This is a genomic window from Rhodospira trueperi, assembly GCF_900101965.1.
Lineage (GTDB): Bacteria > Pseudomonadota > Alphaproteobacteria > Rhodospirillales > Rhodospirillaceae > Rhodospira > Rhodospira trueperi.
In genome coordinates, this window is the sequence record NZ_FNAP01000004.1 from 56,751 (window position 1) to 112,600 (window position 55,850).

General features: G+C 68.5%; 54 protein-coding genes and 2 pseudogenes (1 of these 56 only partly in view). 27 read left to right on the forward strand and 29 right to left on the reverse strand.

Going from position 1 to position 55,850, the window contains the following annotated elements; all coding sequences use genetic code 11:
- From BLS85_RS06800 to BLS85_RS06810, 3 genes are all read left to right on the forward strand, one after another.
- Positions 1-320, forward strand: the end of a protein-coding gene (locus BLS85_RS06800) for an endo alpha-1,4 polygalactosaminidase (RefSeq protein WP_092784229.1). The gene continues 433 nt to the left of window position 1, outside the view; only the last 320 of its 753 coding nucleotides appear in the window; its start codon lies off the left edge, out of view; the stop codon is at positions 318-320.
- The gene (gene pncA, locus BLS85_RS06805; RefSeq protein WP_092784232.1) at positions 308-943 is read left to right on the forward strand and encodes a bifunctional nicotinamidase/pyrazinamidase; all 636 of its coding nucleotides are present in this window, start codon (positions 308-310) and stop codon (positions 941-943) included. Before BLS85_RS06800 ends, pncA begins: the two co-directional genes overlap by 13 nt.
- A gap of 324 nt (positions 944-1,267) precedes the next feature.
- On the forward strand, positions 1,268-1,660 hold the full coding sequence (locus tag BLS85_RS06810) for a hypothetical protein (protein ID WP_143027116.1): 393 nt from the start codon (positions 1,268-1,270) through the stop codon (positions 1,658-1,660).
- Between the two features lie 231 nt (positions 1,661-1,891).
- Here the strand turns inward: BLS85_RS06810 and BLS85_RS06815 are convergent, their stop codons facing one another.
- Together BLS85_RS06815 and BLS85_RS06820 are read right to left on the reverse strand one after the other, a co-directional pair.
- Positions 1,892-2,965, reverse strand: a complete 1,074-nt coding sequence (locus BLS85_RS06815; protein WP_092784238.1) for a permease — start codon at positions 2,963-2,965, stop codon at positions 1,892-1,894.
- Positions 2,966-3,027: 62 nt separating this feature from the next.
- Positions 3,028-3,375: an ArsR/SmtB family transcription factor gene (locus tag BLS85_RS06820; protein ID WP_092784241.1), complete on the reverse strand. Its 348-nt coding sequence runs from the start codon at positions 3,373-3,375 to the stop codon at positions 3,028-3,030.
- 206 nt (positions 3,376-3,581) lie between these two features.
- Here BLS85_RS06820 and BLS85_RS06825 point away from each other — a divergent pair, with 206 nt between their 5' ends.
- From BLS85_RS06825 to BLS85_RS06835, 3 genes are read left to right on the forward strand one after another with little or no spacing between them, the layout of a single operon-like run.
- The gene (locus tag BLS85_RS06825) at positions 3,582-4,013 is read left to right on the forward strand and encodes a hypothetical protein (protein ID WP_092784244.1); all 432 of its coding nucleotides are present in this window, start codon (positions 3,582-3,584) and stop codon (positions 4,011-4,013) included.
- Between the two features lie 43 nt (positions 4,014-4,056).
- On the forward strand, positions 4,057-4,914 hold the full coding sequence (locus tag BLS85_RS06830; RefSeq protein WP_092784247.1) for a substrate-binding periplasmic protein: 858 nt from the start codon (positions 4,057-4,059) through the stop codon (positions 4,912-4,914).
- Positions 4,911-6,704 (forward strand): hypothetical protein, encoded by a 1,794-nt coding sequence (locus tag BLS85_RS06835; protein ID WP_092784250.1) that lies wholly within the window; start codon positions 4,911-4,913, stop codon positions 6,702-6,704. Before BLS85_RS06830 ends, BLS85_RS06835 begins: the two co-directional genes overlap by 4 nt.
- Here the strand turns inward: BLS85_RS06835 and BLS85_RS06840 are convergent.
- The 4 genes and pseudogenes from BLS85_RS06840 to BLS85_RS06855 all read right to left on the reverse strand — a co-directional run bounded on the left by BLS85_RS06840 (position 6,691) and on the right by BLS85_RS06855 (position 11,012).
- Entirely contained in the window at positions 6,691-7,533 is an 843-nt protein-coding gene (locus tag BLS85_RS06840; RefSeq protein ID WP_176793443.1) for a thermonuclease family protein, read from the reverse strand. The two genes, BLS85_RS06835 and BLS85_RS06840, sit on opposite strands and share 14 nt — an antisense overlap.
- A 305-nt stretch (positions 7,534-7,838) precedes the next feature.
- Positions 7,839-9,500, reverse strand: a pseudogene (gene leuA, locus BLS85_RS06845) (2-isopropylmalate synthase); the annotation flags it as partial.
- A 494-nt stretch (positions 9,501-9,994) separates the two neighbouring features.
- Positions 9,995-10,354: a HEPN domain-containing protein gene (locus BLS85_RS06850; protein ID WP_092784259.1), complete on the reverse strand. Its 360-nt coding sequence runs from the start codon at positions 10,352-10,354 to the stop codon at positions 9,995-9,997.
- Positions 10,338-11,012 carry a hypothetical protein gene (locus BLS85_RS06855; RefSeq protein ID WP_143027117.1) on the reverse strand — a complete coding sequence of 225 codons (675 nt, stop codon included), beginning with the start codon at positions 11,010-11,012 and terminating at the stop codon, positions 10,338-10,340. The genes BLS85_RS06850 and BLS85_RS06855 overlap by 17 nt, the downstream gene beginning before the upstream one ends.
- Positions 11,013-11,208: 196 nt before the next feature.
- On the opposite strand from BLS85_RS06855, the gene BLS85_RS06860 reads away from it, so the two are divergent.
- The 7 genes from BLS85_RS06860 to BLS85_RS06890 all read left to right on the forward strand — a co-directional run bounded on the left by BLS85_RS06860 (position 11,209) and on the right by BLS85_RS06890 (position 18,838).
- Positions 11,209-11,451, forward strand: a complete 243-nt coding sequence (locus BLS85_RS06860; protein WP_092784265.1) for a hypothetical protein — start codon at positions 11,209-11,211, stop codon at positions 11,449-11,451.
- 241 nt (positions 11,452-11,692) lie between these two features.
- Positions 11,693-12,736 carry a magnesium chelatase ATPase subunit I gene (gene bchI, locus BLS85_RS06865; protein ID WP_092784267.1) on the forward strand — a complete coding sequence of 348 codons (1,044 nt, stop codon included), beginning with the start codon at positions 11,693-11,695 and terminating at the stop codon, positions 12,734-12,736.
- 7 nt (positions 12,737-12,743) lie between these two features.
- Positions 12,744-14,603: a magnesium chelatase subunit D gene (locus tag BLS85_RS06870; protein WP_092784270.1), complete on the forward strand. Its 1,860-nt coding sequence runs from the start codon at positions 12,744-12,746 to the stop codon at positions 14,601-14,603.
- A gap of 45 nt (positions 14,604-14,648) precedes the next feature.
- On the forward strand, positions 14,649-15,575 hold the full coding sequence (gene bchO / locus BLS85_RS06875; protein ID WP_092784273.1) for an alpha/beta fold hydrolase BchO: 927 nt from the start codon (positions 14,649-14,651) through the stop codon (positions 15,573-15,575).
- A gap of 62 nt (positions 15,576-15,637) precedes the next feature.
- Entirely contained in the window at positions 15,638-17,185 is a 1,548-nt protein-coding gene (locus BLS85_RS06880) for a phytoene desaturase (protein ID WP_092784757.1), read from the forward strand.
- On the forward strand, positions 17,166-18,224 hold the full coding sequence (locus BLS85_RS06885; RefSeq protein WP_092784275.1) for a phytoene/squalene synthase family protein: 1,059 nt from the start codon (positions 17,166-17,168) through the stop codon (positions 18,222-18,224). The genes BLS85_RS06880 and BLS85_RS06885 overlap by 20 nt, the downstream gene beginning before the upstream one ends.
- A 260-nt stretch (positions 18,225-18,484) precedes the next feature.
- Positions 18,485-18,838, forward strand: a complete 354-nt coding sequence (locus BLS85_RS06890; RefSeq protein WP_281242510.1) for a helix-turn-helix domain-containing protein — start codon at positions 18,485-18,487, stop codon at positions 18,836-18,838.
- A 111-nt stretch (positions 18,839-18,949) separates the two neighbouring features.
- On the opposite strand, the pseudogene msrA reads toward BLS85_RS06890, so the two are convergent.
- The 6 genes and pseudogenes from msrA to BLS85_RS06920 form a co-directional block, all read right to left on the reverse strand.
- A pseudogene (gene msrA / locus BLS85_RS06895) lies at positions 18,950-19,433 on the reverse strand (peptide-methionine (S)-S-oxide reductase MsrA); the annotation flags it as partial.
- 92 nt (positions 19,434-19,525) lie between these two features.
- Entirely contained in the window at positions 19,526-20,728 is a 1,203-nt protein-coding gene (locus BLS85_RS06900; RefSeq protein ID WP_092784284.1) for an MFS transporter, read from the reverse strand.
- Between the two features lie 105 nt (positions 20,729-20,833).
- Entirely contained in the window at positions 20,834-21,541 is a 708-nt protein-coding gene (locus BLS85_RS06905) for a hypothetical protein (RefSeq protein WP_143027118.1), read from the reverse strand.
- A 181-nt stretch (positions 21,542-21,722) separates the two neighbouring features.
- Positions 21,723-23,204, reverse strand: a complete 1,482-nt coding sequence (locus tag BLS85_RS06910; protein ID WP_218128329.1) for a tripartite tricarboxylate transporter permease — start codon at positions 23,202-23,204, stop codon at positions 21,723-21,725.
- Positions 23,195-23,641, reverse strand: coding sequence for a tripartite tricarboxylate transporter TctB family protein (locus tag BLS85_RS06915; RefSeq protein WP_092784289.1), 447 nt, complete (start codon positions 23,639-23,641; stop codon positions 23,195-23,197). The genes BLS85_RS06910 and BLS85_RS06915 overlap by 10 nt, the downstream gene beginning before the upstream one ends.
- Entirely contained in the window at positions 23,638-24,621 is a 984-nt protein-coding gene (locus tag BLS85_RS06920) for a Bug family tripartite tricarboxylate transporter substrate binding protein (RefSeq protein ID WP_176793448.1), read from the reverse strand. The genes BLS85_RS06915 and BLS85_RS06920 overlap by 4 nt, the downstream gene beginning before the upstream one ends.
- Before the next feature lie 154 nt (positions 24,622-24,775).
- Here BLS85_RS06920 and BLS85_RS06925 point away from each other — a divergent pair, with 154 nt between their 5' ends.
- Positions 24,776-25,381: a hypothetical protein gene (locus BLS85_RS06925; RefSeq protein WP_143027119.1), complete on the forward strand. Its 606-nt coding sequence runs from the start codon at positions 24,776-24,778 to the stop codon at positions 25,379-25,381.
- A 244-nt stretch (positions 25,382-25,625) separates the two neighbouring features.
- On the opposite strand, the gene BLS85_RS06930 is transcribed toward BLS85_RS06925, so the two are convergent.
- The 6 genes from BLS85_RS06930 to BLS85_RS19050 all read right to left on the reverse strand — a co-directional run bounded on the left by BLS85_RS06930 (position 25,626) and on the right by BLS85_RS19050 (position 29,338).
- Complete coding sequence (locus tag BLS85_RS06930; RefSeq protein ID WP_092784298.1) at positions 25,626-27,095, reverse strand: DUF4384 domain-containing protein; 1,470 nt, start codon at positions 27,093-27,095, stop codon at positions 25,626-25,628.
- Positions 27,092-27,502, reverse strand: a complete 411-nt coding sequence (locus BLS85_RS06935) for an ExbD/TolR family protein (RefSeq protein ID WP_218128331.1) — start codon at positions 27,500-27,502, stop codon at positions 27,092-27,094. Before BLS85_RS06935 ends, BLS85_RS06930 begins: the two co-directional genes overlap by 4 nt.
- Positions 27,499-27,930: an ExbD/TolR family protein gene (locus tag BLS85_RS06940; protein WP_092784301.1), complete on the reverse strand. Its 432-nt coding sequence runs from the start codon at positions 27,928-27,930 to the stop codon at positions 27,499-27,501. The genes BLS85_RS06935 and BLS85_RS06940 overlap by 4 nt, the downstream gene beginning before the upstream one ends.
- A 4-nt stretch (positions 27,931-27,934) precedes the next feature.
- A complete protein-coding gene (locus BLS85_RS06945) occupies positions 27,935-28,579 on the reverse strand; it encodes a MotA/TolQ/ExbB proton channel family protein (protein WP_092784304.1) in 645 nt (214 codons plus the stop codon).
- A gap of 17 nt (positions 28,580-28,596) precedes the next feature.
- Positions 28,597-29,049 (reverse strand): hypothetical protein, encoded by a 453-nt coding sequence (locus tag BLS85_RS06950; protein WP_092784766.1) that lies wholly within the window; start codon positions 29,047-29,049, stop codon positions 28,597-28,599.
- A 124-nt stretch (positions 29,050-29,173) separates the two neighbouring features.
- The gene (locus BLS85_RS19050) at positions 29,174-29,338 is read right to left on the reverse strand and encodes a hypothetical protein (RefSeq protein ID WP_176793450.1); all 165 of its coding nucleotides are present in this window, start codon (positions 29,336-29,338) and stop codon (positions 29,174-29,176) included.
- Between the two features lie 206 nt (positions 29,339-29,544).
- On the opposite strand from BLS85_RS19050, the gene BLS85_RS06955 reads away from it, so the two are divergent.
- The 3 genes from BLS85_RS06955 to BLS85_RS18655 all read left to right on the forward strand — a co-directional run bounded on the left by BLS85_RS06955 (position 29,545) and on the right by BLS85_RS18655 (position 32,529).
- Entirely contained in the window at positions 29,545-30,564 is a 1,020-nt protein-coding gene (locus BLS85_RS06955) for a dihydroorotate dehydrogenase-like protein (protein WP_092784307.1), read from the forward strand.
- A gap of 391 nt (positions 30,565-30,955) precedes the next feature.
- Entirely contained in the window at positions 30,956-31,852 is an 897-nt protein-coding gene (locus BLS85_RS06960) for a DUF4261 domain-containing protein (protein WP_092784309.1), read from the forward strand.
- A 26-nt stretch (positions 31,853-31,878) separates the two neighbouring features.
- Complete coding sequence (locus BLS85_RS18655; RefSeq protein WP_143027120.1) at positions 31,879-32,529, forward strand: imm11 family protein; 651 nt, start codon at positions 31,879-31,881, stop codon at positions 32,527-32,529.
- Between the two features lie 252 nt (positions 32,530-32,781).
- On the opposite strand, the gene BLS85_RS06965 is transcribed toward BLS85_RS18655, so the two are convergent.
- Positions 32,782-33,237 carry a DUF1489 family protein gene (locus tag BLS85_RS06965; protein ID WP_245699123.1) on the reverse strand — a complete coding sequence of 152 codons (456 nt, stop codon included), beginning with the start codon at positions 33,235-33,237 and terminating at the stop codon, positions 32,782-32,784.
- A 192-nt stretch (positions 33,238-33,429) separates the two neighbouring features.
- Here BLS85_RS06965 and BLS85_RS06970 point away from each other — a divergent pair, with 192 nt between their 5' ends.
- Positions 33,430-34,059: a class I SAM-dependent DNA methyltransferase gene (locus BLS85_RS06970; protein ID WP_176793452.1), complete on the forward strand. Its 630-nt coding sequence runs from the start codon at positions 33,430-33,432 to the stop codon at positions 34,057-34,059.
- Between the two features lie 16 nt (positions 34,060-34,075).
- On the opposite strand, the gene hemW is transcribed toward BLS85_RS06970, so the two are convergent.
- From hemW to BLS85_RS06985, 3 genes are all read right to left on the reverse strand, one after another.
- Entirely contained in the window at positions 34,076-35,251 is a 1,176-nt protein-coding gene (gene hemW / locus BLS85_RS06975) for a radical SAM family heme chaperone HemW (protein ID WP_245699124.1), read from the reverse strand.
- Between the two features lie 11 nt (positions 35,252-35,262).
- Positions 35,263-36,786, reverse strand: a complete 1,524-nt coding sequence (locus BLS85_RS06980) for a class I adenylate-forming enzyme family protein (protein WP_092784318.1) — start codon at positions 36,784-36,786, stop codon at positions 35,263-35,265.
- Between the two features lie 96 nt (positions 36,787-36,882).
- Complete coding sequence (locus BLS85_RS06985; RefSeq protein ID WP_092784321.1) at positions 36,883-37,671, reverse strand: alpha/beta fold hydrolase; 789 nt, start codon at positions 37,669-37,671, stop codon at positions 36,883-36,885.
- A 50-nt stretch (positions 37,672-37,721) separates the two neighbouring features.
- Between BLS85_RS06985 and BLS85_RS06990 the strand changes: the two genes are divergently transcribed.
- From BLS85_RS06990 to BLS85_RS07000, 3 genes are all read left to right on the forward strand, one after another.
- Positions 37,722-38,939 (forward strand): glycosyltransferase family 4 protein, encoded by a 1,218-nt coding sequence (locus BLS85_RS06990; RefSeq protein WP_092784324.1) that lies wholly within the window; start codon positions 37,722-37,724, stop codon positions 38,937-38,939.
- Positions 38,940-38,947: 8 nt separating this feature from the next.
- Positions 38,948-40,000, forward strand: coding sequence for a glycosyltransferase family 9 protein (locus BLS85_RS06995; RefSeq protein WP_245699125.1), 1,053 nt, complete (start codon positions 38,948-38,950; stop codon positions 39,998-40,000).
- Between the two features lie 132 nt (positions 40,001-40,132).
- Positions 40,133-41,017: a tellurite resistance TerB family protein gene (locus BLS85_RS07000; RefSeq protein ID WP_092784327.1), complete on the forward strand. Its 885-nt coding sequence runs from the start codon at positions 40,133-40,135 to the stop codon at positions 41,015-41,017.
- A 45-nt stretch (positions 41,018-41,062) separates the two neighbouring features.
- Here BLS85_RS07000 and BLS85_RS07005 read toward each other — a convergent pair whose 3' ends face one another.
- A complete protein-coding gene (locus tag BLS85_RS07005; RefSeq protein ID WP_218128333.1) occupies positions 41,063-42,313 on the reverse strand; it encodes an HD domain-containing phosphohydrolase in 1,251 nt (416 codons plus the stop codon).
- A 368-nt stretch (positions 42,314-42,681) separates the two neighbouring features.
- Between BLS85_RS07005 and BLS85_RS07010 the strand changes: the two genes are divergently transcribed.
- The 3 genes from BLS85_RS07010 to BLS85_RS07020 all read left to right on the forward strand — a co-directional run bounded on the left by BLS85_RS07010 (position 42,682) and on the right by BLS85_RS07020 (position 45,548).
- Positions 42,682-43,545 (forward strand): 23S rRNA (adenine(2030)-N(6))-methyltransferase RlmJ, encoded by an 864-nt coding sequence (locus BLS85_RS07010; protein WP_092784332.1) that lies wholly within the window; start codon positions 42,682-42,684, stop codon positions 43,543-43,545.
- Between the two features lie 27 nt (positions 43,546-43,572).
- Positions 43,573-44,529 (forward strand): hypothetical protein, encoded by a 957-nt coding sequence (locus BLS85_RS07015; protein WP_092784335.1) that lies wholly within the window; start codon positions 43,573-43,575, stop codon positions 44,527-44,529.
- A 62-nt stretch (positions 44,530-44,591) separates the two neighbouring features.
- Positions 44,592-45,548 (forward strand): TerB family tellurite resistance protein, encoded by a 957-nt coding sequence (locus BLS85_RS07020; RefSeq protein WP_092784775.1) that lies wholly within the window; start codon positions 44,592-44,594, stop codon positions 45,546-45,548.
- A gap of 207 nt (positions 45,549-45,755) precedes the next feature.
- Here the strand turns inward: BLS85_RS07020 and BLS85_RS07025 are convergent, their stop codons facing one another.
- Positions 45,756-46,988, reverse strand: coding sequence for a porin (locus BLS85_RS07025; protein WP_092784338.1), 1,233 nt, complete (start codon positions 46,986-46,988; stop codon positions 45,756-45,758).
- A 1,016-nt stretch (positions 46,989-48,004) separates the two neighbouring features.
- Positions 48,005-49,159, reverse strand: a complete 1,155-nt coding sequence (locus tag BLS85_RS07030; RefSeq protein ID WP_176793455.1) for a porin — start codon at positions 49,157-49,159, stop codon at positions 48,005-48,007.
- 283 nt (positions 49,160-49,442) lie between these two features.
- Here BLS85_RS07030 and purB point away from each other — a divergent pair, with 283 nt between their 5' ends.
- On the forward strand, positions 49,443-50,801 hold the full coding sequence (purB, locus tag BLS85_RS07035) for an adenylosuccinate lyase (protein WP_092784343.1): 1,359 nt from the start codon (positions 49,443-49,445) through the stop codon (positions 50,799-50,801).
- On the opposite strand, the gene BLS85_RS07040 is transcribed toward purB, so the two are convergent.
- From BLS85_RS07040 to BLS85_RS07055, 4 genes are all read right to left on the reverse strand, one after another.
- The gene (locus tag BLS85_RS07040; protein WP_092784346.1) at positions 50,755-51,363 is read right to left on the reverse strand and encodes a methyltransferase family protein; all 609 of its coding nucleotides are present in this window, start codon (positions 51,361-51,363) and stop codon (positions 50,755-50,757) included. The two genes, purB and BLS85_RS07040, sit on opposite strands and share 47 nt — an antisense overlap.
- A 23-nt stretch (positions 51,364-51,386) precedes the next feature.
- Positions 51,387-52,865, reverse strand: a complete 1,479-nt coding sequence (gene rfaE1 / locus BLS85_RS07045) for a D-glycero-beta-D-manno-heptose-7-phosphate kinase (protein WP_092784349.1) — start codon at positions 52,863-52,865, stop codon at positions 51,387-51,389.
- Positions 52,866-52,939: 74 nt separating this feature from the next.
- A complete protein-coding gene (locus BLS85_RS07050; protein WP_092784352.1) occupies positions 52,940-53,155 on the reverse strand; it encodes a hypothetical protein in 216 nt (71 codons plus the stop codon).
- Between the two features lie 9 nt (positions 53,156-53,164).
- On the reverse strand, positions 53,165-53,452 hold the full coding sequence (locus BLS85_RS07055; protein WP_092784355.1) for a SemiSWEET transporter: 288 nt from the start codon (positions 53,450-53,452) through the stop codon (positions 53,165-53,167).
- Positions 53,453-53,486: 34 nt separating this feature from the next.
- Here BLS85_RS07055 and BLS85_RS07060 point away from each other — a divergent pair, with 34 nt between their 5' ends.
- Both BLS85_RS07060 and BLS85_RS07065 read left to right on the forward strand, forming a co-directional pair.
- The gene (locus BLS85_RS07060) at positions 53,487-54,041 is read left to right on the forward strand and encodes a DUF2937 family protein (RefSeq protein ID WP_092784358.1); all 555 of its coding nucleotides are present in this window, start codon (positions 53,487-53,489) and stop codon (positions 54,039-54,041) included.
- A gap of 75 nt (positions 54,042-54,116) precedes the next feature.
- The gene (locus BLS85_RS07065) at positions 54,117-55,562 is read left to right on the forward strand and encodes a TrkH family potassium uptake protein (protein ID WP_092784361.1); all 1,446 of its coding nucleotides are present in this window, start codon (positions 54,117-54,119) and stop codon (positions 55,560-55,562) included.
- Positions 55,563-55,850 lie beyond the last annotated feature (288 nt).

A 55,850-nucleotide genomic window follows, 5' to 3' on the forward strand; every position in this document is an offset into this window, starting at 1 on the left:
GGGCCGAACCCTACCAGGACATCTGGCTGGCCGACGGCGGCCTGCTGGACGGCATTGTCGAGGCCGGGTTCGATGGCGTGTACCTGGACTGGGTGGAGGCCTGCGACGATCCCGACGTCATCGCGGCCGCCGAGTCCGACGGCCTGGAGCCGGCCGTTTGTCGGGTCGCGGGCCCTGGACACCTACGTGCCGCCGCGCCCGGTCCCATGATCCGCGCGTCACGCCGCCCCTGGGCCTTTGACGGACGGGGCGCGCCTGGGTCAAACTGCGCCGATACCGTCCGCCGACCCGACTGGAGACCGCCGTCATGCCGCGTCTGACTGAGGATGCCGCCCTGCTCGTGATTGACGTTCAGAATGACTTCTGCTCTGGCGGGGCGCTCGCGGTCCCCGAGGGCGAGACCGTTGTGCCCGTCGTCAATCGCCTGATCGAAGCCTTTCAGGTGGTCGTTCTGACCCAGGACTGGCACCCGCCGGGGCATGCCTCGTTCGCCTCCGCCCACGACACCGGCGACGCGTTCACCATGATCGAGATGCCCTACGGACCCCAGGTGCTGTGGCCGGATCACTGCGTTCAGGGGACGTCCGGGGCCGCGTTCCATCCCGACCTGATCACCGATCCTGCGCGCCTGATCGTGCGCAAGGGGACGAATCCGGAGATCGACTCCTACTCCGCCTTTTTCGAGAACGATCAGATCACCGCCACAGGGCTGGCCGGAGCGCTGGCCGACCTGGGTGTCGAACATGTGGTCATGGCCGGCCTGGCCACGGATTACTGCGTGTGCTGGTCGGCGCTGGATGCGCGGCGGCTGGGTCTGAATGTCACCGTGGTGGAGGACGCCTGCCGGGCCATCGACCTGGACGGCTCGCTGGCGTCGGCCATGGCCAGCATGCTGGAGTCGGGGGTCCGGATCTCCGACAGCGAGACCGTGCTGGCCAGCTAGCGCGAATCCCGAGCGATCCGGAACGGATCGCGACGACGATTCGCTTGAACGTCAAATACCGAGGGCGCGTTGAGTGAGCCAAACCGCATGCAACGCGCCCTAGCCCCGTTCGCCTCCCGGTTCGTGGTGATCGGGCGGCCAATTCACTCAAAACACTTTGAACAAAAGCATCGAGCTTTAATTAATTCTGCTGCTCTCTACGCCATAAGAGCAACTTATTCCCTCTCTTGCTCTATTGCAATAAATGGCCCGCGCTCGGTATCATGATATCAAGATTTCGAATGATCGAAGCAGTGTCGACGAAGTGCTGCCGGTGGGGTGCCTATGCATACGACCCTCTCATTCAATCGTTTTCAGTCAATGCTGATGAAAATCGCGTTTGGCGCGAAGATTTGTGACGGCGGCTGTTGCTCCGCCCCGGAGCGGTTGCGTGAGAAAGTTCTGACCCTGAGCCCGTCGAAGTCGATTCGCGAGAACCTCGTCTACGTGATTCAGGCCTGCCACGAAGAAATCGGACGAGGGCATGTCTGCCAGATTTTCGTGGACATGACCTTTCAGTTGGAGGCTTTGCACCAGGACCTTTTCGGCTGTGAACCCGACCTTGAGTATCGGCCGGCGATTCTGATCGAAAGTGATAACGGAAGTTTCTGCGATCTTGGGGTGTGCGGCCTGTCGGCGTCCGCGCGTTCGACAGCGCCCCGGGCGCATGCCCTCTAGGTCCTGTTGTCAACAGGGCCTAGGGCAAGTCCCGAGCGATCCGGAGCGGATCGCGACGACGATTTGCCCAAGTATCAAATCGCGAAGGCGTGGTGCGTGAGTCAGACCGTGCGCGACGCGCTCTCATGACACGGCGTTCCGCCGTCCGGGCGGGACGGGTCGTTTTGGGTGCCGGCCGCTGTGACGCGGATTCCTGCCCCGAGGCCGCCGCCGACCGCTGCACCCGAAGGGTCACACCCCGCCGCTGCCGCTGTCCCACGCCAGGAAGAGCAGGCTCGCAGCCAGGGACCCGAACAGACCGAGGCCGACATACAGGCCGAACACCGGCCGACGGACCAGGGCGAAAACGGCCATGGCCGCCGGAATGCTCGTCACGCCGCCGGCCAGCATGAAGGCCAGCCCGGCCGCCGGGGTCATGCCCAGGTCCATCAGCCCGGCCACCGTCGGCACGGCGGCGTAGCCGTTGAGGTACGACGGGATGCCCACCAGCGCCGCCAGCGGGACCGCCCACCAGACGTCTCCACCCAGCCACGCGCCGACGGTGTCGGCCGGGATATAGGCCAGCATCAGGCTTTCGACCAGATAGGCCAGGGTCAGCCATTTCAGCAGGAACAGGCCGGTGTCCCGACTGGCGTCGGCGAAGGTCGCGCGCCGCTCCGCCGCCTTCCAGAAGCGCCAGGCCACCGGTTCCGGCCGCAGGCTCTTCTTCGCGGCGCAGCACTTCGGCCCGACTCCCGGCCGCAAGGCGTCGGTGAGGCCACCCCGACTCACCAGAATATGCGTCACCGTCCCGCCCAGCAGGCCCAGGCCCACGGCCGCGCCGGCTTTCGCCAGCGTCAGCGGCCAGCCGAACTCGCCCAGCATGAGCAGGAACATCTGCGGGTCCATCAGCGGCGAAGCCAGCCAGAACGCCATCACCGGGGCCAGCGGCACGCCGGCGGCCAGCAGCGCGGCGATGATCGGCACCACCCCGCAGGAGCAGAACGGTGACAGCGCCCCGAACAGCGCCGCCAGGGTGATGACCCGCGCCGGGTTGCCGCCGGTGGCGCGGGCGATTTGTTGGTCCAGGCCGGTGGCCTTGGTCCACGCCGCGATCAGGACCGAGGCCAGCAGGAACGGCAGAATGCTCCACAACGCTCCGGCGGTGAAGGTCACGCTCGGCCACGCCTGCGGCGGGTCCAGCACGGCCAGCGCGGCAACGACGGCCAGCGCGACCAGCCAAACCGGGTCCCGCCGGCGCCACAGCGTACCGGGCGCCCATACGGAGGCGGACGCCGGGGTGGTGGTCTGGACGGTCTCGGTCATAGCGGGCCTCGTGAGATGGCAATTGCAGAAGTATCGAACAATGAGAGGAAAAAGGGGGCGGTTCAGGCCGCGCCCCGATCCGGTGGATCGCCGACCGCGCACGCGGGCGCGCCGTCCAGGCCCTGGCAGCATTCGGACAACAGATAGTCGAGCATGGCCCGCGCCGCCTTGGTGTCCACGAAGCAGCGCAGCGAGCGGCCCTCGCGCTTCTGATGGACCAGCCCCACCATGATGAGGTGCTGCAGGTGGTGCGACAGCGTGGACTTCGGGATGTCCACATGGCGCAGCAACTCGCCCACCACGGCGCCGTCCGGTCCCGCCCGCACCAGCAGGCGGAACACGGCGAGGCGCACGGGATGGCCGAGTTCGCCCAGACAGCGGGCGGTTTGTTCCAGGCGGTCGTCGATCATGGGAAGACAATGAGTGGCCTCGGGGGCCGTGTCAACGATAATTCCGGAATTACCGAACCATTGTATCTCCAAAGCTCCCGGAAATCCGGCGCGGTGCCTGCACGGGCGCTGGCCCCGGCGTCGGCACATTGATAGGATGCGCGGTGTCCGTCATGGTGGGATGCGATCCGCCGCCGTCCCACCCGCAGCACAGGAGCTATTGCCCCATGCGACCCCGCACCGTCGTGGCCGTCGCCGCCGCGTCCCTGTTCGCCCTCGGCGTGCCGGGCGCCATCACCTCCGCCCAGGCGCAGGGCACAGCCCCCGCCGTCGAAGAGGGCGGCACCCAGGCCAAGAACCTCGAGTCCGCCGCCGGTGCCAGTATCACCATGGGCCGCTGGCGCATCCACCACATCCCGGAACTGCGCCTGGGCCAGCCCACCATGGATCCGCAGACGGGGGCCATCTACCACCCCGTCGCCATCACCGGCACGTCGATCTCGTTCTACGTCATCGGGGCCGGGGAACAGGAACTGTGGGAGGTCCCCGTCATCTGGGCCGGCGATCAACCGACCGGCAACCGGTTCCACAAGCTGGATTACTTCGGCATCCTTGAGGAGACGGGCGGGCTCTACATCTACAGTCGTGAAACCGAGTAGCCCGACGACGGCCCACCGGTTCCACCGCGCGACGGTTCGACGCTTGACGATCATTGCCCTGATCCTGTCCTGCGGCGCCCTGGTGATGGGGGCGCGGGCGGCTTTGCCGTTGCCGCCGTCCGGCACCGGGGGACAGGTCCCGCCGGGTGCGCCGTCCCGCACCCTGACCGTGGCCACGATGGCCGATGCGCTGCCGCTGTCCGGAACCGGCGCGGACGGGCAGGCGGCGGGCCTGCATGTCCGGATGGCGCGCGCCGTCTGCGAACGGCTGCGACTCGACTGCCGGTTCACCGCGATGCCCGCCGATGCCCTTCTTGACGCCCTGGTCTCGGGCGCGGTCGACATGGTCGCCGCCGATCTGATCGTGACCGATGAAAGGGCGGCCCGGGTCCGGTTCGCCCCGGCGCATGCCCGCGCGGCCTCGCTGCTGGTCGGCCGCGCGGCCTCCTGGCCGGACGGGCCTTTGCCGGGAGGCGGACCCGCCCGCGCCGACGACGCCAATCCCTTTGATCGATTGGCCGGACGGGTCGTGGTCGTGGCCGGCGGCAGCGATCAGGCCGTCGCCCTGCAACGGCGCGCGCCGCGCGACGCCGGAGCCGTGCTGGCGCCGACCCACGGCGAGGCCGTGGACGCGCTGCGAAGCGGCGAGGCCGACGCCGCCCTGCTTCCCCTGGCTATCGGCCTTGAGGTCTTGGGAGACGGTCTGATCCCGCTCGGCCCGCCCCTGACCGACGCCGGCGCCGGCGGTCCTGTCGCGCTGGCGACCGCCCTGGGCAACCGCGACCTCGCGCAGGGAATTGGAACGGTCGTGGAGGCGATGCGCCGCGACGGCCGGATCCGTGCGCTGGCCCGCGTCAGTCCCGATCCCCTGGCCGCCGTTCCGGTCGAGGCGTCGCGATGACATCGTCTGCGTCCTCGCATCCGCGCCCGCGCCCGCGCCCGCTGCTCGGCCTCGTTGCCGCCGTTCTGGCGGGCCTTGTCCTTCTGGCCGTGCCGGCCACCCTGGCGGGCTGGCGCCTGTTGGCCTTGGACGCGCGCGCGGGAGCGGAGACCCTGGAGGCGGCCCGCGCCGACGCCGAAACCCTGGGCACGGTGGCGCGGGCGGTCGAGGGCGCGCGCGGGCTCGGCCGTCAAATCCGCTTCGCCCCGGCGGGTGCCGCAGGGGCCGCCGCGCGTCAGCGCGCCGCGCTTCTTCTGCGTGTGCTCAGCGAGGACCCGGCGTGGCGGGCTGATCTGCCGGCGTCGTTCGGCGCGGCTCTGGACCAAGCCCGCGCCGCCGCCGACCTGCTGACCCAACAGCGCGATACGCAATCGCCCTGGCCGACCCTGATCGCCGACCGGCTGCGGGCGCTGTCGCTGTTCGCCGACGACCCGGGTCAAGACAGCGCCACGCCGCGCGCGCGTGCGCTGGGCCGCCTCCACCAGACGCTGTCCCTGGCGGCCCGCTCCGGGGCTCCCGCCCTGGGTTTCCTGGAGCGCGAGGCCCGGCGGCAGGCAGCCCGAGCCATCGCCGCGCCCGGCCTGCCCATCGGGCTGGAGCGGCCCGCGCCCCCCGGATCCGGCCTCACCGTCCACGCCGTCATTGCCGCCGCCCTGGACATTCCCGAGGCGCGCCGGTCCGCCTTGGCCAACGAGGCCCGCGCGGATCGGCTGTGGCGCGAGGCGGACGACGCCCTTGCCCGCGCCGCCGACATCGCCCAGACAACGGCCGTGGCTCGCCTTTCGGGCCTGAGCCTGACGGCGGACGCCGCGTGGCGCCGTCTCCGGGATGCTCTTCTTGCCAGCCTGCTGGCCGTTCTGGCCTTGGCCGCCGGCGGCGGCGCCCTGGTCGCCACCGCCTACGCCCGGCCGCTGAGCCGGTTGGGGCGTCGCGCGGCCGATCTCGGGCTGGGGAGGACCCGGGGCGGACCGACCCGCGATGTGGCCTGGACCGCCCTGGAAAACGCCGTTGCGGTGGCCGGCGACACGTCCGCGCGGGACCAGGGAGCGATCGAGGCGGCCCTCCGGCGCGATGCCGCCACCTTGCGGCTGGCCCTGCTGGGCGCGGCCTCCGAGGCCGCCGCCGGGCGCGCGCTGGCCGCAACGGCGCCCGTTCTCGCGCGGACGCTGGCCGACGACCCCGAAACCGCCCGGGATGTGCTGTCGGCGCTGCGGCGCCTTGCGGCGGGCGCCGATGACACGCCGCACGCGCCGCTTGATCGGATCCTGACCGATGTCCTTGCCGTGCTGGACCAGCAGGTTCGGCACCGGGGACTCGACCTGACGCTGACCTGCCCGCCCAACCTGTGGATCGACGCCCCGTCCGCCGTTCTGGCGGCGGTGGTCTGTTATGTGGTCGAGGCGGCCGTGCTGCGTGCGGAGGACCATGGCGCGGGCTCCAGCCGTCCCGTCGCCGTGTCCGTGACCGTCGAGGTCGAGGGGAGCGACCGGCTGCGACTGGTCATCGACGATGACGGCCCGCCCGCGTCGCCCGCCGCCGCCGGCCTGTTGCCCGGCATCGACGATGGCGGAGGACCCGCCGACCCGGCCGCGCGCCTTGCCCAGGCCCTGCGGGAGGAGCCCGACGCGGCGGCCCTGCTGCTGGCCGACGGTCTGGCACGGGCGGGGCTGGGCACGCCGTTGGCGGTCACGGCGCGACACTCCAGCGGCCCACGCACGATCCTGACCGTACGGCCGCTCACCCCAGGATGACGCGGGTCTCCAGCGCCGCCGCGTGGTCGAGGGCGATCATCGGGCCGTTGGTGGGAAACAGCCAGCCACGCACCTGGATGAACTGGCGTTCCAGGTCGAGCAGATCGGCGACATCCAGACCGGCGCGGCGCGGGTGCTCGACCATCACCGTGAAATCGCGGCGCCAGTCGCGCCCGAAGTTGAGATAGATGCGACTTCGCATCCGGGCGGCATCCAGCACCGTGCCGCGCACGATCTGGAAGGTGCCAATCCAGGGCCATGTCTCATCGGGTGCGCGCGGCGCATAGAGGGGATCGCGCCACAGGCCGCGCCCCGCGGCCCGGGCTTCCGCCTCCAGCGTCAGGAGTTCGCCGGCCCCGGCGGCGGCGCCGGGCATGGTGGCCACCCGCGCCAGCCCGCGCGCGATCAACTCCGCCTGAACCCAGAGGCCGCCGGGCTCCAGCGTCACCTGCGCCAATACGCGGCCGTAGCGGTCCCGCGCGACCTCCGGCGTCCACGGCCGCACGGATCGACCGACACAGGTCGACTCCAGCGCCGCGCGCGCCTGCGCCGCCCAGTCGGCCACGCGCGCCATCTCCTCGGGCGCGCCGTCCTGGGGCAGGTCCGTCGGCTGGGGCAGGCGAATGGCGGCCAGCCTGACGCGCCGGCCGTCCCCCAGAATCAATGCGCCATCGGTCCCGAGTGCCCGCGCGGTGCCGCCGGGATCCGGCGTCAGGCCCTCGGCCGGCGCGATGTCCCCCGCTCCCCGCGCGGTTCGGGAGAAAAGAAACCCGACACCCGCAAGCCCGGCCAGACAGCGTCGGCGGGTCAACGGGTGTCGGGGAGTCATGCCTCGCATCCTTCCTCGGCCCCGCGGGACGCGTACGGCCGTGCGGATTCATGAGCCGTCATTGCGAGCCCTCGTCATTTGACGAGGGCGTAGCAATCCAGGGCGGACGGTTCAAGGATTGGCCCTGGATTGCCCCATTTTTTTGCTTTTGGGTTGCGCTCCTCGCAATGACGACGACCACAGTGTTCCCGCCGGAACGGCGCGGCCTACTCCGCCGCCGCCTCGGTCCCGGCCGCCTGAGCGTCCTCTTTGGCCTTCTGGGTCGAGCGCGCCCCGCCCGAGCAGCCGGCCGCGTTCAGGCGCCGCACCCGGTTGACCGACGACAGGATGGCGTTCAGCGACGCCTGCACAATGTTGGTGTGGCGACCGACACCGTACATGGGCGCGTGGCCCTCGGCCTTCATCTCGACGTAGGCGTAGGCCTGCGCGTTGGCGCCCGTTCCCAGCGCATGCTCGGAGTAGTTCACCACCTCCAACGCCATGCCGAGATCTGTCTTGAGCGCGTCGACGAAGGCATCCAACGGCCCGTTGCCGCGCCCGCTGACCTTGTGCTCCTCACCGTTCACCACCAGAACAGCGTCGAGCACGCGGATGTCCGTGGCGTGGGTGTCGGGGACGGTGCGGTACTCCTTCAGCGCGAGGTCGCCCGGGTTCTGCACCAGGTATTCGGTCTGGAAGATGTCCCAGAGCTGCATGGCGGTCACCTCGCCCTCGCTCTCGTCGGTGATGTGCTGGACCACGCCGGAGAACTCGACCTGAAGGTTGCGCGGCATCTGCAAGGCGTGGTCCCGCTCCAGGATGTGCGCGACCCCGCCCTTGCCGGACTGGCTGTTGATGCGGATGACGGCCTCGTAGGTGCGGCCCACGTCGGTCGGGTCGATGGGCAGGTAGGGCACCTCCCACATACCACTGTTGGACTGGCGCAGGGCGCGCAGGCCCTTGTTGATGGCGTCCTGGTGCGAGCCCGAGAAGGCCGTGAACACCAACTCGCCCGCATAGGGGTGGCGCGGATGCACCGGCAAACGGTTGCAGTACTCGGCCGTGGTCACAAGCTCCGGCATATTGGAGCAGTCAAGGCCCGGATCGACGCCCTGGGTGAACATGTTCATCGCCAGCGTGACCACGTCCACGTTGCCCGTGCGCTCGCCGTTGCCGAACAGCGTGCCCTCGACGCGGTCGGCCCCGGCCATGAGCGCCAGTTCCGTCGCCGCCACCCCGGTGCCCCGGTCGTTGTGCGGGTGCAGGGAAATGATCACGCTGTCGCGGTTCTTGACGTTCCGCGAGAACCACTCGATCTGGTCGGCATAGACGTTGGGCGTGGCCATCTCCACCGTGCTGGGCAGGTTGAGGATCAGGCGCTTTTCGGGCGTCGGCTGGAAGACGTCCATCACCGCCTCGCAGATCTCGACGGCGAAGTCGAGCTCGGTGCCGGTGAAGCTCTCGGGCGAATACTGATAGTGAATGTCGGTGTCGGTCTCACCGGCCAGCGAATGGATCAACTCGGCCCCTTGGCGGGCGATGTCGATGATGCCAGCGCGGTCCATGCCGAACACGACGCGGCGCTGCAACTCCGACGTCGAGTTGTAGACGTGGACGATGGCGCGGCGGCAGCCCTTCAGGGCCTCGAACGTGCGGCGGATCAGCGGCTCACGGGCCTGCACGAGCACCTGAAGGGTGACGTCCTCCGGGACCATGTCGTTTTCGATCAGGTAGCGGGCGAAGTCGAAATCGGTCTGCGAGGCCGCCGGGAACCCGACCTCGATCTCCTTGAAGCCCATACGCACGAGGGTCTCGTACAGGCGCGCCTTGCGCTGAATGCCCATCGGCTCGATGAGCGCCTGGTTGCCGTCGCGCAGGTCCACGGAGGCCCAGATCGGCGCCTGGGTGATGGTCGCCGACGGCCACTTGCGGTCGGGCAGGTCAACGGGCGGGAACGGGCGGTACTTGGCTTTCGGATCGACGTGCATGGAAACTCTCCGGTCGTCGCGGGGCGCCTTGCGGGGCGCGGTTTGGGCTCAATCTACACGAGGAAAGCGGTGGCCGCGAGGCTTCGGTCGCCGGCGGGCCACGCAAGACGCGGCCGGCGACCGTTGGTTAGTCGCAGGGTGATGGAGGCCATCGAACGACCGGAGGCGGCCGGACTGCGCTGGGCGGGGATCATGGGAACGAAACCTTGCGGGACGGTGACTGTCTGGACGGGGCCGTGCGGGCGCGCGGCAACGGGCTTACTGGCAGGTTAGAGCCAGTAGCAGGTCCAGGCGTAGGGCCAGCGTCTTGCGGGGCAAGGTCATCATCATGCGGCTACGATGGGCAAGGCGGCGGCGGAGGTCAAGGGGGAAAACGGTTCGGCGACGTCAGGCCGGGCCGTTGCGGACTTCGCCTAAGAGCTGGTCGCGAAACGCATCAGGCGCGACTGGCTCGTCCCCGCGTTCCGCTCAGTTCCGCCCCCGTCCCCGGCCAATCAGGGATGAGCGGCCCTGAAAATATTGCGCGCGATCTCGATGGCGTACAACGCCTCTTCCTTAGACACGTTCGCCGCAAGGTCATAGTCAGCCCTGATCCGCAGATCCTTCAGGGTCTTGAAATACCGCTTCATCCGATAGAGCCGGGATGAACCCGGTTGCGCATACCTGAGTCGGTCCCCGACCACGCTGTGTTTTGCGTTCTGATAGTTCCGCGCCGGGTCAAGGCAAAGAGTCTCGCACGCCAAATGGTAAACTGCGTAATAGGCAAGGTGAGCCGAAGCTCGGCGAAACTCTTCAGCGTCCAGCCCCGCGTATTCAGTCGCGGCCGCCAATAAATCTTCAGGCGCGACGGTCATGCGCCCACCGCAGCACGACTTCCCCCATCAGATGCGGCGCCGCAGCCTCGACTTCATCGTGGATTCCGTCCTCGAACGCCAGCAGTCCCTGAGGGTCGTCGGCCAAATCGGGCGGCGGCGCAACGGCTATGGCCGGCACAACGTCACCCTCCTCAACGAAGGGCGCGTCACGCTCTGGTCGCAGGTCGCGCCGAATAAGCGCCGCCTCATACAGTTTTTGAGCTTGGGCGCCAAGGGACTGGGAGGGGTCGATGGAAGACAGTCTTTCGACCTCAGCCCTATAGCGCGTCGCAATCCTGCCGATATCTTTGTGAAACTCCCGAAGCGCCGCCTCCATACGATGGATGGCATCGTTGCGCTTTTGTTGGCGTGCGACTTTTTTGAGCTTGCGAACCGCGTCCAGCATATTTCGAAAGTTGGCGCGGCGCTCTTCTATGGCCGTACATTCCTCCAACAATTTGTCTTTTGCCACCGGGAACCCGGCCTTAACAGACGCGGACACAGTTACCAGAACTTCCAGGGATTTCTTTTCCAGACGAAGAACAAAATCCGCCCGCATCTGCTCGAAAAGAGCGACGGCCGGTGCCACTTCGTCCGACGGCGCCTTGTCGTGAATCAACGTCAGAACCCGCCGCACTTGCCCGAGTGGAGCGTCCATCTGCCGTGGGTCGAAAGACCCCATGTCATCATATGCTGCGTGTCCCATGCTTTGATGATTGGAACGCAACCCAGGCAGAGTCAAGCGGTAGGGCGCAGTCACGCCACCCCCGGACGTCGCCGCCCTTCGGTCGGCACAATCGGAAGGCGCACTCTTCTCGGCAGTCGGGTTCAGACACGAAAGGACGCGCATCCCCATGGCCCTGCCGAAGACCCTCCGTCCCGGACCTCTTGCCATCCTGAGCACCGCTCTCGTTGTCTTCGCGCTGGCCGGCGCGCCGGCCGCCCTCGCCGGCAACGGCCAGGAGATCACCGGCCCGTCGTCCGACTGCCAGGGCCAGAACTGCCCCAAGCCCACGGATGGCGGCGGACAGGCGAGCGGTCCCGCCACCGATCCCACCGGTGGCACCGAGGGCACCTTCGCCGACTTCGAACGCTGATCTCGCCTCCGCGTCGCACCGCCGCAGCCTCGCGAACGGGCATCCTGCACCCTTGCACCCGGCCCCCACCCGGGGTCATAGTCGCGCGCCGAGCCGGTGCCGTGGGTCGATGCCCGGCACCGGCCGGTAGTCGTTCGTCCCGCCGTGCAAGGAAAGTCGCTCGCCCATGATCGCCCGTTCGTTCTCGCCGTGCCGCCGTCCTGTCGCTTGGTCTCTGTTTCCGCGCGGGAGGGCCTGAGCCATGGCCAAGGCCTTTCCCTTCTCGGCCATCGTCGGCCAGGATGAGATGAAGATGGCCCTGCTGATCGCCGCCGTCGATCAGGGTGTGGGCGGTGTGATGGTGTTCGGCGACCGCGGCACCGGCAAGTCCACGGCGGTGCGCGCACTGGCCGCGCTGTTGCCGCCGATGAGCGTGGTCAAGGACTGCCGTTTCAACGGCGACCCCAAGACGCACCAGGACTACTGCGCCACCACCTGCGAGGTGCGGGCGGCCATTGAGAACGGCGCGACGATGGAGGTGGTGGACGCGCCGGTTCCCGTGGTGGACCTGCCGCTTGGCGCCACCGAAGACCGCGTGGTCGGTGCGCTCGACCTGGAACGCGCCCTGACCCAAGGTGAGAAGGCGTTCGAGCCCGGTCTGCTGGCCCGCGCCCATCGCGGCTTCCTCTATATCGACGAGGTGAACCTGCTGGAGGACCACCTCGTCGACCTGCTGCTCGACGTGGCCGCCTCCGGCGAGAACGTGGTCGAGCGCGAGGGCCTCAGCGTGCGCCATCCGGCGAAGTTCGTGCTGGTCGGCTCCGGCAACCCGGAAGAAGGCGAGTTGCGGCCCCAGTTGCTGGACCGCTTCGGGCTGGCCGTCGAGGTCACCACGCCGAAGGAGCTGGAAACCCGCGTCGAGGTGGTCAAGCGCCGCGACGCCTTCGAGCGAGACCCGAACGGCTTTCTGGCCACCTGGAGCCAGAAAGAGTCCGGCGAGGCGCTGCGCATCCGCGACGCCCGGGACCGCGTGCAGGAGGTGGAGGTGCCCGACGCGGTGCTGAACACCGTGGCGAAGCTGTGCATGACCCTGGGCACCGACGGCCTGCGCGGCGAGTTGACCGTCATCCGCGCGGCCCGCGCGCTGGCCGCGCTGGAGGGCGACGTCGAGGTGGACGAGGGCCATGTGCGCAAGGTCGCCGCCATGGCCCTGCGCCACCGCCTGCGCCGCGACCCGCTGGACGAGTCGGGCTCCACCGTCCGGGTTCAGCGCGCCGTCGAAGAGGTTCTGGGCGCGGAGGCATAGCGGCGTCATGGAAATCCTGGGCACACAGGCGCCGGACCCGGCGGGGCTCGGCCCGGCGCGGGACGGCGGCAGCGAGCCGGCCGCGCCCGAGCGGGTCGACCCCTGGACCGACGCCGCGCTGGTGGCGGCGCTGATCGCGGTCGATCCGGCTGGTCTGGGCGGCGTGTGCATCAAGGCGTTGCCCGGCCCAGCGCGCGATGCGTGGCTGGGCATGCTGCGCGATCTGCTGCCGCAGGCCTCGCCGCTGCGCCGGGTGCCGCTGCATGTGACGGACGAGCGCTTGCTGGGCGGGCTCGATCTGGCCGCCACACTGCACGCCGGCCGTCCGATCGCCGAGCGCGGTGTGCTGGTCGAGGCGGACGGTGGCGTGGTCGTGCTGGCCATGGCCGAGCGCCTGACGCCCGGCTTCGCCGCCAAGGTGGGCTTGGTCATCGACCAGGGCGCGGTGCGGGTGGAGCGCGACGGCATCGCCGCCCTGACGCCGACCCGGTTCGGTGTGGTCGCCCTGGACGAGTCCATCGGCCCCGACGAGGCGCCGCCGGATGCCCTGATGGACCGGCTGGCCTTCCTGATGGAACTGGAGGGGTTGCGCCAACGTGACGTGGGCGAGGCCCTGCACGACCGCGACGAGGTGGTCGCCGCCCGCGAGCGGCTGGCGGCGGTTACCATCGCCGACGAGGCGCTGGAGGCGCTGTGCGGCGCCGCCGTGGCCATGGGCGTGCCGTCCCTTCGGGCGCCCATCTTCGCGGTGCGCGTGGCCCGGGCCGCCGCCGCGCTCGACCGTCGCGACACCGTGGAACAGGACGATCTGACCCTGGCCGCGCGGCTCGTGCTGGCGCCGCGCGCCACCCGCCTGCCGCCGCCACCGCCTCCGCCGCCCGAGGACGAGCAGGAGCAGGAGGAGGAGCCGCCGCCCCCCGACGACGGCGAGGACGAGCGCGACCAGCAGGACGACGAGGACAAGCCGCTGGAGGACCGCATCGTCGATGCCGCCCAGGCCGCCATTCCGGCGAACCTGCTCGCGCGCCTGATGGCGGCGGCGGAACGCCGCCGGCGCACCGGCATCCTTGGCCGCTCCGGCGAACAGCGCAAGGCGCTGACCCGGGGCCGGCCCATCGGCTCCAGGCGGGGCGATCCGCGCGGCGGGGCGCGTCTGGCGCTGATCGAGACGTTGCGCGCCGCCGCCCCCTGGCAGCCGCTGCGCCGCGCCGAGGTCGCCCTGTGGACCGATGCCGGGCGGTCGCCGCCGCGCGTGCTGGTGCGCAAGGACGACTTCCGCGTCACCCGCTTCAAGAAACGCTCCCAGGCCACCATCATCTTCGTGGTGGATGCCTCCGGGTCGTCGGCCATCGCCCGCCTGGGCGAGGCCAAGGGCGCGGTCGAACTGCTGTTGGCCGACTGCTACGCCCGGCGCGACCAGGTGGCGCTGATCGCCTTCCGGGGCAAGGGCGCCGAAACCCTGCTGCCGCCGACTCGCTCGCTGGCGCGGGCCAAGAAGCGGCTGGCCGGATTTCCGGGCGGAGGTGGCACGCCGCTGGCCGCCGGCATCGAGGCCGCCCATATGATGGCCGAGGTGGCGCGCACGCGCGGAGAGACGCCGTCGGTGGTGATCCTGACGGATGGCCGCGCCAACGTCACCCTGGAGGGCATCGGCGGTCGCGCCCGCGCCGAGGAGGAGGCCAAGGCCGCCGCCCAGGCGCTCAAGGCGATTGGGGTGGCCACGCTGCTGGTGGACACCTCGTTGCGGCCCGCGCCCAAGGCTCAGGCTATGGCGGAGGCGATGGACGCGACCTATATGCCCTTGCCCCGCGCCGACGCCCGGGCCCTGTCGTTTGCGGCGCGCGACGCGGCCCGAACGGCGGAATGACCGGGGGCGGTTGAGGAAGACGGACTGGGGCAGGGAGGCGGATCGATGGTCTATTGGGCGCGCCGGCCGGACTGGGAAACGGTCGGTCAGGACTGGCCCAATCGGGAACACAGCCGGTTCGTGATCGCCCACGGCTTTCGCTGGCACGTCCAGTTGGCCGGGCGAGGGCCGGTGCTGCTGATGCTGCACGGCACCGGCGCCTCGACCCATTCCTTCCGCGATCTGCTGGCCCCGCTGGCCGGACATTTCACCGTGGTCATGCCCGACCTGCCCGGACACGGTTTCACCGCCAACCCGCCGGCCAGTTCGTTTACCCTGCCCGGCATGGGACGGTCGCTGACCGCGTTGCTGAAAGAGCTGCATCTGTCGCCGGACTTGGTGCTGGGGCATTCGGCCGGCGCCGCCATCCTGATCCGCATGACGCTGGACAGGCACATTGCCCCCAAGGCCATCGTCAGCGTCAACGGCGCCCTGATGCCGTTCAAGGGCGCCCAGGGCCATTGGTATTCCGGCGCGGCCAAGCTGTTCCTGGCCAATCCGCTGATGCCGCGCATCCTGGCGTGGCGAGCCGCCGATCGGCGACAGGTCGCCGATCTGATCCAGGGCACAGGGTCGACCCTCGACGAACTCGGCCTCGACCTGTACCGCCGCCTGTTCCGCGAACCCGGGCACGTCGGCGGGGCTCTGTCCATGATGGCCAACTGGGACGTGCGCGCCATGCGCGATCTGGTCGCCCACCTGGACACGCACCTTGAACTGGTGGTCGGCGAGCGCGACGGCACCGTCAGTCCGGCCGATGCCGACATGATTGTCGCCCGCGCGCCCGGGGCGCGCCTGCGCGTGCTGCCCGGTCTCGGGCACCTAGCGCACGAGGAGCGTCCGGACATGGTGTCCGACTTGCTTCTGGAGATCGCGCGCGAGCGCGGCGTTCTTCCGCAAGAGACCCCACCGGCAATGCGGGCAGACGGTTGATCCACCCCGGTTGACACTGGTATAGTCAAGCTCGACTGACAGTTCCGGGGCGCATGAAAACGATGAAACCTCCTCCCACCCCGCACTGCCGCGCCGAAGGTCCGGGCGGCGGGTCTTCAGGCGGGCGTGATCCACATGCCGTTGTCATCGGGGCCGGGTTCGGTGGCCTCGCGGCGGCCATCCGGCTGGGCGCGCGCGGGTACCGCGTCACCCTGGTCGAACGCATGGACGGCCCCGGCGGCCGCGCCACCGTGTTCCGCCAAGACGGCTTCGTGTTCGACGCCGGTCCGACCATCGTCACCGCGCCCCACTTGTTCGAGGAACTGTGGACGATGTGCGGCAAGCGGCTGGCCGACGATGTCGAGCTTCGGTCGCTGTCCCCGTTCTACAAGATCCGCTTCAACGACGGCGAGTGGCTGACTTGCAGCGCCGACGCCGAGGCCATGCGCGCCGAGATCGGCCGCCTGTCGCCGGGCGACGTCGCCGGTTACGACCGCTTCCTCAAGGAAAGCAAGGAAATCTACCGGGTCGGATTCGAGGAGTTGGGCCACCTGCCTTTCAACTCGTTGATGGACATGGCCCGGATCGCCCCCGGCCTGATCCGGTTGCGCGCCGACCGCTCGGTGCATGCCCATGTGTCGAAGCACTTCAAGGACGAGCGCCTGCGCATCGGCATGGGCTTCCACCCGCTGTTCCTGGGTGGCAACCCGTTTACCGTGACCTCGATCTACAGCCTCGTCGCCTATCTGGAGCGCGCCCACGGGGTGCATTTCGCCATGGGCGGCACCGGCCGGCTGGCCTCCGGCATGGCCAAGCTGATCGAGGGTCAGCGCAACACCATCCGCTACAAGGCCGAGGTGGAGCAGATTCTGGTCAAGGACGGCGCGGCGTGCGGCGTGCGCCTGAGTTCGGGCGAGGTGATCGACGCCGATATCGTGGTCTCCAACGCCGACTCGGCGTGGACCTACCGCATGATGCTGCCGCCAGAGGCCCGCAAGCGCTGGACCGACCGCCGGCTGGACAAGGCCCGGTACTCGATGAGCCTGTTCGTCTGGTACTTCGGCACCAATCGGCGCTACGAGGACGTGCCGCATCATACGATTCTGCTCGGCCCGCGGTACAAGGAGCTGCTGGACGACATCTTCAAGCGGCATCATCTGGCCGACGACTTCAGCCTGTATGTTCACCGCCCGACGGCGACGGACCCGACCATGGCGCCGGAGGGCTGCGACGCCTTCTACGCCCTCTCGCCGGTGCCGCACCTGGACAGCGGTGACGATTGGGAAACCATCGCCGAAGGCTATCGCCAGCGGGTCCAGGCGTTCCTTCAGAAGACGATCCTGCCCGACCTGGACAAGACCGTGGTCAGTTCCCGCATGGTCACGCCGCTGCATTTCCGTCATCACCTGTTGTCCATCAAGGGGGCGGCGTTCGGCCTCGAACCGGTGCTGACGCAAAGCGCCTGGTTCCGGCCTCACAACAAGAGCGAGGATGTTGAAAGGCTCTATCTGGTCGGCGCCGGGACGCACCCCGGGGCCGGCTTGCCCGGTGTCCTGTCCTCGGCCCGGGTTCTGGATACGGTGGTGCCCGATGCCTCAGCCCTGGTCTGAGACCCGCCCGTTCGCCTCCGACGAGGACCGGACACGGTGCCGCGCCATGATCCGCACCGGATCGCGCAGCTTCTATGCCGCGTCGTTGTTGCTGCCGCCATCGTATCGCGACCCGGCCTATGCGCTTTACGCGTTCTGCCGCCTGTCGGACGATGCGGTGGATGACTGCGGGGACTCCTGCATGGAGGCCGTGGAGCATTTGCGCCATCGCCTCGACCGCGTCTATGCCGGCAATCCGGTCGACAGCCCGGTGGACCGCGCCTTCGCCGACATGGTGCGGGACCACGAGATGCCGCGCGAACTGCCGGAGGCCCTGCTGGAGGGCTTCGAGTGGGACGCTAGCGCGCGGCGCTACGAGACCATTTCCGACGTGCGCGCCTACAGCGCCCGCGTGGCCTCCGCCGTCGGTGCCATGATGTGCGTGCTGATGGGCGCCCGCCGGCCGCATGTGCTGGCCCGCGCCTGCGACCTGGGGGTCGCCATGCAGTTGTCCAACATCGCCCGCGATGTCGGCGAGGACGCGCGCAACGGCCGGCTGTACCTGCCCCGGCAGTGGATGCGCGAGGCCGGCCTGAACCCGGATGCCTGGCTTGAGACCCCGACGTATTCCCCGGCCCTGGCCTGCGTTGTCGCCCGCGTGCTCGGCGAGGCCCAGCGCCTCTACGACCGCGCCGCCACCGGTGTGGCCGGCCTGCCCACTGGCTGCCGTCCCGCCATTCATGGCGCGCGCCTGATCTACGCCGCCATCGGCAAGGATGTCGCCACGTCGCAGTTCGATTCGCTGTCCCGCCGCGCTTATGTGCCGGGTCGCCGCAAGCTCCAATTGCTCGGACAGGCCACATGGGATGCCGTGCGGTATCAGAAGGTCGATCCGGCCCCGGCCCTGCCCGAAACCAGCTTCCTGGTCGAGGCGGCCGCCATTGAGCCAAATATCTGGGTCGGCGCCCGGCTGCCGTCCATCATGAAACCCTCGTTCGGCGAGCGGTTGGTGTGGGCCGTGGACCTTTGCATGCAAGCGGAAAACCGCCGCCGGGCGTGAACCTCGGTCGCGGAGCCAGACCCCGCCCTCAGGACTCCCATCCGTCCTCATCTGGACGGATGGGTTTTTTCTGATCCCACGGCGTTCTCCAACCCAAGCCCACAACCCAAATTTTCATCGCACCTCTTGAGTGCTCCTGAATTGCCGTTCATACTGTCGCAGCGCGCATATATGGACATTGCACGCGGAAAGTGTAGTCAGTGGGTGGCATGTCGGGGATGAATCGGAAACGGGGCGTACGGGGGCAGCGCAACGCGGCCATGGAACGGGATATTGGGGAGAAAATCCGCCGATTCCGAGAGGCCGCCGGTCTCTCCCGCGAGGAGATGGCCGCGCGCATGGGGCTTAATCCCCTGCAGATGCGCAAGCTGGAGGACGGGACCAACATCATCCCCGTCGTCTATCTGTCCCGCGCCGCCGGGATCCTTGGGGTATCGGTGGAGGCGTTCTACGGCGAGTACGATCCGGAGCGCGACGGCTCGGCGCCGGGCCAAACCGTGCCGACCCCGCTGGAGCATCCGGAAAGCCGAGCCTTGATCGAGGCCTACTATGAGGCGCCGGAACCGGTCCGGAAGAGCTTCTCGGCGCTGCTGCAATCCTTCGCCAGGCGCTAGGGCGCGTTGCGTTTCATTGGAGTCACCCAACGCGCCCTCGCCATTTGATCGTGACGCAAATCGTCGTCGCGATCCGATCCGGATTGCTCGGGATCTGTTCAGTGCGTCACCCGCGCAGGCTGGCGCCACACGCCTTGTAGCCGCGCTTCTCCAGGTACTGCTGGTGATAGTCCTCGGCCGGCCAGAAGACGCCGGCCGGCTCGATCCGGGTGGCCACCGGGCGTCGCAGACGGCCCGACGCCTCCAGCCGCGCTCGGCTCGCCTCGGCGGCGGCGGCCTGCGCCGAATCGTCAGGAATGATGACGCTGCGGTACTGCCGGCCGATGTCCGGGCCCTGTCGGTTCACCTGGGTCGGGTCGTGGCACTGCCAGAACACGTCCAGCAGCCGCTCATAGCTCACCACGGCCGGATCGTACTCGACCCGCACCACCTCGGCATGGCCCGTGGTGTCGGTGCAGACCATTTCGTACGTGGGATTGTCGACCGTGCCGCCGGCATAGCCGACCGCCGTGGCCACCACGCCGTCCACGTTGCGGAACGCCAGTTCGACGCCCCAGAAACAGCCGGCGCCGAAGGTGGCGAAACGGGTGGTCATGGCAAGGGCCCTCCTGATGCGAGAATGGACAATGTCCCGTCTCTCGCATGTGGGCGGAGGGCCCCGCCGCGACAAGCGGCCCGCCTTTCGCTCTATTCGGCCGGCGCCGGCTCGGCAGCGGGCGCCGGGCGTTCGCGCGGCAGGCGGCTGCCGACGAAGATCACCAGCGTGGCCAGCACCGCCAGCAGCAGATACAGCACCGCGAAATCCCCTGTGGTCGCGCGGATCCAAGCCACCAAAGGCACCGCCAGCCCGCTGATCCCAAAGGCCAGCACGAACTTCATGCCGTAGGCGGTGGAGCGCCATGACGGCGGCGTGTACTTGGCCAGCAGGCTGTTCTCCGCCGGCAGGGCGCCGATGTTGAACGACACCATCATCAACATGACCATCAGCAGGGGCAGGCCTGTGGCCGTCGCCGCCAGGGCCAGAAACGGCGCCTGGAGTATGTACATCGACACGTACACGACCTTCAGCGGATAGCGGTCGGCCAGATGCCCGGTGATGATCTGGAACAGCCCGGCGATGCCGTAGACCACCATGACCGCCACCCCGACGCCGCTGGCGCCCTCGCCGAACAAGCCGCCCAAGCGTTCGTCGAACACCTTCGGCATGCTGGCCTGGGTGGCCTGATAGATGATGCCGCCGACCAGCATGGTCATGGCGATGATGACGTACACCCGGGCGGTGTCGCGCTTGTCCGGCGGCGGGTCGCTGCGGGCGTCGGTCTTGGTCTCGATGATAACCCCGCGCCAGACCAACCACAGGAAGACGAAGCCGATGACCAGGGTCAGCGCGCCGGGGATCAGGAACGCCGAGCGCCAGCCCAAGGCGTCGATCAGCACGCCGGCCATCAGACCGCCGATGGCTGGGCCGAAGCCGCCGAAGGCGCCGTTCACGCCCAGCGCCTTGCCCCGATTGACGGCGTTGCGCACCAGCCACGCGATGCCGACGGGGTGATAGATCGATCCGAACAGACCCAGGAACCCGAGTGCGACCGCCATTTCCAGCGGGCCGCCGGCCAGTCCGGCCCACATGGCGCTGGCCCCGATGCCCAGGAAATAGGCCGCCATCATGCCGGTCGAGCTCCAGCGGTCGCCCAGCCAGCCGGCGAACGGCGCGGCGATCCCGAACAGCAGCTTGCCGGCCAGGATCAGCGACAGGGCCACCTCATAGGAGATGTCGAACACGGTCGGCAGCACGAGCGCGACGACATAGAAAATCGGCTCGAAGACATGGCTGATCGAATGGCCGACGCAGGAAAAACCCAGCGCCGTGCGAGCCTGCACGGGGGTCATCAATGGCATCCTTGATTTTGATCGCGATTGATCCTCACTGTCGCACCGTGGCACCCAGCGCGCAAGGTCAGCCTCCGCCGCCGCCCTCGCGCTCTGCGTCCCGCATCAGGTGACGCGATGAATAATCCCCCAGTTCTGGATTCGGCCTCGGGCGCCGGGCGCGAACGGCCGGGTCTGTCCCATGTGGGAGCCCCAGAAATCGACCGACAGGCCGCCTTGGCCGGCGTTGTAGACGAACGGCCGCGCGGCATCGATTGCCTGGACGTGGACATTGGCGTCCCAAGGGTCGCACACGGTGGCATAGTTGGAGCCCATGAACGACCGGATGGTATCGACGACGGCCCAATGGGCGCCGCCCGCGTCCCAATCCACGCCGATGATGACGGGATTGACGGTGACGGTCGGCCCTGGGGCCGGCGTCACGCCCACCCAATTGACGATGCTGCGCGAGGCCTGCGCGGCGGACAGGCGACTCCAGGCCCACCGGCCGCAACTCAGACTGTTGAGAACGGTCACGAGGTGGTCCGGATGCGTTCCTTGGGTCGATGGCTGATATCGTCCCCCGGACGCCCGCGAATAGGCATTGTAAATGGCTGTATTGGCATGTACCGCTTGTGATCCCGGCGCCAGCTTGTTGATCTTGAAGACGCACATCAGGACGCTTGCGATGCCACAGGACATATTGTTTTCCTGCCCGAACACCAGATGCACATCACCAAAGCGGGTAAAGCGACTGAACCAAGCCATGAAGAGCACTCCCCAGAAGTAGAGAACAAAAGAGTTTTTCCCGGAACGGCAAACTGCGAGGCTCAAGGCCGTAAAACTTTTCGGAGATTTTTCGCCAAAACCCACAATTGTTGCCCCGGGGCGCCGGACACACTTCATTGTGGAACGGAATTGCCAACCGGAGCGCTCAGGTTTTTGGGGATCATGCGCTCGTTTCTTGGCCGCGACAAATGAAAACTGGCCGTCGCCCTCAGACCGACCGGCCCCGTCAGCGTAGCCGACGCACCAGGGCACGAAGGGCCGGCCCCAGCCACACCAGAAGCGTCAACCCCGCCAAACCAAGCGCTGCCGGACGGGACAGAAACACGGCCGGGTCGCCGCCGCTCTTCATCAACGAGGTCAGTGCCATTTCCTCGATCGTCGGCCCCAGCACGAACCCCAGCACCGCCGGTGCCACCGGAACGCGCGCCCGCTCCATCAGCAGACCCAGGACCCCGGCCCCCAGGGTCACGACCAGCGCCGTGGGTGTCCGCTCCACGGCGTAGGTCCCCACGAGTCCCAACGCCAGCACGCAGGGCATCAAGACCGACGGCGGCACGCGCAACACCGGGCGCACCACCGCGATGGCCAGCAGCCCGGCCGGCACCAGCAGAAGGTTCGCCAGCAGGAACGCCAGCAGCACCGCCGTCATCAACTCGGGTTGAAGCAGGAAGGCCGACGGTCCCGGCGTCACGCCCTTCAGCATCAGCACGCCGATGACCACGGCGGTCAGGGAGTCGCCCGGGATGCCGAGCACGGTCGCCGGCACCAGCGCGCCCCCGACGGCGGCGTTGTTGGCGGTCGCGGCCGGCACGATGGCGTCCAGGTCCCGGGCGTCCGCGTCTTCTGCGCACCCGGGTGCCAGCCGCTTCGTCACGGCCTGGGCGACGTAGGCGGCGATGTCGGCTCCGGCCCCGGGCACCGCGCCCACGAGCGTACCGATGGCACCGCCGAGCGCCATGGCGCGACGGCGCCGCCCCAGGACGCGCCCCACCCCGCCCAACACCGAACCCACACGCGGCGGCCGCCCCGCTCCCGCCGCGCCGTCCAGCGCATGGCTCAGCACGCGGGACACGGCAAACAGGCCGATCATCACCGGGATCAGGCCGAGCCCGCCGCTCAGGTCCGTGAGGCCGAAGGTCAGGCGCGGCTGCCCCGACACCGGGTCCAGCCCCACCAGCGCCAGCGCCAGTCCGATCAGCAGCGCCAAGGCGCCGCGCGGCACCGACGGGCCAGCCACCAGCGCCGCCGCGCCCAGCCCCAGGCAGGCGAGCCAGAACCGCTCCACGGTGCTCATGTGCAGGGCCACCCAGGCCAAAGCGGGGGCGCCGAACAGCAGCACCAGCGCCCCGGTCCCGCCGCCCGCGGCGGCGCACACCAATCCCGTGCCCAGCGCCAGCCCGGCCCGGCCGCGTTGGGCCAGACGGTGGGCGGCCTCCGCATAGGCGGCCGACGCGGGCGTGCCCGGCACCTTCAGCAGCGCGCCCGGCAGATCACCGGCGGTGATGGCCATGGCCGCCAGGGTGACCACCCCGGCCAACGCCGGCAGCGGCTCCAGCATCACCGCGAACGGCACCAGCAGCGCCACGCCGAGCGTTGCCGTCAGCCCGGGCAGCGCCCCCACCAGCAGACCCAGCAGCGCGGCCGCCGCCATCACGCCCAGCACCGACGGGGTCAGCAGCAGGCCGAGCGCGGCGGCCGTCACCTCCACGGCAGGCCCCCGGCCAACGGCCCCAGCGGCAAAGGAACCCGCAACAGTCCGGTGAACACAGCCACCAGGGCCGCCGTCAGACCAACCGCCAGCAGCGTCGCCCGCCCCGGATGGACCCCGTGCCGGATCATCAGCGGCGCCAGCACCATCGGCAGGCCGAGAGCGAAGCCGATACGGTCCAGGGTGAGCGCGAGGAGAAGGGGTAGACCCACGGTCAGTCCGGCGCCGATCAGGCCGGCGCGGCTCGGCCCGGGAACCACCGGCGCGTCCGTCCGACCCGGAACCGCCATCAGGATCCCCCCGACAACCACGGCCGCCACGCCAATGCCGGTGGGAAACAGCCCGGGGTCGACGGACAGATGCGGCACCGGTTCGGCCCGCCCCGCCCACAGCAGCAGCACCAGCCCGCCCATCACGGCGCCGAAGCCCAGGATCACAGCCCCAGGTTCCGGATCATGGCCCGCACCCGCGCTTCCTCCGTGCGCATGAACCCGGCGAAGACCCGCGAATCGCGCCACAGCAGGCCGAACCCGCCCGCCGCCATGTCGGCGCGAAAAGCGGGGTCGTGCACGATGTCCGCCATGGCGGCCTCCAGCCGCCGGGCGATGGCGTCGGGCAGCTCCGCCGGCCCCACTAGGCCCCGCCACGCGCCCAAGCGAAGGTTGAGGCCCACCGCCTCGGCCACGGTGGGCACGTCCGGAAACGCCTCTAGCCGGTGTTCGGCGAACACCCCCAACGCGCGCGCCACGCCGGCGTCGAGAAACGCCCGCGCCTCCGGCAGCGAGCACGGCACGGCATCCAGCCCGCCGGCGGCGAGGTCCTGCATGGAGGCGTTGGCACCCTGACTGGGGATCATGCGCACCCGGGCCGGGTCGACCTCCCAGGCGCGCAGCAGCGTGGCCACCGCGATCGGCCACGAGCCGCCGCATCCCCCGGCGCACCCGATGGTTACCGCCAAGGGATCGGTCCGGATGGCGTCCAGCGCTGCGGCGAGAGTTGTCCACTCACTGTCCACCGGCACCAGAAACCCGGCGGGATCGAAATTGTACTGGGCAATGGCGGTGAAATCGGCGACCCGGAAATCCGCCTGCCCCAAGGCGTGGTAGTGGGCGAAATTGTACAGAATGCCCAGCGTGTACCCGTCGGCGGGCGCGGTCCTGATGGCACCGATGCCGACCACGCCGCCGCCCTGACCCATGTTGACCACCTGGACTGGTTGTCCCAGCCGGGCTTTCAGATGCTCGGCCAGCAGACGCCCCGTCAGATCGGTTCCGCCCCCCGGGCCGGACGGAACCACCAGCGTGATCGGCCGCTCCGGCCATTCCGCTTGGGCCGACACGGGTCTCAGCCCGACCGCCAGCGCGATCCCCACCGCCAGAGCGACGACCGCGCGCCGTCGCTTCCAAGACCCGAACACGCCCACGCACCCCTCCCTCGCCGTCCTTGACAGGTCGAAGGTTAGGTTGTGTCCGTGTTCGCGGTCAACCTGGGACGCCCCTCGGGCGCCCCTGCGAACGACGCCGGATCCGTGCTACAGTGGGCCGATGGCGCTCACGCGGGAGGACCCCCTCATGAAACGATTAGCATGGGCCGGCATGATCGGACTGGCGCTGCTCATGATCGGGCAGGGTCACGGGACGGCACAGGCCGGCACGATCATCTTCACCTCCACCAGCGACGGCGATGTCCTGACGCCGGTGCGAACGGCGACACCGCTGAACGCCAACTCCTCCCTGACCCGCACCTACCACGTCGCGCAGCACGAATCGGCGCCGGTTCGACTGCGCGAGGTCGGCATCGATACCCGGCAGGACGGGGATGACGGGGCCTTCGAGCTGTACACGGAAGGCACGCTGATCGCCGACGAGGCGATTTCAGCCGTGCGCGTGACGTTCGTTCTGTTCGACATCTTCGACCGGCCGATGCGCACGCTCACCCTAACCCTGGTGCAGGACATCGCCGCCGGCACCATCCTTGACCTGACGGGCGTGGGCGCCTGGAACGCGGCCGTGGGTCCTCATCGCCACGAGGCCCGGGATCTGCTCAGCGTCGTCTCGTCGGTGGCGTATGTCCGTCGACAGAACGGCGCGGTCTGGACCTCGAATCCAGATGATATGACCCGCGAAATGGCGCGGCTCGGCCTGTTTCATACCGACCGCCTGTCCCCGACGCCGTAAGACCGTCCGACGAAAAGGGTGATCTTCTCGTCGAGCGGCCGGTGCGCCCCTGGCGCCGATTCGAGACGAACAAAGACTCGACAGCGGCTGTTTGGCGCGGTGACGCAAGAGTGCGTTGCGTGCGTTCTGACTCACGCAACGCACTCTATTGAATTGATATTAAAGCAAATCGTCGCCGCGATCCGTTCCGGATCGCTCGGGATTTGCTCTCGGCTCGACGGGTCAATCCTCTCGCCAGCCGGCCCTATCGCGGCCGCGTTTCCACGAGTAGATACGCCCACTCGGCCTGAAAGCCGGGGTCCCCTGCCGTCAGGTCCCGCAACCGCCCGCGCAACCAGTCCAGATAGGGTCCGGCCTCCTCCACCAGCGGGCGGGGTTCTTCCAGCACCGGCCGCGAGGTGCCGAACACCACTGCGATTTCCCGTCCGAACGGCGGCACGAACTCCATCACCGGGCCGGACCCGCCGCCGCCGTCCTGACCAAAGGTGAACACCGCCTCGGCGGACACGCGGCGGGCCGGCGCGAACCGGCTGGGCATCAGGTGGATGACCTGTCCGGCGGCGTCGAAGTAATCGATGTGCAGCCAGGCGTCGAAGTCGGGCGCCTCTAGATCCAGCCGCAGGATGTCGCCGTCCCGAAACCGGGCCAGCCCGGCCTGGGCCTCGCGCCCCACGGTCAGGGGATCGTCGATCTGGTCGCGCGACTGGGGCATGGGCATGGCGTCCATGGCGCGCAGCACCCCGCACTGCGGCTGCGGCAGCACCAGCAGGTTCGTTCGCACTGGCAGGGAGCCGCCGACGACGGCGGCGATCCGGTGCTCGACGGTCTCCCGCAAGGCGGGATCGGGCACATGGCCCCGGATTTCGAGAGCCCCGGTCTCCGGGATCAGATTGGCCTGAAGCCGGCTGCACGGCACGGAGTCGAACGCCGCACCGAGGCTGTCGCGCACCGACTCGCGTGCTTTTCCTCCCGGGCTGGGCCCCATGTAGGTTTGGATGGCGGCCAGCGAGGCCGGGCCGAGCGTCTCGTCGGCGTCCCCGCTCCACCCGAGCGTCGCGGTCGCCACCTGGGCCAGCGCGCCCGGATCGCCCGGCGCAACCGGCGTGGCGGGCGCCTCCCGGACGGGCGCGGCCACGGCACCGGCGGCGGACGATGGGGCGAGGGACTCGGCGGCGGGATCGCTCACGGGGGCCGCCGCGTCCGCCAGGGACGGCGGCGCCGCGAAGACGGGCGCGGCGTCGGCGGGACGCGCCGACAGCCGGGCACCGTCCATCGACGCGGCAGCCACCGGATCGCCGGCCGGGGGCGCGACCGGGCGCGTCGCCATCGCGGTCGCGGGGACAGGGGCGGGCGCCGCGCCGTCGGGCACCACCGATGCGGCCAGCGGTTGGGCCGGCGGAGCGGCTTCCGCCGCCGTGGCTGAGGGCGCCGCAACGGCCCCGGCGCGCTGGGTTCGCACCGCGCCCTGGGCCACCGCGCGGCGCTCGGCGACCGCCTCGGGTGCCGCCTCTCCCACCGCGTCGGCCGCCTCGGCCTGATCCGTTCGTACCGCCTCCGTCGTCATGCGCAGACGGGCGGAGGCCGACGGCTGTTCGGGCACGGGATCCGGCGCCAACGCGGTCGCCACGATCAGCAGCACGAGGGCATGCAGGACGAGGGACCCGAACCCCGCCAGCCCCCAGCCCAGGCCACGCGACGCTACCCCGGCCGTCATGGCGCCGTCGGCGTGACGACCAGAACGACGGACGTCATGCCGATCCCTTCCAGCGCCGTGACCAGGGGCAGTAGATCGCTCAACGGCAAAGCGGCATGGGCGTTAACGCGCACCGTCGGCGGATCGTCCCCACCGGCGCGCGGGCGCAGCGCCTCGAGCAGCGCCGCGCGCGACGGCAGCGCCCGTCCGTCCAACGCCAGACGGCCGTCCCGGCTCAGGCTGACCGTGAGCCCTCCGGCGGGCAGCGGTTCACCGACGCCGGCCACCGGCGGCGACACCTCGAACGGCGCCGAGGCGTCCAGCCGCCCCACCAGCATGAAGAACACCAGCAGGAAGAACACCACGTCGATCAGGGCGACGATGGGGTCGGCGCGGGGGCGCGGGGCAGGGCGGTTCAGGCGGATCATGGCGCCTCCAGCCGCACGACGCGGATATCGGAGACGCCGGCCCGCGCGGCGCCCTCCAGCAGCGACACCAAAGCCTGCGCGTTGGCCTGCCCCGACGGCAGGATCACCACCCGGGTGTCCGGCGCCGACGCCACCCGGGCGGCCAGGGCGGCGGTCAGCGCCGGGCCGGTCATCGCCTCCCCGCGCAGCACCGGCCGGCCGTCCGGGCGCAGCCTGACCAGCACGGTCCGGCTCTCCCGGATCGTCGCCGTCTGCGGGGTGGTCGCGACCGCTGGCCCGGGTGCCGCGCCCTTCTCGACCATCGGGATCATGTCCAGATCCAGATAGGTCGAGGTGACCATGAAGAACACCAGCAGGATCAAGAGCGCGTCCACCATCGGCGTCACGGTGATGACGAGCCCGACTCGCCGTGAGCGCCGCAACCGCATGGCTCTACCCCGGCGTGGTCGTGGGGGCGACCGTCAGCAGGCGCCCGACATCGGTTTCGATGACGTGGCCGACGTGATCCACTCGGGCGGCCATCAGGTTGGCGGCGACGGCGGCGGGAATGGCGACCGTCAACCCGGCCGCCGTGGTCAGCAGGGCCTGCCAGATACCGCCGGCGAGCACCGACGCATTGGCGGCGCCCCCCGCCAGTTCCAGGTCCTGGAAGGACTGGATCATGCCGAGCACGGTGCCCAGCAGGCCCAACAACGGACTGACGGCGGCGATCACCTCCAGCGTGCGCAGGTGGCGGCGCAGCCGCTCCAGTTCCACGTTGCCCAGGCGCTCGACGTCGAGGCGCAGCCGCTCCCGATCCAGGCCGACATCCAGCGCCCGCAGGGCGGCACTCAGCACCCGGTCGGCCGGCCGACGGCCGTCGGCGACGGCGCGCAGGGCGGCCTCGCGTTGCCCCCGCCGCCAAGCGTCGATCGCCTCGTCGCGCTGGTGTGCGCCGCCCAGCACGCCTGCCAACCCCACAGCCTTCAGAATGACTAACGTCAGGGAGTAGATCGACAGAACGGCCAGGATGACGATCACGGGGCCGCCCGCGTCGAGCCACGTGGCCAGTTGGTCGATCACACCGGACAAGGACATCGCGGGTCCCCCTCGGGTCAGGGCACGAAGGGAATGCCGGCCCGCGACGACAGCCGGAGCAGATCGAAGCAGTCGATGGTCCGGCCAGCATCGTCGGCGCAGGTGGCGATGTCGTGCAGGATCAACTCGCCGACGTCCTCGCAGGCCATGTCGGGGATGTCGAACAGCTTCAGCGTGGTGCGGCGCGCCGGGAGGGGCGCGGCGTCGATGGTCAGCAGGCGGTCGATGATGCCGTCGCGGTCGAGCACGGCCAGCGACATCTCGAATCCCGTCAGGGTCGTGTCGGTCCCATTGCGAAACAGAAAGAAACTGCGGCAGCCCGCCTCGACCGTCTCGACCTTGTTCAGCTCGGCGAGAACGGAGGAATCCTCGTCCCGCGCCTGCCCCCCGGCGCTTTCCTGGGCGTTCGCCGTCGGCCCCATCACGGCCAGCGCGCTCATCAAGGCCGCCACAGCAGATACCGTTCGCATGATGCCCCCTTTGCGCGCGATGAAGCCCGACACTGGATGTCAGTCGATCAAGCCGGACCCGTTCACTTTTCCTCTTCAATCTTCCCGTAGGCAGCGCGAGACCCGATGTCAAGGGACAGACCCCTTACAGGAGGAACGCCCAGAACCCGCCGGCCCACAGCAGGCCGACAAAGGCACCATACCAGAGCAGTCCGATGACAAGTCCGGCCCATCCGTCCCGTATGACCTCGGCGACAAAACCGCCGACCATCAGCGCCGCGACGGCGAGCTGCGGCCAATATTCCATCATCGTTTCGTCCCCCCGTCGCCCACAGTCGATGCGCCAATCAGGAAACCGGCCGGGCCGAGAGTCAACAACGCAGACCAAGCCAAGGGGAATGGCGGCGACCCCACCTTCCGCCTTGCGGTCCCCGTGTCCCCCCTTGCTATGATCTGAGGGCCGCTCCGACAGGGAACGGTGCATACCCGGCACACCAAGGGGAGGGGAACACAGCCATGGATATGACCACGCGCTATCTCGGCCTGACGCTGGACCATCCGGTGGTCGCTTCGGCCTCGCCGCTCTCCGGCACGCTGGATGGTATTCGTCGGCTGGAGGACGCCGGGGCCGCCGCCGTGGTCATGCCGTCGCTGTTCGAGGAACGCATCCAGCGCGAACGCGAGGCGATGACCGGCTTGTCGGAGGTCGGCGCCGAGAGCCATGCCGAAGTGCCGGGCGGGTACTTCCCGGCGGCCTCGCTGGACACCATCGGCATCGGCGGCGAGGAGACGCTGGAACTGATCCGTCGCGCCCGCGAGGCCTGCGACATTCCCGTCATTCCCAGCCTGAACGGCATCACGACGCGCGGCTGGACCCACTACGCCAAGCTGATGCAGCAGGCGGGCGCGCCGGCCATCGAACTGAACGTGTATTACGTCGCCGCCGACCTAAGCGAATCCGGCGCCCAGGTGGAGGACCGCGTCGTCGGCATCCTCGATCTGGTGTGCAAGGAGGTCTCGGTGCCGGTGGCCGTCAAGCTGGGGCCGTTCTTCAGTGCGCCGGGCCATCTGGCGCGCCGGCTGGTGACAGCGGGTGCCGGCGGTCTGGTGCTGTTCAACCGCTTCTATCAGCCCGAGATCGACCTACAGGCCATGCGGGCGCTGCCGTCGCTGGACCTGTCCACCGCCGCCGAGACCCGGCTGCCCCTGCGCTGGGTCGGCATTCTGTACGGCCATCTGGACGACGCCTCGCTGGCCGCGACCAGCGGCGTGCAGGGCGCCGAGGACGTGATGAAGTTCATTCTGGCCGGGGCGGACGTGACCATGACCGCCTCCGCCCTGCTGCGCTATGGGGCGGGCCACATGAAGACCCTGGTGACCGGCCTGCGCGCCTTCCTGGAGGTCGGCGGTTACGAGACCGTGGCCCAGGCGCGCGGCGCGCTCAGCCATAAGGCCGTCGGCGACACGGCGGCCTATGAGCGGGCCAACTACCTCCAGGTGCTGGATTCGTTCCGGGCGGCGGATTTCAGTCCGTGAGAGACGTCGCGGGCAACGTCGGTCGCGGCTGCTGAGGCCGCGTTGGCTCCCTCCCCTCCCTTCCCCATGCTAGGCGGCGCCCTGACCACCGTCGTCTCGCGGATCGCCTTGCCGGCCACAAACGCAACCTTTCGCTTTACAACCGACGCTTCCTTTGTTCCCCTATAACCCGTGCGGTCTTGTCCTTCGGCCGCCATGGTCGCCGCGCGGCATCGGCCGGCAGGGCGGGTTCGCCGGCCTCGGGGTCCGGCGCGCACCCATCCGTCACGGATCCGGCGCAGGGCGGGTCCTTCCTGGCGGGGGGTCGTGGTTGACATCCGCTCCGAACGTTCCTGTGGTGGCGGGGTTTTCGGGCCTTTGTGCCCGCCCCCGCAAAGGAGATCCGCCCATCATGAGCCGGTTCATTACCTATCTTCCGCTCGACGCCCCCGGCACGCTGTCGGCCGCAGAGACCATGGCCGCGTTCAAGGCCCTGATCGGCGCCGCGCCGATGACCATCGAGGACCGGGGGCCGGTGGACAACGCGCCCGGCCCGGGTTTCGTGGTCACGGTCAACGGCATGGCGGTCACCGTCCTGTTCATGGATTTCCCGCTGCCCGAGGACGCCTGGCAATCGGCGGCGGCGGCCAGCCTCACCTGGCGAGACGCGGCCGAGACCCTGCGCGGCACCCGGGCGCATGTCGTCCTGGCGCTGCTGGAGGACCCGCCCGACCATCCCTTCGCGCTCAACGGGGCGGCGGCGGTGACGCTGCTGGCGGCGGCCATGGCCCGGCGCCTGCCGGCGTCGGCCATCGTGTTCACCGAGTCCGACGCCATCCTGCCCGCCCGTGACCTGGGCGCCATCGCCGCCGGCTTCCTGCAGGGACAGATGCCGGTGATGCTGTGGACGCGGCTGGCCTTCCTGCGCGGGCCGGATGGTGGGGAGGGCCGGCCGACGGTGGGCGCGCTCACCTTCGGGCTGGCGGCCTTTATCGGCCGGGAGATCGAACTGGAGCCCGCGCCTCTGGAACCGGCGGCCATCGCCGAGCGCCTGTTGGGGCTGTGCCAGTACCTGATTGTCCAGGGGCCGATCATCCAGGACGGCGAGACCGTGGGTCTGACGGAGGCCGAGAAGATCCGTGTGCGCTGGACGGACCAGGGCACGCGCTCGGGGGTGCCGGTGCTGCTGATGCGCCTGGAGACCACCGACCCGGCGCTGGCGGCGCCGAGGCCCCGGCAGCGGGCGGGCAGCGGCGGCGCGCCGGCCGCGCGGCCCGGCGGCAAGACCTTCGGAAGAAGGGGGCGGTAAAGATGGTGTATCGATTTAACAGGAGCATGCGGTATCGCGCCAGTACGTGTGTCAACCTGCTCGAGTCGGACAATCCCAGGCTGGTCAATAAGACATGGGCTTCGAATCTGCAAGAGTACGGCAGCAAAGATGAGGACTTTTCAACACCAGAGATGGCCCCGCAGGTACTGCGAAGCGACAAGGTCAAAAGCATGTCTGATTTCTTTGGGGGGGGAGCTGCGGTCTCTGAACGATTCAAGACGCTCATCGAATCGTTCGAACCCGACGGGCACAGATTCTTCGAGGTCTCCGTGCGAAACGAAAAAGGCGTCGAGTGGCCTGGGCGGTTCTTTTTATGGCACCTTCGCCTTTTCATTCCTTGCATTGAGGTCGACCGCTCAACAATGCGCTGGGTTCGATTGGAGGGTGTTGCTGCCCGCGATGTTCTAGGGTGGTGGGACGGTTCAGATGCGTGTGTCAACACGAACCAAACAAAAGGGCATCATGTATGGGGCGCACACCCTGGTTCCATTTCTGATATCTTCTGTTCCGATGAGTTCTACCGTGAGTGCAAAGCACAAAAAATTCGATTTTTGACCTGGTATAAATGTCAGGAAACCGACGAGCCATGGAGTCCCGAAGGAAACGAGTGGCCAACAGAGGCGCAATTGAATTCAGAAGCGTCTCGCATGGGGTAGGTGATGCCATCATTAGAGCGCGTTGCGTGCGTTGTGACTCACCCGACGCGCTAAATTGGATTGATACTGAAGCAAATCGTCGTCGCGATCCGTTCCGGATCGCTCGGGATTGGCTCTAGAAGCGCGATCTGGCACGACGGTGTCGCGCTGCGGCACAACATGTTGTGCTCACCGAAGCCAAGTGAATTAAGCCGGCGCTTTGGAAACCGACACACAACATAGTGCGGTCCTCGATACTTTTCGGACGGGCTCTCAGATCAACCCCATCTCCCGCAGCGCCTGACGCATCTCCTCCGGCATGGCGGCGACCTCGTCGTCGGCCGTCGCCACGCCCGCGCGCCGGTCGGGCGGGGCCTGCTCGGCGGACAGATAGCGCCAGCCCTGGAACGGCCGCCACGGGCGCGCCTCGGTCTCCACCACGGTCGGGTCCAGGTGGATGCGACAGGCCGAGCGGCCCGTCTCCGGGTCGGTCACCGGCTCCAGGTCGAGGATCGTCTGACGGCAGCGAATCGCCCGTGTCATCACCCAGTACAGCGATCCGCCCGGCACGATCTCATCGGCGCGGCGCGGCGTCATGCGGGTGGTGTGAACCAGGGCGTCGCCCACGGCGAGCCGGCGCCCATGCTGAAGGGCGCGCAAATGGTCCGGGCTTTCGACGCCGACGCAGAGCTTGACGAGATGCAGGGTCATGGGGCCGGGGAATGGCACGGACGACGGCGCCATGCAAGCAGGAGCGGAGCGGCTACCCGGCGACGCGGCCGCAGATCGCTTCCGCCGGAGTCCGCGCTCGGGGTCCGCCCTCTTTCATCCCGACCGAAGATGGGATTGAATGGTCGGGCTTCTGGTTGCCGTGCCGGCGCCGTTGCGTCGGCGAGACACCCACAACACGAAAGGAGCGGCATGAGCGAACACCGGGATCCGACCCTCGAACGGGCCTATGCGCTGGACGGCGCCGACGCCGTGCGCGACCTGTACCGCGACTGGGCCACCGACTACGAGGCCGACACGGTTGATCGCCTTGGCTATGTGGCGCCGGGCATCGCGGTGGACATCTTCGCCGGCCACATGGACGCGCGGGACGCCCGGGTGATCGATGTCGGCTGTGGCACCGGACTGGCCGGCGTCGCGTTGCGCGAGGCCGGCTTCTCGACCATCGACGGCCTGGACATCTCCCCCGACATGCTCGCCGAGGCACGCGGCAAGACGGTCTATCGGGACCTGTTCGAAGGCGACCTGACCGCGCGCCTGGAGGTGGCCGACAACACCTACGCCGGCGCCGTCAGCGTGGGCACGTTCACCCACGGCCATGTCGGACCGTCCGGACTGGCGGAGGTGCTGCGCATCGTCCGCCCCGGCGGGATCGTGACCGTCACGGTCAACGAGGGAGTCTACGACAGCGAGGGCTATGAAGCGGCGTTGGACGATCTCGCCCGGCGCGGCCAGGCCGAGCGCGTGGAAACCCGACGCACCGACTATCTGGTGAACGAGGGCATCGGTGCCATGGTGGTGACGCTGAAGGTGGCGGCCTGACGACGCGTCGGCAGCGTCATGCCGCAACCAAGCGCGCGATCACGGCGTTCAGGCAGTCCCGGCCCGCCGGGGTCGCGCGCAGCCGGCGGCCGTCCCAGGTGACGAGGCCCAGGTCCGCCATCTCGGCCTGTCCATGGGGATCGAGGCAGTCCACCAGCCGTCTCCCGCACAGACGCGCGAAGCGGGCGGCGTTGACCCCCTCCGTCAGGCGCAGCCCCATCATGAGCAGTTCCGTGGCCCGTTCGTCCGTCGACAGCGGGTCGCGCGCGGCGAGGCCGTCGCCGTCCGCCTCCACCCGGGCCAACCACGCGGTGGGTGCGGCGACGCCCTGTGTGGCGGTCCCGTCCAGGCGGCCGTGCGCGCCGGGGCCGATGCCCACATAGTCGCCGCCGCGCCAGTACACCAGATTGTGCCGGCTTTCCGCGCCCGGGCGGGCGTGGTTGGACACCTCGTAGGCTGGCAGGCCAGCCGCCGTCGTCATCTCCTGAGTGAGCGCGAACAGGTCGGCCGCCGCATCCTCGTCCGGCGGGGTCAACGCACCGTCCCGCAGCGCCCGGAAGAAAGCCGTGCCCGGCTCGATGGTCAGTTGATACAGCGACAGGTGATCCAGCCCCAGGCCCAGCACTTGGCCCAATTCGGCCGCCCAGGCGTCGGGTGTCTGCCCCGGCCGGGTGTGGATCAGGTCCACCGAGACGCGGTCGAACACCGCCCGGGCATGATCCAGCGCCGCCAGCGCGCCGGCCCGGTCGTGTCGCCGCCCCAACGCGCGCAAGGCCGCGTCATCCAGGGCTTGCACGCCCAGGGACAGGCGATTGATCCCGGCCGCCCGGGCGCCGTCGAAGCGCGCCCGATCCGCCGCCCCGGGATTGGCCTCCAGGGTCACTTCCAGATCGGGCGCCAGCGGCCACAGCCGCGCCGCCGCCTCCAGCACCGCCGCGATGGTCGCGGGCTCCATCAAGGACGGCGTGCCGCCGCCGAAAAACACGCTGGTCAGCGGCCGACGCGGCGCGGTGGCGGCCAGGGTCTCCAGTTCGCGGACATACGCTCGCGCCCAGCGCGCGTGATCAACGCTCCCGATCACATGACTGTTGAAGTCGCAGTACGGGCACTTCGACAGGCACCAAGGCCAGTGGACGTAAAGCCCGAAGCCCTCGTCGCATGGGTCGTCGCCGATCTCTGTCTCCGTGCCCACCCGGCGCGTCCTCACCCGTCCTTCAACCGCGCCCGCAGGTCGCCCTTGACCACCTTGCCGTAGTTGTTCTTGGGCAGGGCGTCGAGCCGGTGATAGGCCTTCGGCCGCTTGAAGCGCGCCATCTGGTCAGTGCAATGCTGGTCCAGCGCCGCCGGGTCCCACTCGGCGCCGGACGCCGACACGACGAAGGCGACCACCACCTCGCCCCACTCCGGATCCGGGCGGCCGACCACGGCGACCTCGTGAACGGCGGGGTGGGTCAACAGCACCTCCTCCACCTCGCGCGGGTAGATGTTGGTGCCGCCGGAGATGATCACGTCCTTGGAGCGGTCGGTCAGGGTCAGGAAGCCGTCGGCGTCCAGCCGGCCCAGGTCGCCGGTCCACAGCCAACCGTCCCTGAGGGTCTTGGTCGTGGCGTCCTCGTTGGCCCAGTAGCCGCGCATGAGCTGCGGCCCGCGCACCAGGATCTCGCCCACCTCGCCGTCTGGCAGCGGCCGGCCCTCGGCGTCGGCAATGCGCAGCTCGACGCAGCTTTGCGCCGTGCCGACGGAGCCCAAGCGCTCGCGCCAGCGCGGATGGGACCGGTCGGCCACCAATTCGCGCGGCAGCGCGGTGATGGTCATGGGGCTTTCGCCCTGGCCGTAGATCTGCACGAAGCGCGGTCCCATCACCGTGACCGCCTCCTCAATGTCGGACACGTACATCGGCCCGCCGCCGTAGACCACGGTGCGGATGCCCTCGCCGGTCCCGCCCCGGGCCTTGGCGGCGTCCACCAGCCGACGCACCATGGTCGGCGCGGCGAAGAACGAGACCCGCTCCAAACGCGGTGCGAGATTGAGGATCTCCGCCGGCTCGAACCCGCCCGACGGCGGCACCACATGGCGCGCGCCGGCCCGGACGTGAACGAAATTGTACAGGCCCGCCCCGTGCGACAGCGGCGCGGCGTAGAGCGCCGCGTCCTCCGGTGTGACGGGATCGACATCCAGCGGATAGCACAGCGTCATCACCATCAGGTTGAGCCCCGACAGCATCACGCCCTTGGGCCGCCCGGTGGTGCCGGAGGTATAGAACAGCCACGCCAGATCGTCGTCGGCGCGGGGCTCCGGCCGGTCGAGGGGCTCGCCACCGGTCAAGACCTGCCACTCGGTGCGGGCATCGGCGGAGAGCAGCCGCACGGAGGGCGCCGCCTGCGCCAGCGGCGCGCCCACATCGTCGGAGACCAGGCACAGCGCGGCCCCGGCGTTGTCCAGGATCCACGCCGCCTCGCGCGCGTGCAGCTTGGCGTTGATCGGCACCGCGACGGCACCCGCCCACCAAACGCCGTACAGCGCCTCCAGGTACTCGGTGCGGTTTTTCATGAACACGCCGACACGGTCGCCGGGAGCGACGCCGAAGCGGTCACGCAAGGCGGCGGCCAGCGCGCCCGCCCGGGCGGCAAAGGTCGCGTAGTCGGCCTCGACGCGCTCGCCGGTCATCAATGCGGGCGCCCCGGGCCGCAGGCGCACGGTACGCCACAGCAAGGTGGCGATGTTCATGGACGGCCTCCCAAAATGGCGCTGTGCCTGTCACGCACGGGCCCCGCCGGGCGCGGCGCAACGAGAATGCGTCAGCATGGTTCGAGAAGGCAACGGTCAGGCGTGACCCTCAAGGTCGCGCATCACCCCCTCGACCGTCCGCTCCAGGCGGGCGAGGTCGTGCGGTTCCGACAGGCGGTGATCGCCGCTCTTGATGAACGTCGCCTCAACGTCGTCGCTGTCCAGTCGTTCCAGGATGCGCTGAGCCGTCTGCCAGGGCACGGACTCGTCCCGCATGCCCTGGATCAGCCGGGCCGGGCAGCGGATCGGGATCGGCCCGCCCAAGAGCAGGTGGTCCCGCCCCTCGTCGATCAGGCGCTTGGTGATGGGGTAGGGCTCGTCGCCGTACTCGGACGGCACCCGCAGCACCCCGTCGCGCTCCAGCGTCGCCCGCGCCGCGTCGTCGAACACCGACCACATCAGTTCCTCGGTGAAGTCGGGCGCCGCGGCGATGCCCACCAGGGCGGCCACCCGTCCCGGCCGCGCCCGCGCCGCCAGCAGCGTCAGCCAGCCGCCCATGGAACTGCCCACCAGCACCTGCGGTCCCTCTGTCACATGGTCGAGCACCTGGATCAGGTCGTCCGCCCAGGCGCCGATGGTGCCGTCCTCGAAACGGCCGTCGGACTGGCCGTGGCCGCGTTGGTCGAAGCGCACGAAGGCACGGCCCGTCCGCCGTGCCCAGGCCTCCAGGTGGAGGGCCTTGCCCCCGGTCATGTCCGACATGAAGCCGTGGATGAACACCACCCCCGGCCCCTTGCCGGGTGTCGCGTGATAGGCGATGGTGGCGCCGTCCGGCCGGGTCAGGCGGCGCGGGGCATCGGGGGACAAGGCGGCGTCGTGGGTCATGGGCACTCCTGTCCGGCGCGCGGGCCGGGTTGAACGCGGGAGATGGCGGGGTGACGCACGGTAACACCGACAGCGGGCGGGAGAAAACCGGGGCGGGGCCGGTGGTGCTTCAAGTGCTGCCAGCGCTGGAGACCGGCGGTGTCGAGCGCGGCACGGTGGATATCGCCGAGGGCCTGATGGCGGCCGGCTGGGGATCGCTGGTGGCCTCGTCCGGCGGCCGCATGACCCGCAAACTGGATCGGGTCTTCGCCACGCATGTCACACTGCCGTTGGACACCAAGAACCCTCTGCGGCTGGCCCTCAACGCGCGCCGGCTGGCCCGCCTTGTCAAGGCGCGCAACGTCAGCCTGATCCACGCCCGCAGCCGCGCCCCGGCCTGGAGCGCGCTGTGGGCCGCCCAGGCCACGGGCGTGCCGTTGGTGACCACCTTTCACGGCACCTACACGCACGGGCCGCTGGCCCTGAAGATCCCCTACAATCGCGTCATGACCCAAGGCGCGCGGGTGATCGCCATTTCCCGCTTCATCGCCGAGCACATCAGCCAGCACTATCAGACCCCGGCGGAGCGCATCCGCGTCATTCCGCGCGGCATCGACATTGAGCGTTTCTCGCCCGAGGCCGTGTCCCACGCCCGCATTGCCCAACTGGCAACCCAATGGCGGCTGCCGGATGACGCGCCGGTCGTGCTGATGCCCGGGCGCCTGACCCGCTGGAAGGGGCAGGGCCTGCTGGTTGAGGCCATGGCGCGGCTGAACCGCCCCGGCGTGCGCTGCCTGATCGTGGGCGCCGACCAGGGGCGCACCGCCTATCGGGAGGCTCTGGAGGCGCTGGTCTCGCGGCTGGGGTTGGAGGCGCAAGTCCACATCGTCGATCATTGCGACGACATGCCGGCCGCCTATCGGGTGGCCAGCGTGGTCGTCTCATCCTCGCTGGAGCCGGAAGCCTTCGGCCGCGTGCCCGCCGAGGCCCAGGCCATGGGTCGGGTCGTGCTGGCCCCGCGCCACGGCGCGGCGCCGGAGATCGTGGAGGACGGCGCCACCGGCTGGCTGTTCGAGCCCGGCAACCCCGACAGCCTCGCCGACCGTCTGGCGCTCGCCCTGGACTTGGACGAGGCCGGCTACGAGGCCATGGCCTGGCGGGGCATGATGCAGACGCGTCGGGTGTTCTCTCGCGACGGCATGATCGGCCGCACGCTGGCGGTGTACCGTGAGGTGCTGGACGACGGGCCGCCGCCGGAAGAGACCCTGTGGCGGAACACAACCGGGTAACGCGGGCCGTGACAGAAACACCATCAGACACCCGGCCGCACGTTCTGGTCATCAAGCTGTCGGCGTTGGGGGACGTGGTCCTGGCCCTGGGGCCGATGGCCAGCATCCGCCGGCACCACCCGGACGCCCACCTGACCGCGTTGACGACGCGGCCGTTCGCCCCCCTGCTGGAGGCAAGCGGGCTGTTCGATGCCCTTCACCTGGACCCGAAGGCCGGGCTCCGGCGGCCCGGCGCCTATGCCGGCTTGATCCGCTGGCTGGCGGCGTCGCGCTTCGACCGGGTCTACGACCTTCAGACCTCGGATCGTTCGTCGGGGTACTTCCGGGCGCTGCGGCTGCTGGGCCGCGCGCCCGCCTGGAGCGGCATTGCCCGGGGATGCGCCTTCCGCCATGACACGCCGCACCGCACGCGCCTCCACTCCATCGAACGGCAGGCCGAACAACTGCGGATCGCCGGCATCCCGGAAACCCTGTTTCCTGACCTTTCGTTTGCCTGGGAGGGGCCGAACGCCGCGAACGTGACCCGGTTCGGTCTGCCGGAGCCGTTCGCCCTGCTGGTGCCGGGCGGCTCGGCGCACCGGCCGGAAAAGCGCTGGCCGGCCGAGCGCTTCGCCGCGCTGACCCGCGCGTTGACGGACGAGGGGCTGACGCCGGTTTTGTTGGGCACGGGCGCGGAGGCCGACGTGATCGAGGCCGTGCGAGCGGCCTGTCCGGCCGCCGTGCCGCTGGTGGATCGTACGGCACTGCTCGATATTCCGGCATTGGGGCGGCGCGCGGCGCTGGCGGTCGGCAACGACACCGGGCCGCTTCACATGATCGCGCTGGCCGGATGCCCCACGGTGGCGCTGTTCTCGGCGGCCTCGAATCCGGACAAGCACCGCCCGCGCGGCCCCGCCGTGCTGTGTCTGCGGCGCCATGATCTGGCCGATCTGGCCGTCGAGGAAGTGATCTCGGGGACCCTGCGCGTGCGCACCGATCCGCCCCGGGACCCTGCGCTGCTCTCGGGTGGGTCGGTCCCGGGATCACCGGAGCGGATCGGTGATGCCCGGCTGACTCGGTAAACCAAGGGCAGCCCCGATCATTCCGTGCAGAGACGGCACCCGTTCGAGTTTATGGTGGACACCTTTTGTGATTTATGAGAAATATTTGCCTCCTGGAATTGCGGCGATGCGCAATCAGTAGTGGAGTGAGTGATGAGGCGCAGTGCGATATTCGTCCTGACGGGGTTGTGCCTGACCGCCGTCTTCACGTCGCTCTCCACGGTCGCCGAGGCTCGGTCAGGAGGCCATGGACTGCCCTTCTTCGTGTTTGGCCAGTCGGACACGATCACCTGTTTGGAAGATGTCCCGATCAAGGGCAGCGGCAACGAAGATCTCTGCCTAGCCAAATTGAACTCGTACTACATGTTTATTGCGGGCTTAGGTACAAGCTCTAAGCTCGTTCTGGCTGAAAAAACTGGGGGCGGATACTACGAAATTCCGGCGAAAGAAGAATTGGAGCGGCTTCAGAAAGCAGGACTTCTGCCTGATCCTTTGCCCACCTACAGTCGTCCTATTGAAGATTATTTGTATGGATATTCGCTCTGGTTGCTGCTTGCGGCACTTCTTGTGTTTGGGGGAATTACAAGAGCGATCAAGGGGCGTGGCTCGTCAAAGGCAACGACCAAGGCGGAGGCGGATGTTGCCTTCAAGGCCGGACTGAAACGAGTTCTCGTCTCTGCGATGTTGTCGGACGGATCCGTCGACGAGAACGAGAAAAACGTCGTTCACGACGTCTACAAGCGAGTCTCTGGAACCGATCTGGCACAACCGGATCTCGATCACTGCATCGCCGCAACGAAGAATGAAGGGGACCTGATCGGCAACGAGATCAGGTCACTCAAGACCACTTTGACATCCGATGGACGGAAAATGCTCGTTTCCGCTGCAATGATGGTTCTGTGCGCGGATGGCAAGATCGAGGCGGGTGAAATCGCCTTCCTTCAGGATGTCGCCAATGCGCTCGCCCTTTCGAAAGCCGAACTTGACGAGGTTCTGAACCCGTTCCTGAAGCCCAAGACCGAAGCGGCGGGCGGCTGAAACGCCGTCGGGAAGCGCCCCACCCCTCCCGAAAGGGACGATGTGCTATCCCGGATGCACCGCCACCCGCCAGCAGGTGTCCAGGTCCTCGTCGATCAACGCCACCAGATCCCCGTCCAGCCGGTTTTCGCGGGCCAGCGATCCGAGAATGCCCATGATCCGATCCGGCTTCATGGCATCGCGGTAGGGCCGGACCTGGGCCAGCGCCTGGAACACGTCGGCCACGGCGACGATGCGGGCCTCAAGGGGCAGGCCGGCGCCGCTCTCGCGAAAGGGATACCCGCCGCCGTTGGGGCTCTCGTGGTGGTAGGCGGCCCAGACCGCGATCTCGTCAAAGCCGGTGATCTGGGTCAGGATCAGATAGGTGTAGTAGGCATGGCGATTCATCGTCGCGCGTTCGCGCGCATCCAGCGGCCCGGGTTTGTCGAGAATGGCGTCGGGAATGCGCAGTTTTCCGATGTCGTGCAAAAGGGCGGCGATCTCGATCTGTTCGCACACATCGGCGTCCAGCTCGGCCCGGGCCGCCAGATGGGCGCTGAGGTGCCCGACGCCGGCCGAATGTTCGGCGGTGAAGGGGCTCTTGGCGTCCACGATACTGGCGAACAGGGTTGCCAGTTCGGTCAGTTCGGACGATGAGAGGGTGCGGGTGTGGCCATGCCGGGCATGCGGCGCCAGTTCCACGGCCAGGGCGTCGGCATCAAGCCCGAACCAGAACGCCTCGCGCGCCGAGACCTCCCGGAAGGCCTCCAGCACCTCTGGCGCGAAATCCTGCCCGGAGTGCTCCAGAATCTCCAGCACGCACGGGCGCATCAGCGCGGGATCGATTCCGGGCTGGCGGGCCAGCAGGGAATCGACGCGGTCCACCAGATGGATGATGTTGGTGGCCAAGCGGGTGTCGCGACTGAGCCCGTTGTCGGAATTCCGCAGCCGGCTCCAGGCGGTGTGATGGTAGGCGATGATCGGGGCCAGATGGGCCATGGGCGCGAACCGCAGGAACAGGTCCTGACCCCGGACGCAGTGCCAGTCCACCTCAAGAAAGGCGTACTGCGAGATCAGCTTGTCGTGCTCGCGCGTGGTCGAGACCCCGGCGTCATGGATCAGCGCGGCCTCGAACAGGTCGTCGAGCCGATCCTGATCCAGCCCCAGGGCGCGGCCCACGGCCATCGCCATGTGCGCCACCCGCTTGCCATGCAGCACGTCCGTGACGCCGACGAAATCGAACACCCCGGAGAGGACGTAGATCACCTCCCGCAGATCCAGCCGCAAGGGATTGCGGGCGGGCACAAGGTCGTTCACGGCAGGAGCCATCGCTTTGCACATGCCTGGAGTGTCCTCTTCACTGACCCGGGACGGGAGCGTGAGCGGGGACGTTCCAACCGAAGGAGGTCCCCGCATCATGGCCGTTCACCGTCGGGTCATCACCCGCGATGGAGGCTGTTTGCTTTGCTTTTCGCTGAAAAACGGCAGAGCGGATGAAGTCGGCACCGGCCGGCGCCATGGATCCAAAAGATGGGGTGCTTGCGTCCATTGGTTTCGGACTATATCTTTCGGTGTCATCGCACTCATTCACTTGGCGCAGACTCTATCATACTCTTGGGGTCCTGTCATCGCTGCCACACGGCCATACGCCTTTTGGCCGCCCCGTCCACCCCGGTTCGGCACGCATGAACTATCGTCACGACTATCACGCCGGCAATGTCGGCGACGTTCTGAAGCATGCCGTGCTGGCCCTGGTGCTGACGCACCTGCGCGCCAAGCCCAAGCCGTTCCTGATGCTGGATACGCATGCCGGGGCCGGGGCGTTCGACCTCGCGGGCGAGGCGGCGAGTCGCACCGGGGAATGGGTCGCCGGCATCGGCCGGCTGGATGGGGCCGACGCGGTGCCGGACGGTCTGCACCCGTATCTTGACGTGGTGAACCGGGTCCGATCCGAACGGGGGGCGACCATCTATCCGGGATCGCCGTTGATCGGCGCGGGGATGCTGCGTCCGGGGGACCGGCTGGTGGCGGTGGAGCGGGAGCCTGGGGCGCACGCCGCCCTGACGGCGCTGTTGGGCCGGCGGCGTGGTGTCCGGATCCGTGCGGAGGACGGGTATGCGGCCCTGGCCGCCAGTCTGCCGCCGCCGGAGCGGCGCGGGCTGGTTCTGATCGACCCGCCGTTCGAGGATCGCGCCGAGTTCCAGGCCCTCAGCCTGGCCCTGCGGCGCGCCCATCGGCGTTTCGCCACGGGTCTCTACATGCTGTGGTATCCCGTGAAGGACCCGGGCGCCGTCGAGTCGTTTCGCCAGCAGATCGCCGACAGCGGCATTCCGCGCGTTCTGGCCGTCGAGTTGACCACGCGGCCGACCACCACCGTCGCCGGCATGGCGGGGGCCGGCCTGATCCTGGTCAACCCGCCGTGGCGCCTGGACGAAACCCTGTGCGTCGTCCTGCCCTGGCTGGCCGAGCGGCTAGCCGACCGGCCCGGCAGCGGCGGTTGGCGGCTGGACTGGCTGCGCGGTGAAGATAACGAAGACCAAACCTCCTGACCCGGACCCGACACGGCGGCCCCCTGCATGACTCTTGCCTTGCGACTGCTTGATACCCTGGGACGTCACGCCACGCTGATGCTGGCCGGCGGCGCCCTGTTCGGGCTGGCCCTGCCGGGCGCGGCGGAGGCGGCGCGGCCGCTGCTCGCCCCATTGGTGAGTGGATTGCTGGCGTTGGCTCTGATGCGGCTGCGCCGGGCGGAGGCCCTGGCCCAGCTTCGCGCGCCGCTGGCGCCGCTGCTGGCGGTCCCCTGGCTGCTGCTGGGCACCGCGCCTCTGATGCTGGGCGTGGTGACGCTGGCCGGGCCGCTGGACAGTCCGGGCGTGGAGGCGGGCATGGTGATGATGGCGGCCTCGTCGCCCATCACCGCCGCGCCGGCCATCGCGCTGATGATGGGGTTGCCGTTGCCGGTATGTCTGGCCACGACGCTGCTGGCCACGGTGCTGGTGCCGCTGACGGCGCCGTGGCTGTTCGGTGCCGTTCTGGCGCTGCCGCTATCGGTGGACGCGGGCGCGCTGGCGTGGCGTCTGGCCGGCGTGGTGGGAGGCGGACTCCTGCTGGCCGTGGTGGCGCGACGGATGACCACCCCGGGATGGCGGGAGCGCAACGCCCGCCGCCTCGATGGTGTGGCGGTGATCCTGCTGTTCGCCTTCGCCCTGGCCATCATGGCCGGCGTCGGCGAGGTGCTGGCCGGCGATCCCTGGCGTGTGGCCCGCCTGATCGGGCTCAGCTTCGTGCTGTGCGCCGGCATGATGGCCACGACCACGGTCCTGTTCCTGCCGTTCGGACGTCCGACCGCGCTCGGGCTGGGCTATCTGTCGAGCAGCCGCAACATGGGGATCCTGCTGGCGGCGCTGCCGCCGGCGGCCGACCCGGACATCGGGCTATGGTTCGCCCTGGCGCAGTTCCCGCTGTACATGCTGCCGGCGATGCTGCGGCCTGTGGTCACCCGTTTCGCGCCCGCCCCCGGAAAACCGGTTTGACCGGCCGGGGACACGCCCTATCTTGACCGCGACGCCCTCTTAACATGACGCCGGAGACGACCATGCCGCGATGGGACCATGAGCATTCCGGGTTCTCCAGGCAGTCCCACCGCCACGCGCGGTTCACCGTGAGGCGCCGCCGGTTCGTGGGAGACGAAGACAAGAGCCGCAGCGTCTGGGGCCGGGTGGCCGGCGGGGTCGGCGGTTTCATGGTCGGCGGCCCCATCGGCGCCCTGCTGGGCGTGGTCGCCGGCCATCACGTCGACCGCGCCGGCGGCATCGGGCCGGCCTGGCAGCGCTTCCAGTCCTGGTTCCGCCGCGTCGTGCTGGGCGAGGACGAGGGCGACGCCGCAGACCTGAACCAAGGTGCCGGGCGGCGCTACGCCGACCGGGACACGGCCGCCGAACTCGGCGATGACCCGCGCCAACAGGCGTTCGCCGTCGGCGTGATCGTGCTGGGCGCCAAGATGGCCAAGGCGGACGGCCGGGTGACGCGCGACGAGGTGGCGGCCTTCAAGCAGATCTTCAAGATTCCGCCGGAGGACATGAAAGCGGTCGCCGCCGTGTTCGATCAGGCCAAGCAATCGGCCGAGGGCTATGAGGTCTACGCCCGCCAGATCGCCGGCCTGTTCGCCGACAGCCCACAGGTGCTGGAAGAGTTGCTGGCCGCGCTGTACCACATCGCCCGCGCGGACGGTGTGTTGCACCCGGCGGAAACGGCGTTCCTGCATGACGTGGCGTCTCTGTTCGGCCTGCCCCGGGAGGCCGTCAACCGCCTGCATGCCCAGTTCGAGCGCGCCGCCGACACGGAGCCCGATCCCTACACCGTGCTGGGCGTGTCGCCGGATGCCAGCGACGACGAGATCCGCGCCGCATGGCGCCGGCTGTCGCGGGAACATCACCCGGACGCCTTGATGGCCAAGGGCATGCCGCAGGAATTCGTGGCCCAGGCCAGCGAGACCATGGCCGCGATCAACCACGCCTATGACCGCATCCGGGACCGGCGGGGTATTCGGTAATCCAGACTCCGGACGGGGCCATTTCGTCGGCTGGCTCTGCCGCCCGCCGTCAAGGGGGATTCGAGCCATACGAATCCCGAATGATCCATTCGCATCCTCCCATACCGGGCGACGATAAGACCGCAAACGAAAAGGGAGGAGCCGGGGCTCCTCCCTCTCGCGTGGCTGTCCCGAAAGAGATTGCCACCATACGGACCACGCCGGAGCTTAGAAGCTCAGGCCGATGCCGAACAGAACGCCGGTGACTTCGCGATCAGCAGCGTTGTCGACCTCCTGATTGGCGTGGAAGACGGCCGCGCCCAGGTCGATGCCCGGAGCCAGGATGTAATTGCCGGAGAACATGAAGCCGTCCTGGTGAACGTCGTTGGCAGCGTCTTGATAACCGCCCCGATAGTTGAACGCCACACCGTAGGGGCCATTCGTGTAGCCGGCACCAACACCCCAACCTTCCATGTCGTTGTTGGCGCCATCAACGTACCAGTGACCGTAATGCCCGCCGACCTCGAAGCCCATGTAGGACAGAGCCAGACCGCCGCGCAGCAGGGAGCGATCGGCGTTGTTTGAGGTAGCGTTTACTTCAACCGCCTGACCCGGATCCGCGATGCCGAGTTGTGTAGTGAGGTCCGTGACCTGCCCCGCACTCAGATCAATCAGAGCTTCGCGCGTAGTGGTGCCAAACTGATACTGGTAGGTCACATCGGCGTGGATGCCGACACCGCTGAACTCGTTGTCAAAGGCGGCGCCGACGGACAACAGGTCCTTGTAGTCGGAACCGGTGTCGTTCCAGTCCTGGAAGGCGCTGTCGTCGTTGTTGCTGCTGTCCGGCGCATAGGTGCCGGCCAGCGAGAAGCCGAAGAACGACGGGGTGACATAGGACACACTCAGGTCGTCGTCGTCATAATACCCGGGAACAAACCCAAACGGCGCCCATCCGTCATCAATCTCGTCCCAATCGATGACACCGCCAGCACCCGGCGTGGCATACTGCATCTGAGCAGCGTAGCCCTCTTTCTGGCCCACTTGAAGTGCGCCGAACCCGCCGGAGAGCGTGATGTACTGTTCGTCGGCATTGCGGTCAGCGCTGTCCTCGGCCTCAAGCTGAATGACCGCGCGGACGGTGATGCCGTTGTCCAGCGTGGTCTCGCCGCTGAAATACAGCTCGGTGTCGGTGGCCATGCCGGTGGAGGCCCAGGTCTCGCCGGCGTTGTCGTTCACGTCTCCGGCACCGAAGAACATTTCCTGCTTGCCGCCGATGCTCAACGAGATCGGATCGGCACTGGCCGTGGCGGCGAAAGCGCCCGCGGCGATCAGGGCCGTCGTTCCGAATAGGATCTTTTTCATGACTTCTCCTCTCAAGGGACAGATAGCGTGAATCCGTTTTCTGGTTCGGTCCGTTGTTCCGTGCACCGGTTGCACCGCGAAACTGACTGTGAATCGCATCCTCCCGGATCATTATTAGATATATCCATAAAGGGGCTGGGGGGGTCAATGCGCCGCAGCCATCCTCGGATGCTGCCTCTGAAGGTGTGTCCCTGGCGCCACACCTTGCTGACGGTCCCGTTTTGACTCATAGGCAACGTCCCAGTTTCGCGGGGGTTTCCGGCCTCTCTTCTTGGGTCGACAGTGTTGCAGAACTTTTGCAGAACTGTTGCATTTCGTTCCGGAGGCATACCGCCTGGCCACGGAGTCATCGCGGTCCCGAGGTCCAGAGGACGGAGAAGACGGGACGCTCACTTCGCGTTTGATCGGCACAGGGCGGACGGATGTCGCGTTCGTAAACCCAAACGTTCCCCCGTGAATGAGGAACGCTGCGGGGGGGCCAAGGCCCGTGCCGTTTGATGGGGGTCCGATCCGGTCCCGGCGCGCGTCCTGTGATGGTCCGTCCGGCTCGTGTTGGTGAGGCCTCGAGGCGCCGCCGGGCCGAGCGGCCCTTCGCCTTGCTCGGGATGACAGACGCGTCTTGTCTTGAATCAGGAAACGGCATCCGGAGCTCGTTCCGCCGGGACGGCGGCCGGGGCGAAGGGGCGTCAGAGGCCGGCAGGGCCGCGCGTCAGCATTGCACGGTCACGTCGCTTGCGACGCATTGCGTGCGCTCGGACTCATGCAATGTGCTCTCTTTCTTTGATATTGAAGCAAATCGTCGTCGCGATCCGTTCCGGATCGCTCGGGATTTGCTCTCATTCTTTGATATTGAAGCAAATCGTCGTCGCGATCCGTTCCGGATCGCTCGGGATTTGCTCTCAGCGGTTTCCGCGCATGGCGGAGAACACTGGTGTTGGATGTGTATGACGTCGATCACCGAGGGGGGAGATTTCGGGAGGGCGTGAACGGCCCAAACATGGGCGTGGCGCGAGGCACATCCTGCGCGCACAGGGCCCAAAAAAACAGGGAGGAGCCGAAGCTCCTCCCTGCCGATGAAACGATCCGCAAGGATCGTTTTATACTTTGGTCCTGGCTTAGAACGCCAGACCAATGCCCAACACGACGCCGGTCGTCTCGCGGTCGTTGTTGTTCCCGTCGAGTTCCTCGTCGCCGTGGAAGACGGCCGCACCCAGGTTGATGCCCGGGCCGAGGATGTAACGGCCGGAGAAGGCAAAGCTGTGCGCGTCGGTGTTGGCGCCGATATCTTCCGAGCTGCCGTAGTACTCGAACGCCACGGCGTAGGGACCGTTCGAATAGCTGGCGCCAGCCGACCAGGAGTCAACGCTGTCGTTGGTGTTTTCGAAGTTCCACTGGCCGTAGGAGCCGCCGACCTCGAAGCCCATGTAGCTGACCGACAGACCGCCGCGCAGCAGGGAGCGGTCGGGGTTATTTGCCGTGGCGGTCACTTCAATCGCCTGACCCGGATCCGCGACGCCGAGTTGTGTAGCTAGGTCCGTGACCTGCCCAGCAGTCAGATCAATCAGAGTTTCGCTCTGAGCGGCCCCGAAGAAGTACTGGTAGGTCACATCGGCGTGGATGCCGACACCGCTGAACTCGTTGTCAAAGGCGGCACCAACCTGCAGCAGGTCCTTGTAGGAAGAACCGGTGGTGTTCCACTCCTCAAAGACGCTGTCGTCATTGTTGCTGCTGTCCGGGGCATAGGCGCCGGCCAGGGTGAAGCCGAAGAACGACGGCGTGACGTAGGACACGCTCAGGTCGTCGTCGGTGTAGTAGTTGAAGTGCTGGCTGCTGGAGGCGTTCGTAAAATTGGCCCAGTTCCAGTCGCGGATCTCGTTTGCCCCGAAAGGCCCGCCGACGCTCGGCCCAACGTACTGCATCATGCCGACGTAGGACTGGCGCTGACCGATCTGCATGGCACCGAACCCGCCGGACAGGATGATGGCCTGCTCGTCGGCGTTGCGATCCATCCGGTCCTCAGCCTCAAGCTGGATGATGGCCTGAACGGTGATGCCGTTGTCCAGGGTGGTCTGACCGGTGAAGTACAGCTCGGTGTCGGTGTACATGCCGGTGGAGGCCCAGGTCTCACCGTTGTTGTCGTTCGAATCCCCGGCAAGGAAGTACATTTCCTGCTTGCCGCCGATGCTCAGCTCGATCGGCTCGGCGCTGGCCGTGGCGGCGAAGGCGCCCGCGGCGATCAGGGCCGTCGTTCCGTAAAGGACCTTCTTCATGACTTTTCCTCTCATGAGACCTGAGGTTGTGACCTGTGTTTCGATCCGCTCTGGTGCTCGGGGGCACCGGTTTGGACCGGAGACTCTGATTTCCCGCCGTGTTCGCCGGGTTCGCTTTCGAATGAAGCCACGACGAGGTTCGTTTCGTCAACGCGATGCTGCCGCAGAACCACGCAATTGATCGGGGCGTGGCGCGAACGCAACACTCGCCCGGACTGGCCCCCGTCCCACGCCTTCGCTATAACGCGGCGACGCATCCCTCCGCCGACGCAAGGAGCCGCCCGTGATCCCCCGTTACAGCCGCCCGGCCATGGCCGCCATCTGGGAGCCAGCCAACAAATTCCGCACCTGGTTCCTGATCGAGGCGCACGCCTGCGACGCCCTGGCCGAGTTGGGCGTGATTCCGGCCGCCGCCGCCGCCGCCGTGTGGGAGAAGGGCGACAAGCCCTACACCCCGGAGCGTGTCGCCCGCATCGACGCCATCGAGGCCGAGGTCAAGCACGACGTCATCGCCTTCCTGACCGAACTGGCCGAGCACGTCGGCGAGCCGGCCCGCTTCGTCCACCAGGGCATGACCTCGTCGGACGTGCTCGACACCTGTCTGGCGGTGCAGCTGACCCAGGCCGCCGACCTGCTGCTGGCCGACCTGGACGCCCTGCTGGAGGCGTTGAAGCGCCGCGCCCTTGAGCACAAAATGACCGTGTGCATGGGGCGCAGCCACGGCATTCACGCCGAGCCGGTGACCATGGGCCTGAAGTTCGCCAGCTTCTACGCCGAGTTCGAGCGCGCCCGGGATCGGCTGCGCGCCGCCCGCGCCGACGTGGCCACCTGCGCCATCTCCGGGGCCGTCGGCACCTTCGCCAACATCGATCCGGCGGTTGAGGTCCATGTGGCCCGCAAGTTGGGGCTGGCGCCGGAACCGGTCTCCACCCAGGTGATTCCGCGTGATCGCCACGCTCTGTTCTTCGCCGTTCTCGGGGTGATCGCCAGCTCGGTGGAGCGGTTGGCCACCGAAATTCGCCACCTGCAACGCACCGAGGTGCGCGAGGCCGAGGAGTACTTCTCCCCCGGGCAGAAGGGCAGCTCGGCCATGCCGCACAAGCGCAACCCGATTCTGACCGAGAACCTGACCGGGCTGGCCCGCGTGGTGCGCGCCGCCGTCGTCCCGGCGCTGGAAAACGTCGCACTGTGGCACGAGCGCGACATCTCCCATTCTTCCGTCGAGCGCATGATCGGCCCCGACGCCACGGTGACGCTGGACTTCGCGCTGGCCCGCCTGACCGGAGTCGTGGACAAGCTGGTGGTCTATCCGGACGCCATGACCGCCAATGTCGCCCGCATGAGCGGGCTGGTGTTCTCCCAGCGGGTGCTGCTGGCGCTGACCCAGGCCGGAGTGAGCCGCGAGGACGCCTACCGTCTGGTGCAGCGCAACGCCATGCGGGTGTGGGAGGGCGAGGGCGATCTGCTGACCCTGCTGCGCGCCGACACGGAGGTGTCTGCCGCGCTGGACGCGGAGGCGCTGGCCGGCCTGTTCGACCTGGACCACCACACCCGGCACGTCGACACCATCTTCAAGCGGGTGTTCGGGTCGGCTCTCACGCCTCCGGCAGGGGCCGGCGGCCCAGCAGGGGCGCCGGAATGAATCCCGGAATGCGCCGACGGTAGTCGGCGTAGGCCTCGCCGTAGAGACGCAGCAGGCGCCGTTCCTCGATCTTGCCGCCGACGATCAGGTAGATCGAGGCCCACAGTGCGGTCGCCAGCCCGAACGGACTCAACGCCAGTCCCCAGACGATCAGCAAGCCGGCGGCGTAGAACGGATGACGCACATACCGGTGCGGGCCGTCCAGGCGTAGCGGCTCATCCTCCGGGGCCTCCGGCTCGCGAATCTGCCGGGTGCCGGCCAGCCGGCCCATGTCGTAGTACTGGGACGACCACACCATCATCCACACGCCCAGTCCGGCCGCGCCCAGCATGACGACTCGGATCGTCCAAGGCAGATCGAACGGCGGCGCGTCCCCCAACAGCCACAGGCCGACCGCGAACACGATGCTGATGTGCAGGGTGGCGACCGCGTTGTAGGCGAGGCGATACCAGCGCCCGAGCCCGCGCAGGCGCCGCTTCATGCCCTGGTTCGAGAAGACCGAATGCCCGAGCCCGAAGCTGGCCCATAGGGCGGCATACAGGGCGTGCGTGTCCCAATCCATGGGGTTGATCCCTCGGCAATCGATCACGCCGCCGGGCCGTTCACCCGCGCCAGGGTGGCCGTGGTGGAGTGGCCGTCCTCCAGACGGGCCAGCACAACCCGCCCGCCGTAACCCTGGACAATGTCGGCGCCGACCACCGTGTCGATGGTGTAGTCGGCCCCCTTTACCAGAATGTCGGGCTTCAGCGCGTTGATGAGCCGCAAGGGCGTGTCCTCCGTGAACACGACCACGCGGTCCACGTCGGCCAGCGAAGCCAGCACGGTGGCCCGCGCCGCCTCCGTCTGCACCGGGCGTGTCGGGCCTTTCAGGCGGCGCACCGACGCATCGGCGTTGAGCCCCACCACGAGTCGGTCGCAGGCCGCGCGCGCCTGGGCCAACAGCGAGACATGGCCCGGGTGCAACAGGTCGAAACAGCCGTTGGTGAAGCCGACGCGCAGGCCCTGCCGGCGCCAGCGCTCCACGGTCTCCACCAGGGTGTCCAGACCGGTCACCTTGTCCTCCGCCCGCGCGATGTCCTGGTGGCGCAGGGCGGCGACCAGATCGTCGGCCCGAACGGCGGCGGTGCCCACCTTGCCCACCACCACCCCGGCGGCGGCGTTGGCGAGGCGCGCGCCGACAGGCATCGGCGCTCCGGCGGCCATCGCGGCGGCCAGGGTGGCGACCACCGTGTCGCCGGCCCCGGAGACGTCGAACACGTCGCGTGCCTCGGTCGGCAGGTGTTGGGCGGCGCCGTCGGCGGGCACCAGCGTCATGCCGTCCTGACTGCGCGTGGCCAGCACGGCGCCCAGCCCGCACTCGGTCAGCAGGGCGCGGGCGGCGGCCTCAATGGCGGCGTCGGTGTCGGTGGCCTGCCCGCCGCTGGCCTGAGACAATTCCTTGCGGTTCGGCGTGACCACGGTGGCGCCGCCGTAGCGGCCGTAGTCGGCCCCCTTGGGATCGACGATCACCGGCACACCAGCGGCCACCGCCATCTCGATCAGGGCGCGGGTGAGGGGCGCCGTCAGGATCCCCTTGCCGTAGTCGGACAGGACCATGGCGCCGCAGGTCCCAAGGTGGGCGCGGGCGGCCGCCAGCAGGCGCTCGGCGCAGGCCGGGCCGATGGCGCCGGTGGTCTCGGCGTCAGCCCGCAGCAGTTGTTGTCCCCCGGCGAGGAAACGGGTCTTGACCGTGGTGGGCCGGCCCGGTTCGACGGCCACATCGGCCTCGACGCCGGGCAGGTCCCCGAGCAAGCGGGTCAACTCGGCGCCGGCCTCGTCATCGCCGCGCGCCGACAGGAACACCACCCGCGCGCCCAGACCGACCAGGTTTCGCGCCACGTTGCCGGCGCCGCCCAGCATGGCCGACTGGCCCCGGATGCGCAGCACCGGGATCGGCGCCTCGGGTGAGACGCGGTCCACGTCCCCCTCCACGAACCGGTCGAGCATGACATCGCCCACGCACATCACGCGGGCCTGGGGCAGGCGGTCGATCCAGTCGGCCAGGGGAACAGGGTCGGCGGTCATGGGGGGCTTCCGAAAAGGCGGGACTCGGGCGGCTGTAGCATGCCGGCGGCCGGGCCGAAAGGCCGCCGGTCGGTTCATCTGAGTGCGCGCGGCTCGATCGGCTGCCCGGTCAGCAGACTGACCAGATGCGCCAGCAATCCCATCAGCGCCACCAGGGCCAGCGCCATCACGGCGTTCCAGGGGATACGCCACAGTCGGCCCGGTCGCCACGGTTGGCGGACGCGCCACACCGCCACGGCGAGGATCGTCGCGACTCCGGCCAGCGCCGCGCCGGTTGCGGTCAGATCCATCGGCCCGCCTTACGCCTTCGGTGCCGCGCGGGACGCGAACACCAGACGCATGGCCAGGATCGACCCGGCCAGAATCAGGGTGACCAGATTGGCGAGAATGATCGGCCAATCCACGGTCAGAACGCCGTAGGCCAGCCAGCACGCCACGCCGATGGTGAACACCAGGAAAGTGAACAGCGACAAATCTCCGACCGAGCGGGTGCACCAAGCTTTGATGGCTTGGGGCAGAAAGGCGACCGTTGTACAAAGGGCGGCGGCAAAGCCGACGACCTGGGTCAGGTCGAGGGTGGAGACCATGGGATCCACACGACATTGAGGAGGTGGACCGACGATGCCAGCGGGCTGGGCACTGCGCAAGCTGGATTCCCTGGGCGGGGCCGCCGTCGCGGCCGTCGGCGGCGGGGCGGCGTCGCAGTGGCGCGCGTTCCTGCATCAGTACCTGCAGCGGCTCGGCGGCCACGCGGACGAGGCGGTGCGCAACCTGGATCACCTGACCGAACTGCACGACCTTGCCGGCCCGGCCGAACAACCCGTGCTGGCCTCAATGATGTCGCAGGGCAGCGCGCGGGTCGAGGACCTGCGTGAGGCGTTGCGGGTGCTGACCGACGCCGGCCCCGTGATGCAGCCGGTCGCGTTTCTGCGGCACCTGGACCCGGCGATTGCCCGGGCGACCCTGGACGGATTCCAGCCGGCGTTGCCGCTGGATACGGCGTCGCTGCTGTGGGCGGGCGCCGGTCTCGTTCTGACGTTGGTCCTGTACGAACTGGTCAAGGGGGTGCTGTGGGCCCCGGTGGCCGTGGTCAAGGGCATGGCGCGCAAGCCGAGAGGCCGCCGCCGGCCGGGCGGCGACCGGGCGCCCCGCGAGCGCATCGAGCCGAGCCTGTAGCGTCGTGGAATCGGGCCGGGCCGGCGCATCGCTGTCCGCGACGGCGGGCGATCAAGAAGAAGGCAAAGAGTCGCGATGATCGACGTTCGTCCGGTTGTGCATATTCTGGGCTGGATCGTGCTGATGGTCGGGCTGGTCATGGCCATTCCGATTGCCACCGACTACCTGGAACACGACGCGGAATGGCACTGGTTCGCCGGCACCAGTGCCTGGGCGGGTTTCCTGGGCATTCTTCTGGTCCTTGGCACCCACAGCCGGGAACCGTTGGACCTGACCCTGAGGCAGGCCTTCCTGGTCACCACCTTTGGATGGATCACGGTCGCCCTGATCGCGGCTCTTCCCTTCCTGTCCATGGATGTCAGCCTGACCGACGCCGTGTTCGAGTCCATGTCGGCCATCACCACCACCGGATCGACGGTCCTCACCGGGCTGGATACCCTGCCGGACGGCATCCTGTTGTGGCGGGCGTTGCTGCAATGGTTCGGCGGGGTTGGCATCCTGGCGCTGGCGATCCTCGTCCTGCCGCTGCTGCGCGTCGGCGGCATGCAGATCTTCCGCATCGAAAGCTCGGATTCCTCCGATCTCAAGGTGTTCACGGTGTTCCGAACCGTTTCCGTGCTGGCGTTCCTGTATGGCGGCATGACCTTGGTCTGTGCGGCATTGTATGCCGAATTCGGCATGACCGGCTTCGACGCGCTCACCCATGCCATGGCGACGGTATCCACCGGCGGGTTTTCCACCCATGACACGTCTTTTGGTTATTTCAACAGTATGCCGATGCTGTGGATCGCAACCGCCTTCATGATCGGGGGATCACTGCCCTTCCTGTTGTATGCCAAGGCCACGACCGGCGCGTGGCGGCCGCTGGTCACCGACAGTCAGGTGCGGGGGTTCCTGGTTTTTCTCGCGTTGGCCGGCGTCGGACTCGCGCTTTGGCTTCAGCATCAGCGCGACCTGCCGTTCCGGGAAGCCCTTGGCCTCGCCACGTTCAGCGTGACGTCGGTGGTGACGACCACCGGATTCGTCGCTGGCGACTACACGGAATGGGGGCCGGGTGCCGTGGGGTTGTTCCTGGTGCTGATGTTCGTGGGGGGCTGTTCGGGATCCACCTCGGGCGCCATCAAGGTTTACCGATTTCAAGTGCTGTTTCTGGTCGTGCGCGCCCACGTCACGCACTTGTTCAGCCCGCACCGCGTTGTCCTGATCAAATACAACGGTCAGGTCCTACCGCCTGACGTCACGACCTCGGTCCTGGCCTTCCTGGCCGTCTTCGTCGCCACCATCGGTCTGTTCACCATCATGCTGACGTTGATGGGGCTGGATCTCGTCACGGCCTATTCAGCCAGTGTCACCGCCATTTGCAACGTCGGCCCCGGTCTGGGCGACATCGTCGGGCCGTCGGGAACCTTCCAGACCCTTCCGGACGCGTCGAAGTGGCTGCTGATCGCCGCCATGCTGGCGGGGCGGTTGGAAGTGCTGCCGCTTTTGGTCCTGTTCAATGTGGCGTTCTGGCGCCATTAGAGCGCATGGCGTGCGCTCTGACTTACGCAATGCGCTCTAATTATTTGACATTGAAGCAGATCGCCGTCGCGATCCGTTCCGGATCGCTCGGGATTTGCTCTGAAGTCCCCTGAGTCCGACCCGCCCGGCCGAACTCGTTTGCAGTGCCCCGAATCTTTTTCTATTGTTGCGGCCCTTCGATGCCGCCGCGCCGCCGTGTTTGGAGAGGGACCGGCGTTGCGCCTGAGCCAAGAGCAACGACATATCAAGGGTCCGTGGATCGGACCGGCTTGATTTATTGGGGAATGA

Excerpts from the sequence above, each read along its gene's own strand:
- pncA (WP_092784232.1), top strand. The coding sequence starts at position 308 with ATGCCGCGTCTGACTGAGGATGCCGCCCTGCTCGTGATTGACGTTCAG.
- BLS85_RS06810 (WP_143027116.1), top strand. The coding sequence starts at position 1,268 with ATGCATACGACCCTCTCATTCAATCGTTTTCAGTCAATGCTGATGAAA.
- BLS85_RS06815 (WP_092784238.1), bottom strand. The coding sequence starts at position 2,965 with ATGACCGAGACCGTCCAGACCACCACCCCGGCGTCCGCCTCCGTATGG.
- BLS85_RS06820 (WP_092784241.1), bottom strand. The coding sequence starts at position 3,375 with ATGATCGACGACCGCCTGGAACAAACCGCCCGCTGTCTGGGCGAACTC.
- BLS85_RS06825 (WP_092784244.1), top strand. The coding sequence starts at position 3,582 with ATGCGACCCCGCACCGTCGTGGCCGTCGCCGCCGCGTCCCTGTTCGCC.
- BLS85_RS06835 (WP_092784250.1), top strand. The coding sequence starts at position 4,911 with ATGACATCGTCTGCGTCCTCGCATCCGCGCCCGCGCCCGCGCCCGCTG.
- BLS85_RS06840 (WP_176793443.1), bottom strand. The coding sequence starts at position 7,533 with ATGACTCCCCGACACCCGTTGACCCGCCGACGCTGTCTGGCCGGGCTT.
- BLS85_RS06850 (WP_092784259.1), bottom strand. The coding sequence starts at position 10,354 with ATGACCGTCGCGCCTGAAGATTTATTGGCGGCCGCGACTGAATACGCG.
- BLS85_RS06855 (WP_143027117.1), bottom strand. The coding sequence starts at position 11,012 with ATGGACGCTCCACTCGGGCAAGTGCGGCGGGTTCTGACGTTGATTCAC.
- BLS85_RS06860 (WP_092784265.1), top strand. The coding sequence starts at position 11,209 with ATGGCCCTGCCGAAGACCCTCCGTCCCGGACCTCTTGCCATCCTGAGC.
- bchI (WP_092784267.1), top strand. The coding sequence starts at position 11,693 with ATGGCCAAGGCCTTTCCCTTCTCGGCCATCGTCGGCCAGGATGAGATG.
- BLS85_RS06870 (WP_092784270.1), top strand. The coding sequence starts at position 12,744 with ATGGAAATCCTGGGCACACAGGCGCCGGACCCGGCGGGGCTCGGCCCG.
- bchO (WP_092784273.1), top strand. The coding sequence starts at position 14,649 with ATGGTCTATTGGGCGCGCCGGCCGGACTGGGAAACGGTCGGTCAGGAC.
- BLS85_RS06880 (WP_092784757.1), top strand. The coding sequence starts at position 15,638 with ATGAAACCTCCTCCCACCCCGCACTGCCGCGCCGAAGGTCCGGGCGGC.
- BLS85_RS06885 (WP_092784275.1), top strand. The coding sequence starts at position 17,166 with ATGCCTCAGCCCTGGTCTGAGACCCGCCCGTTCGCCTCCGACGAGGAC.
- BLS85_RS06890 (WP_281242510.1), top strand. The coding sequence starts at position 18,485 with ATGGAACGGGATATTGGGGAGAAAATCCGCCGATTCCGAGAGGCCGCC.
- BLS85_RS06900 (WP_092784284.1), bottom strand. The coding sequence starts at position 20,728 with ATGACCCCCGTGCAGGCTCGCACGGCGCTGGGTTTTTCCTGCGTCGGC.
- BLS85_RS06925 (WP_143027119.1), top strand. The coding sequence starts at position 24,776 with ATGAAACGATTAGCATGGGCCGGCATGATCGGACTGGCGCTGCTCATG.
- BLS85_RS06930 (WP_092784298.1), bottom strand. The coding sequence starts at position 27,095 with ATGACGGCCGGGGTAGCGTCGCGTGGCCTGGGCTGGGGGCTGGCGGGG.
- BLS85_RS06935 (WP_218128331.1), bottom strand. The coding sequence starts at position 27,502 with ATGATCCGCCTGAACCGCCCTGCCCCGCGCCCCCGCGCCGACCCCATC.
- BLS85_RS06940 (WP_092784301.1), bottom strand. The coding sequence starts at position 27,930 with ATGCGGTTGCGGCGCTCACGGCGAGTCGGGCTCGTCATCACCGTGACG.
- BLS85_RS06945 (WP_092784304.1), bottom strand. The coding sequence starts at position 28,579 with ATGTCCTTGTCCGGTGTGATCGACCAACTGGCCACGTGGCTCGACGCG.
- BLS85_RS06950 (WP_092784766.1), bottom strand. The coding sequence starts at position 29,049 with ATGCGAACGGTATCTGCTGTGGCGGCCTTGATGAGCGCGCTGGCCGTG.
- BLS85_RS19050 (WP_176793450.1), bottom strand. The coding sequence starts at position 29,338 with ATGATGGAATATTGGCCGCAGCTCGCCGTCGCGGCGCTGATGGTCGGC.
- BLS85_RS06955 (WP_092784307.1), top strand. The coding sequence starts at position 29,545 with ATGGATATGACCACGCGCTATCTCGGCCTGACGCTGGACCATCCGGTG.
- BLS85_RS06960 (WP_092784309.1), top strand. The coding sequence starts at position 30,956 with ATGAGCCGGTTCATTACCTATCTTCCGCTCGACGCCCCCGGCACGCTG.
- BLS85_RS18655 (WP_143027120.1), top strand. The coding sequence starts at position 31,879 with ATGCGGTATCGCGCCAGTACGTGTGTCAACCTGCTCGAGTCGGACAAT.
- BLS85_RS06970 (WP_176793452.1), top strand. The coding sequence starts at position 33,430 with ATGAGCGAACACCGGGATCCGACCCTCGAACGGGCCTATGCGCTGGAC.
- BLS85_RS06980 (WP_092784318.1), bottom strand. The coding sequence starts at position 36,786 with ATGAACATCGCCACCTTGCTGTGGCGTACCGTGCGCCTGCGGCCCGGG.
- BLS85_RS06985 (WP_092784321.1), bottom strand. The coding sequence starts at position 37,671 with ATGACCCACGACGCCGCCTTGTCCCCCGATGCCCCGCGCCGCCTGACC.
- BLS85_RS07000 (WP_092784327.1), top strand. The coding sequence starts at position 40,133 with ATGAGGCGCAGTGCGATATTCGTCCTGACGGGGTTGTGCCTGACCGCC.
- BLS85_RS07010 (WP_092784332.1), top strand. The coding sequence starts at position 42,682 with ATGAACTATCGTCACGACTATCACGCCGGCAATGTCGGCGACGTTCTG.
- BLS85_RS07015 (WP_092784335.1), top strand. The coding sequence starts at position 43,573 with ATGACTCTTGCCTTGCGACTGCTTGATACCCTGGGACGTCACGCCACG.
- BLS85_RS07020 (WP_092784775.1), top strand. The coding sequence starts at position 44,592 with ATGCCGCGATGGGACCATGAGCATTCCGGGTTCTCCAGGCAGTCCCAC.
- BLS85_RS07025 (WP_092784338.1), bottom strand. The coding sequence starts at position 46,988 with ATGCGATTCACAGTCAGTTTCGCGGTGCAACCGGTGCACGGAACAACG.
- BLS85_RS07030 (WP_176793455.1), bottom strand. The coding sequence starts at position 49,159 with ATGAAGAAGGTCCTTTACGGAACGACGGCCCTGATCGCCGCGGGCGCC.
- BLS85_RS07040 (WP_092784346.1), bottom strand. The coding sequence starts at position 51,363 with ATGGATTGGGACACGCACGCCCTGTATGCCGCCCTATGGGCCAGCTTC.
- rfaE1 (WP_092784349.1), bottom strand. The coding sequence starts at position 52,865 with ATGACCGCCGACCCTGTTCCCCTGGCCGACTGGATCGACCGCCTGCCC.
- BLS85_RS07050 (WP_092784352.1), bottom strand. The coding sequence starts at position 53,155 with ATGGATCTGACCGCAACCGGCGCGGCGCTGGCCGGAGTCGCGACGATC.
- BLS85_RS07055 (WP_092784355.1), bottom strand. The coding sequence starts at position 53,452 with ATGGTCTCCACCCTCGACCTGACCCAGGTCGTCGGCTTTGCCGCCGCC.
- BLS85_RS07060 (WP_092784358.1), top strand. The coding sequence starts at position 53,487 with ATGCCAGCGGGCTGGGCACTGCGCAAGCTGGATTCCCTGGGCGGGGCC.
- BLS85_RS07065 (WP_092784361.1), top strand. The coding sequence starts at position 54,117 with ATGATCGACGTTCGTCCGGTTGTGCATATTCTGGGCTGGATCGTGCTG.